The organism is Bacillus sp. EU63 (genome assembly GCF_038592915.1).
In the GTDB taxonomy this organism is placed as follows: Bacteria; Bacillota; Bacilli; order Bacillales; family Bacillaceae; genus Bacillus; species Bacillus velezensis.
The window spans coordinates 1,666,743-1,724,413 of sequence record NZ_CP151944.1; the positions used below are offsets into that span (position 1 = coordinate 1,666,743).

The window sequence follows — 57,671 nt, forward strand, 5'->3', positions numbered from 1 at the left end:
GATTTATTTCCCGCTTTTTTATTGGTCTTTATCAGAATCTCTGCTTTTTTTGTAACGGTGCCGGTGTTCGGACATCGGAATCTGCCGGCGGTTCACCGAATCGGCTTTGCTTTTTTTCTTTCGGTGATCTGCTTCAGCACGCTGAAACATGCGCCGGAAATAGAAATAGGGGAACAGTATATGCTGCTTGTCATAAAAGAGGCCGTTGTGGGCTTGAGCCTCGGGCTGATCGCTTTCATGATGATGACAGCCATTCAGATAGCAGGTTCCTTTATTGATTTTCAGATGGGCTTTTCCATCGCCAATGTCATTGATCCGCAATCAGGAACGCAAAGCCCGCTGATCGGACAATTCGTTTATACGCTTGCGCTGTTATTTATGCTCAGCGTAAACGCCCATTATCTTTTATTGGACGGGATTTATTACAGCTTTCAGTATATCCCGCTTGACCAGGCATTTCCGTCGTTTGGAAATGATCAGTTTGGACTTTTTATCGCAAAAAGCTTCAGTGCCATGTTTATTATCGCTTTTCAAATGTCTGCGCCGGTTGTGGCCAGTCTGTTTTTAGTTGATTTGGCGCTCGGTATTGTAGCGAGAACGGTGCCGCAGCTGAATGTTTTCGTTGTCGGGCTTCCTCTGAAAATAGCCGTGAGCTTTATTATGCTGATCGTTTGTATGTCGGTGATGTTTGTCGTCGTCCGCAACATCTTCAGCCTTACCGTTGAAACCATGCGGAATCTATTGGCATTGGTCGGTGTGACATGATGAGACTCAGACTGAATCTGCAATTCTTTGCCGGTGAAAAAACGGAGAAAGCCACTCCGAAAAAACGGAAGGATACAAGAAAGAAAGGACAGGTCGCGAAAAGTACGGATGTGAATACAGCCGTTTCTTTACTGATTATCTTTCTTTCGCTGATCGCGCTCGGTCCTTATATGCGGGACAGGCTGCTGTCCTTTATTAAAACGTTTTATACGAAATCGATAACATTACACCTGTCAGCATCTGCCGTGCATGAACTGTTCGTGGATACGGTGAAAGATATCAGCCTCATCCTCGCGCCGATTATGCTGGTCGCGCTTGTGGCAGGTGTCGTGAGCAATTACATGCAGGTGGGTTTTCTGTTTTCTGCGGAAGTCCTCAAGCCTGACTTGAATAAGCTCAGCCCGCTGAAAGGTTTTAAGCGGATTTACAGCATGAGGGCGATTGTTGAACTGGTCAAATCTATTTTGAAGATTACTGTGGTCGGTTTTGCCGCCTTTATGGTGCTCTGGCTTCATTATGGCGATATTCTCCGCCTTCCTCTTTTAACGCCTGCGGAAGTGCTCACTTTCGTTTCTAAGCTCACGCTTTGGATGGGGCTTGCGGGATCAGGGGCTTTAATGCTGCTGGCCGGGCTTGATTATTTATATCAGCGTTTTGACTATGAGAAAAATATCAGAATGTCAAAGCAGGATATAAAAGATGAATACAAAAAATCGGAGGGTGATCCGATAATCAAGTCCAAAATTAAGCAGAAGCAGCGGGAAATGGCGATGAGGCGGATGATGCAGGAAGTGCCGAAAGCGGATGTCATCATTACCAACCCGACCCATTATGCGATAGCTTTAAAATATGATGAAAAGAAAATGGACGCCCCTTACATTGTTGCCAAAGGGGTCGACCATCTCGCATTAAAAATCAGGCAGATCGCCAAAGAACACGATGTCATGACGATTGAAAACAGGCCGCTCGCGCGTGCGTTATATGATCAGGTTGACATTGACCAGGCTGTGCCGGAAGAGTTTTTCAAAGTCATTGCGGAAATTTTGGCTTATGTATATAAAACGAAACAAAAAGTATAGTGAATTTCAGATTCAAAAGGAGAGAAAAACAGCATGTCAACAAGAGATTTATCGGTTTTAATAAGTGTTGTCCTCATTGTGGCAATGCTGGTGATTCCATTCCCTCCATGGTTGTTAAGTATTTTGATCATCATTAATATCTCTCTTGCGTTGATCGTGCTTCTCACCACAATGAATATGCAAGAACCGCTGCAATTCTCGATATTCCCGTCATTGCTGCTGTTATTGACGCTGTTTCGGCTTGCGCTCAATGTGTCGACGACACGTTCGATTCTTTCTCACGGAGAAGGGGGAAAGGTTGTTGAGACATTCGGGAATTTCGTTGTCGGCGGAAATGTGCTGGTAGGGCTTGTTGTCTTCATTATCTTGATTATTATTCAGTTTATTGTCATTACAAAAGGCGCCGAGCGGGTATCGGAAGTGGCGGCGAGATTTACGCTCGATGCGATGCCCGGAAAGCAAATGAGTATTGACGCGGATTTAAATGCCGGCATGATTACGGAGCAGGATGCAAAGCACAGACGTGAAAAAGTCGCCCGGGAAGCCGATTTTTACGGCGCCATGGACGGTGCGAGCAAATTCGTCAAAGGGGATGCCATCGCGGGTATCATCATCGTGATGATCAATATTATTTTCGGAATTGTAATCGGCATGCTGCAGCAGGGGATGAGCATACAAGAAGCCGCGTCTCACTTTACAATGCTGACGGTCGGTGACGGTATCGTTTCTCAAATGCCGGCTTTGCTCATCTCAACGGCTACGGGGATTGTCGTGACGAGAGCGGCATCTGAAGGAAACCTCGGTCATGATATTACAGGCCAGCTGTTTGCTTATCCGAAGCTCTTGTATGTAGCCGCGGGAACTGTACTTTTGCTCGGTCTTCTTACACCGATCGGCATTCTGCTGACGGGACCGATCGCCGGTCTGCTTGCATTCGGCGCTTACATGCTGTCCAAAACGGATAAGCCGAGCGAAGAAGAGGAAGAAATTCTTGAAGAAGAGGCTCAGGCGGATGAACTGAAAAGCCCGGAAAGCGTCGTGCAGCTTTTACATATTGATCCGATTGAATTTGAGTTCGGATACGGACTCGTGCCGCTTGCAGACGCGGGGCAGGGCGGTGATCTTCTTGACCGCATCGTCATGATCAGACGTCAGCTTGCGCTTGAATTGGGACTTGTCATTCCGGTTGTGCGCATCAGGGATAACATCGCGCTCCAGCCGAATGAATACAGATTGAAAATTAAAGGCAATGAAGTCGCTAAAGGAGAGCTCCTGCTGGATCATTACTTAGCGATGTCACCGACGCCTGAAGATGACGTCATTGAAGGCATTGAAACGATTGAACCGTCGTTCGGACTTCCCGCAAAATGGATCAGCGAAGCTGCGAAAGATGAAGCGGACATGCTGGGGTATACAGTTGTTGATCCGGCGTCAGTCGTATCTACGCATATTACAGAAAAAATTAAGCAGCATGCTCATGAACTGGTCGGCAGACAGGAAACAAAGCAGCTGATCGATCATCTGAAGGAAAATTATCCTGTGCTTGTTGAGGAAGTCACGCCAAACCCTCTTTCTGTCGGCGATATTCAAAAGGTGCTTGCCAAATTGCTGAGAGAAAAAGTGTCAATCAGAAACTTGGTGACCATTTTTGAAACTCTTGCCGATTACGGAAGATTAACGACAGATTCAGACCTTTTGACAGAATACGCGAGACAGTCGCTTGCCAAACAAATCACGGCACAATATGCGAGAGAGCATGAAACGCTGAAGGTCATCACATGCTCAGGCCGGGTGGAAAAAGCGATTGCAGACGGGGTTCAGCAGACTGAACAGGGCAATTACCTGTCACTCGACCCTGAGGTTTCAGACAGCATCATCCGTTCTGTCGCTAAAGAGGCCGAGCAGCTTTCCATCCGTCAGGAGTCAGCGATTCTTCTTTGCTCGCCTGCTGTCAGAATGTATGTAAAACAGCTGTTAGAACGGTATTTCCCTGATCTTCCGGTTCTTTCTTATAATGAGCTGGAAGCAAATGTTGAAGTACAGAGCATTGGAGTGGTGGATATTTAATGAAAATAAAAAAATTTACAGCCGCTTCAATGCAGGATGCCGCGAAGCAAATCAAAAAGGAACTCGGCAATGATGCCGTTATTTTACATTCCAAACAAGTAAAGAAACGAAAATGGCTGGGGCTGCGGTCGCAGCAGGCCGTCGAAGTGATAGCGGTTTTAGATCGTGACGTCAGGGAAGCGAGAAAAACGCCGCCGGCTGCCGCTGGAGAAATGAAAAAGACGGAAACGGCGGAGAAAGCTGAGCCTGTTCAGCCGCCGCGTCTTCCGGATCAAAGTATTTCCGGCGAACTTGCGCATTTGAAAGAAGTGCTCCCTGAACCATTAAAAAAAGCCGAGAGACTATTGAAGCAAGCCGGGCTTCCTGATCATACGCAAAACGCCGTACTTAGTGAATTGCTCAGTTCTTCAATTGTTTCCGGAGATTTAACTGAAGATAATGTCAGCTCAAAACTGCAGGATTTGTTAGTGAAAAAACTCCCTTCGGCAGACAGGTGGCAGGAAGGGATTCAATCAAAATACGTCGTGCTTTTCGGTTCAACCGGGGCCGGCAAAACGACTACACTTGCGAAACTTGCGGCCTCATCAATGCTGACAGAGCATAAAAAAATTGCCTTTATGACGACGGATACTTACCGGATTGCCGCGGTCGAGCAGCTGAAGACATATGCGGAGCTGCTTCAGGCTCCTCTTGAAGTATGCTATTCAAAGGAAGAATGCCTGAAGGCACTGGAAAAATTCGCTGAATATGACCATGTTTTCATTGATACAGCCGGCAGAAACTTTAAAGAAGAGCAGTATATTACGGAATTACAAGAGATGATTCCGTTTGAATCAGGATTACAATCCTTTCTCGTATTATCGGCATCTGCAAAATATGAAGATATGAAACAGGTGCTGAAACAGTTTTCCGGTGTGCCGGTCAATCAATTCATTTTCACGAAAACGGATGAAACCGCCTCACTCGGCTCCGTGTTTCAAGTGCTGTCGGAATCAAGAATCGGCGCCGCCTATTTGACAAATGGACAGGATGTGCCTGAGGACATCCTATCGGCTTCACCAAAAGAGTTTGTAAGGATGCTTTTGACATGAAACCCGATCAGGCAGAGTCATTAAGAAGGAAAATGAGAGAGCGGCAAATGATCAAGCCGGAGCTTTATGAGAAAAAAGCGAAGACATTAGCCGTCATCAGCGGTAAAGGCGGCGTCGGAAAATCTAATTTAACATTAAACATGGCAGTTGCCCTGCAGGAAAAAGGAAAAAAAGCACTCATCATTGATCTTGACATCGGAATGGGCAACATTGATGTGCTGATCGGCGCTGCTTCTTCCCGCACCATTATTGATGTGATGGAGAATCGGCACGCATTGGCGCAATCACTGTCCTCCGGTCCGAAAGGCCTTCGGTACATATCCGGAGGAACGGGGCTTGAGGCGATCTATCAAGCTGACGGAGAGAAGTGGGCGGCTTTTATGAATGGTCTTTCCGCTGTATTAAGCGATTTTGATTACGTTCTGTTTGATATGGGAGCGGGACTTTCAAACGAACAGCTGCCGTTTATTTTATCGGCGGAAGACATTCTCGCCGTGACAACGCCTGAGCCGACGGCCATTATGGATGCCTACAGCGCGATCAAACATCTTTTGCTCGCGGATGAACGGCTGACCGTAAACATTGCCGTCAATCGCGCCCGCTCCCAAAAACAGGCGCTGGACACGTACAACCGCCTTTCTCATGCGATTCACACGTTTTTAGGCGCGGAAGTGCGTTTCGCCGGCTCCATACCCGATGACCCGCTAGTAAGTCAAGCCGTCATTGACCAGGTGCCTTTTTTAATAAAAAGTCCTCAAGCAAAAGCCAGCAGGTCCGTCCGTCTTCTGACGGATGTCTTGTTTCAAACGGAAGAAAACAAACCAAGAGAAGAGAAACCGGCATTTATTGAGAGATTATCTTCTTTTTTATTGAGGAGGACTTTACAGTGATTCGTGTGCTTGTCGTTGATGACTCAGCTTTTATGAGAAAGATGATTACCGATTTTCTGGCTGCGGAAGTGCAGATAGAAGTCATCGGGACAGCCAGAAACGGGGAAGAGGCGCTGAAGAAAATAGAGCTTCTCAAACCGGATGTTGTCACGCTTGATATTGAAATGCCGGTCATGAACGGAACGGATACATTGCGGAAGATCATCAGCATATATAAACTTCCCGTAATCATGGTATCGAGCCAGACACAGCAAGGGAAGGACCGAACGATCAACTGTCTGGAAATGGGCGCATTTGATTTTATCACCAAGCCTTCCGGAGCGATTTCACTTGATCTTTATAAAATTAAAGAGCAGCTGATTGAGAGGGTGATTGCAGCCGGGCTGTCCCGCGCACAAAAACCTGAGGCGGCAGTGAAAGAGTCTTCTATCCCGGAACGTCCGGCTTTAGCGGGATTTGAAAGACCGAAAGCAAAATCCGCCAAGCAGGCCGTATTCATCGCGACCTCTACAGGCGGACCGCGGGCTCTGCAAAAGGTGATTCCGAAACTGCCGAAGGATTTAAAGGCGCCTGTATTTGTCGTTCAGCACATGCCTGAAGGCTTCACCGCTTCACTTGCAGACAGACTCAACCATTTGTCAGATATTCAGGTCAAAGAAGCGGAAAACGGTGAAGAAGCGAAAGACGGATGGGTGTACATCGCGCCCGGCGGAAAAAATATGACGGTTGCAGAGGAAGGCGGAAGGCTCCGCATCATTCTTGACGTTCATGATACGGAAAGCCGGCATAAACCGTCAGCCGATTATTTGTTTCGGTCGGCAAGCCGCTTATCCGATTACGAAAAGGTAGCCGTCATTATGACCGGCATGGGCAGCGACGGAACCGAAGGCGTAAAAGAAATGCTCAGAACAGGCGGCGTTAAAACGATTGCGGAATCGGACGAATCCTGTGTTGTGTTCGGAATGCCGAAGTCAGCGATAAAGGCGGGCCTCATTCATGAGATTAAACATGTGGAAGATATCGCGGCATCCATCACCGGATGTGTGAAAAAAGAGAGGGTGTGAATCAATTGGATATGAATCAATATTTAGATGTCTTTATTGATGAAAGTAAAGAGCACTTACAGACATGTAACGAAAAGCTGCTGCTGTTGGAAAAAGATCCGGCAGACCTTCAGCTTGTGCATGACATCTTCAGAGCTGCCCATACGCTGAAAGGCATGAGCGCAACGATGGGATATACAGATCTGGCGCATTTAACCCACCTGATGGAAAATGTGCTGGACGCCATCCGCAACGGAGAAATGCCCGTTACATCAGATTGGCTGGATGTGCTGTTTGAAGCGCTTGATCATCTTGAAGAGATGGTGCAGTCCATTATTGACGGAGGAGACGGCAAACGTGATATTTCTGAAGTGAGTGCGAAGCTCGACGTAAATGCGGTGCATGAGACTGCGGCTTCAGCCGAAACAGCAGAACCGCCGGCTTCAAAACAACAGGCTTCAACTGAATGGAATTATGATGAGTTCGAACGGACTGTTATTGAAGAGGCGGAAGAGCAAGGATTCAGCCGCTATGAAATAACGGTTTCCCTGAATGAAAGCTGCATGCTGAAAGCCGTGCGGGTGTACATGATTTTTGAAAAGCTGAATGAAGCCGGAGAAGTCGCAAAAACGATACCTGCCGCGGAAGTGCTTGAGACGGAAGATTTCGGAACGGATTTTCAGGTGTGTTTCTTGACAAAGCAGCCTGCTGAAGAAATTAAAGAACTCATCAGCGGCATTTCAGAAGTGGAGAATGTCGAAATTTCTGCCGGTGCGCCGTTAAAAACGGCCGAAAAACCGCAAGCGGCTGAACCGGTGAAGGAAGCTCCGGTTAAAAAGGCTGAGAAACAGCCAAAGCCGCAAGCGAAAACGGAAGAACAGCCGAAGCATCACAGCGGCTCGAAAACGATTCGCGTCAACATTGAAAGACTGGATTCTTCAATGAACCTTTTTGAAGAACTTGTCATTGACCGCGGACGTCTTGAGCAGATCGCCAAGGAGCTTGACCACAATGAGCTGACTGAAACCGTTGAACGCCTGACCAGAATCTCGGGCGACCTTCAGTCTATTATTCTTAATATGCGGATGGTGCCGGTAGAAACCGTCTTTAACCGTTTCCCGAGAATGATCCGCCAGCTTCAAAAGGAATTAAACAAGAAAATCGAATTGTCCATCATCGGAGCTGAAACGGAGCTGGACCGTACGGTGATTGATGAAATCGGCGATCCGCTTGTCCATTTAATCAGAAACAGCATCGATCACGGCATTGAATCGCCTGAAGTGCGGGTGAATAAAGGAAAATCAGAATCAGGTCATGTCGTGCTTAAGGCATATCACAGCGGCAATCACGTCTTTATTGAGGTTGAAGATGACGGGGCCGGCTTGAACAGAAAGAAAATTCTTGAAAAAGCGCTCGAACGGAGTGTAATCACCGAACGTGATGCTGAAACGCTTGAAGATAATGAGATTTACGAGCTTATTTTTGCTCCGGGCTTCTCGACTGCCGATCAAATTTCTGACATTTCAGGGAGGGGCGTCGGTCTGGATGTTGTGAAAAATAAACTCGAATCACTCGGCGGCTCTGTCAGTGTCAAATCCGCGGAAGGCCAAGGTTCTCTTTTCAGTATCCAGCTTCCGCTGACACTTTCAATTATATCTGTTCTTCTCATTAAACTGGAAGAAGAGACGTTTGCGATACCGATTTCTTCTATTATAGAGACGGCTGTTATTGATAAGAAAGATATCCTGCAGACGCATGACAGAGAAGTGATTGATTTCAGAGGCCAAATCGTTCCGATCGTCTATCTGAAAAAAGAATTCGGCATTACGGATTCAAAACAGGATGCCGATCAGTTCCATGTAATCGTCGTGAAAAAGGGCGATAAATCCACTGCTTTTGTCGTGGACTCTTTTATCGGACAGCAGGAAGTCGTACTGAAATCACTCGGCGACTATTTGACGAACGTCTTTGCGATTTCCGGCGCTACGATTCTCGGAAACGGAGAAGTGGCGCTGATTATTGATTGTAATGCGCTGATCTACTAAAACGACACGAGGAGGTGCCCGAATGACTGCTGAAATCAAAACAGGTGAAAAAATGATTGTGTTTATGATAAACGGGAAAGAATACGCTATCTCAGTTTCCCAGGTGAAATCAATTGAAAAGTGGCAAAAACCGACGAGGGTCCCGGGTGTGGAATCTTATATCCGCGGCGTTATCAATCTGCGCGGAGTGATTACCCCGGTTCTTGATTTAAGAAAACGTCTGAACCAGCCTGAACAGGACATCACAGAAGAGACTCGGATTATCATCATTTCTTACCGTGACGCTGATGTCGGATGGGTCGTGGATGAGGCCAATGACGTCATCACCGTGCATGAAAATGAAATCGAATCCGCGCCTGAAAGCCAGACAAAGGAAACGGATGTGTGGATTAAACAGATCGTTAAGCAAGATAACAGGCTCCTCAATATTATCGATGCGCATGCGGTGCTGGATAAAGGTGCTTCGGCATCTGCGTCCGGAGAGCCTAATGCTTAAAGGGGAAAAGACAACATGAGTAAGTTTGAAGCGATCAAAGAAGAGCAGATGGATATTTTGCGGGAAGTCGGAAATATCGGGGCGGGTCACTCGGCTTCTGCAATGGCTCAGCTGCTGAACAGAAAGATAGACATGGAAGTGCCGTTTGCGACTTTATTGACATTTGATGAGCTCGCTGATTTTTTCGGCGGGGCTGAAACGCCGGTCGCCAGTATCTTTTTAAGAATGGAAGGCGACATGACCGGCTCTATCTTTCTCATCATGCCTTTTGATCAGGCGGAACAGTTTATCAGAGAGCTGATCGGAAATCCGGATTTTGATATTGACCAGCTGGGCGAAGATCATTTGAGTTCTTCTGCTTTACATGAGTTCGGCAATATTTTAGCAGGTTCCTATTTAACGGCATTGGCTGATTTGACAAAGCTTGAGATTTACCCGAGCGTGCCGGAAATCTCACTTGATATGTTCGGCGCGGTTATCAGTGAAGGGCTGATGGAGCTCAGCCAAGTCGGAGAGCATGCCATTGTCGTGGATACTTCTATTTTTGACCAGGGCAGCCGGCAGGAGCTCAAAGCCCACATGTTTATGCTCCCGGACTATGATTCTTTTGAAAAGCTCTTCGTCTCATTGGGTGCGGCTTTATGAGCCGTGCGGAAGCCGCAGTCGTTAAAGTGGGGATTGCGGATGTTCAAGTCGCGCGTTACCCGGATAAAATCCGGACCTCGGGACTCGGTTCATGCGTGGGGCTGGTTTTATACGATAAAGACAAACAAACGGCAGGACTCGTTCACGTCATGCTGCCGGACTCCGGTTTATCAAAAACGGCGGAGCTCAACCGTGCAAAATACGCGGACACCGCCGTTAAGATGACGATTGATATGCTTTTGAAAGCCGGCTGCCGCAAGTTTGCCCTGAAGGCAAAACTCGCCGGGGGAGCGGAGATGTTTAAGTTTAAAATGACAAACGACCTGATGAAAATCGGTCCGAGGAATGTAGCGGCCATCAAAGAGCAGCTTTCATTGTATAACATTCCGGTCATCAGTGAAGATACGGGCGGCTCAAGCGGCCGGACGATTGAATTTGAGCCAAAGTCCTGCATGCTGCACATTCGAACTGTTAAACAAGGTGAAACAACGATTTAATAAAGGTATGAGGTAGGGGGATAACAATGCAATCCTTGAATTATGAAGATCAGGTGCTTTGGTCGCGCTGGAAAGAGTGGAAAGATCCTAAAGCCGGTGATGATTTAATGCGCCGTTACATGCCGCTGGTCACATATCATGTCGGCAGAATTTCCGTCGGACTGCCGAAATCGGTGCATAAAGACGATCTAATGAGCCTTGGTATGCTTGGTTTATATGATGCCCTAGAAAAATTTGACCCCGGCCGGGATTTAAAATTTGATACCTATGCCTCGTTTAGAATTCGCGGTGCAATCATCGACGGGCTGCGTAAAGAAGATTGGCTGCCCAGAACTTCACGGGAGAAGACAAAAAAAGTCGAAGCGGCGATCGAAAAACTTGAACAGCGCTACCTTCGGAATGTGACGCCTTCAGAGATCGCAGAAGAGCTGGGGATGACGGAGCAGGACGTAGTATCAACGATGAATGAAGGGTTTTTTGCCAATCTCTTATCAATTGATGAAAAGCTTCACGACCAGGATGACGGTGAGAATATTCAAGTGATGATCAGAGATGACAAAAATGTGCCGCCGGAAGAAAAAATCATGAAGGACGAGCTGATCGCTCAGCTTGCGGGCAAAATTCATGAGCTCTCTGAAAAAGAGCAGCTTGTCGTCAGTTTATTCTATAAAGAAGAACTGACTTTGACCGAAATCGGACAAGTCCTGAACCTTTCGACGTCGCGGATTTCACAGATTCATTCAAAGGCGCTGTTCAAATTAAAGCACCTGCTTGAAAAAGTAATTCAATAATGAACTCATGGTTAGCGAGTGAAAAACATGTCAACACTATTATGGCTTTTAAGCTTTGTGCTTCACGGCGTACTGCTTTATGCCGTCATTATTCTGTACACGAGGTTTTCAGCCCTCAAGGAGACGGAGCGCCAGCAGAAGAAGATTCTTGAAGAGACGGAAAACACCCTTGCAGCGTTTCTGCTTGAGCTGAAAGAAGAAAATGAAAGACTCGAAGACGCAAAAAGCCGTCAAGCGCCGGACGCAGAAGACGCCGAACCCCGGCCGGAACCGAAAGAAGAGCCTGATATTCCGGACCACATGGAAAAGCTCATCAGTGCAACGGAACGGGCTGAAAGTGACGAAAACAGCGGCGCGCATTCGTTTGAAGAACGTGTTTCAGAATTATATGAACAAGGGCTCACCCCCGCGGAAATTGCCAAACGGATGCAGAGCGGAAAGACAGAAATCGAGCTGTTTTTAAAATTTCGCGGCAAAGCTGTAAAGGATTCTTGATTGTCGCATAAAGCTGTGTTATATTATTTCTTGGTGTTAAATACACACGCTTAACGATTTATGCAGAGGGTGCTGCAAACGGCAGTTCTGCACAAAAATGACCTAAGCGGAGGGAAAAAACCATTTTATTAGGAGGAAATCACATGTCAGTTATTTCTATGAAACAATTGCTTGAAGCTGGTGTTCACTTCGGCCACCAAACACGCCGCTGGAACCCAAAAATGAAGCGTTACATTTTCACGGAGCGTAACGGAATCTACATCATTGACCTTCAAAAAACAGTGAAAAAAGTAGAGGAAGCTTACAACTTCACGAAAAACCTTGCTGCTGAAGGCGGAAAAATCCTTTTCGTCGGCACAAAAAAACAAGCTCAGGATTCTGTTAAAGAAGAAGCTGTACGCTCTGGCATGTACTATGTCAACCAACGCTGGTTGGGCGGTACACTGACAAACTTCGAAACAATCCAAAAACGCATTAAGCGTCTGAAAGACATCGAAAAAATGCAAGAAAACGGTACGTTTGAAGTACTTCCGAAAAAAGAAGTTGTTCAATTGAAAAAAGAATTAGAGCGTCTTGAAAAATTCCTCGGCGGAATTAAAGACATGAAGGATCTTCCTGATGCATTATTCATCATCGATCCTCGCAAAGAGCGCATCGCTGTTGCGGAAGCTCGCAAATTGAACATTCCTATCATCGGAATTGTAGATACAAACTGTGATCCTGATGAAATTGATGTCGTAATCCCTGCAAACGATGACGCAATCCGCGCTGTCAAACTTCTTACTTCTAAAATGGCAGATGCTATTCTTGAAGCGAAGCAAGGCGAAGAAGAAGCGGAAGCTGCTGAAGAGACTGCACCTGAAACAGAAACGACAACTGCGTAACCTAATCAAAAGGTGATAAGAGGGACTGCCTTTTATCACCTTTTTTCAAGAAAAATGTATCTATACATATCTTGTTTACACATATAAGGAGGAATTCAAATGGCTATTACTGCACAGCAGGTAAAAGAACTGCGTCAAAAAACAGGCGCTGGTATGATGGACTGTAAAAAAGCGTTGACTGAAACTGACGGAGATATGGACAAAGCAATCGACCTTCTAAGAGAAAAAGGGATTGCGAAAGCGGCTAAAAAAGCTGACCGTATCGCTGCTGAAGGTTCTACTCTTATTAAAACTGACGGCAACAAAGGCGTTATCTTAGAAGTAAACTCTGAAACTGATTTCGTTGCGAAAAACGAAGGCTTCAAAGAGCTTCTGAACACGCTTGCTGACCACCTTCTTGCAAACGCTCCTGCTGATCTTGAAGAAGCAATGGGTCAAAAGATGGAAAACGGTTCTACTGTTGAAGAATACATCACTAGCAACGTTGCTAAAATCGGAGAGAAAATCACTCTTCGCCGTTTTGCTGTTATTACAAAAGAAGACAGCGAAGCGTTCGGTGCTTACCTTCACATGGGAGGCCGCATCGGCGTATTATCCGTTCTTAGCGGAACAACTGACGAAGATCTTGCAAAAGACATCGCGATGCATGTTGCAGCGGTAAATCCTCGTTACATTTCCCGCGACCAAGTGTCTGAAGAAGAAGCAAACCATGAGCGTCAGATCCTGACTCAGCAAGCTCTTCAAGAAGGCAAACCGGAAAACATCGTAGCTAAAATGGTTGAAGGCCGTCTGAACAAATTCTTCGAAGAAATTTGCTTATTAGACCAAGCTTTCGTTAAAAACCCAGACGAAAAAGTGAAACAAGTTGTGGCTGCGAAAAACGCATCTGTTAAAACTTACGTCCGCTACGAAGTTGGAGAAGGTATTGAAAAACGCCAAGAAAACTTTGCTGAAGAAGTTATGAACCAAGTGAAAAAATAATGGCGGAAAGCCTTGGCGAATCTTTCGCGGCTTTTCAGGCAGTATAGGGGACACTACTTGTGTTCCCTATTTTTAAAACTATATTTACAAACCTTTTTTTCTCTTGCATAATAGGAAACGGCAATGTTTACACTTGGAGGTTATTATGGAAAAACCAAAATACAATCGTATCGTTTTAAAGCTTAGCGGAGAAGCATTGGCAGGAGAGCAGGGAAACGGCATTAATCCGACTGTCATCCAATCCATCGCTAAACAGGTAAAAGAAATCGCTGAGCTTGACGTCGAAGTGGCCGTAGTCGTAGGCGGCGGCAACTTATGGCGCGGAAAAACAGGCAGTGACTTAGGAATGGACCGTGCGACGGCCGATTATATGGGCATGCTTGCTACTGTCATGAACTCACTTGCCCTGCAGGACAGCCTGGAAACGCTCGGAATTCAGTCCAGAGTGCAGACATCAATTGAAATGCGTCAGGTCGCTGAGCCTTACATCAGAAGAAAAGCCATCCGCCACCTGGAGAAAAAACGCGTTGTTATTTTTGCCGCGGGAACAGGAAACCCTTATTTCTCTACGGACACAACCGCAGCGCTGCGTGCCGCTGAAATCGAAGCGGACGTGATCTTAATGGCGAAAAATAATGTCGACGGTGTGTATAATGCTGATCCGAGAAAAGATGAGTCAGCCGTTAAATACGAAAAATTATCTTATCTCGATGTGTTAAAAGACGGGCTGGAAGTCATGGATTCTACGGCTTCTTCACTATGTATGGATAATGATATTCCGCTGATCGTCTTTTCTATTATGGAAGAAGGAAATATTAAGCGTGCCGTAACCGGCGAATCAATCGGAACGATCGTAAGGGGGAAATAACGTTGTCAAACGAAGTATTAACACAAACAAAAGAACGCATGGAAAAAGCGGTTGCCGCTTATTCACGCGAATTGGCGTCAGTCCGCGCAGGACGTGCCAACCCATCTCTATTGGATAAAGTGACAGTAGAATACTACGGTGCCCAAACACCTTTAAACCAGCTGTCTTCCATCAATGTGCCTGAAGCGCGTATGCTTGTTGTCACACCGTATGACAAAACGGCAATCGGCGATATTGAAAAAGCGATCCTGAAAGCTGATCTTGGCGTAACGCCGACAAGTGACGGCACAATTATCCGTATCGCGATCCCGGCTTTGACGGAAGAAAGACGTAAAGAACTTGTCAAAGTCGTGAAAAAATACGCGGAAGAAGCGAAAGTAGCAGTCCGTAATGTCCGCCGTGACAGCAACGATGACCTCAAAAAACTTGAGAAAAACGGAGACATTACAGAAGACGAGCTTCGTGCTTCCAGTGAAGACGTTCAAAAGCTGACAGACGAATATGTGTCAAAAATTGACAGTGTCACAAAGGACAAAGAAAAAGAAATCATGGAAGTTTAATGAAAAACTATGTACAATAGATAATGTGAAAAGACCCTCTCATGTTTACAGGGGGTTTTTTTGTTAATACTGTTGATTACATTGATCATCAGCAACGCAACCTTTTTGGGTGACGGAGGAATCTCATGCTCAACATACTCAAAAATTGGAAGAATCAGCAGAATGCGGCTTCCAACTTAGAACGGTATACAAAAGAAGACATACTGAAGGGTGAAATTCCCGCACACATTGCCATTATTATGGACGGAAACGGACGCTGGGCGAAGAAGCGCTCACTCCCTCGGATTGCCGGACATCATGAAGGAATGAAAGTGGTAAAAAGGGTGACAAAGCTCGCAAGTCAGCTCGGCGTTAAAGTTCTGACTCTTTATGCGTTTTCAACGGAGAACTGGAAGCGCCCGAAGATGGAAGTCGACTTTTTGATGAAGCTTCCGGAAGAGTTCCTGAATACGTATCTTCCTGAATTGATAGAGGAAAATGTACAGGTGAAAATTATCGGAGATGAATCCGCGCTCCCTTCTCATACGTACAGGGCGATTGAGAAAGCCGTAAAAGATACAGAACAAAATGACGGTATGATTCTCAATTTCGCTTTGAACTACGGCGGACGCACGGAAATCGTCAATGCGGCAAAAGCACTGGCCGAACAGGTGAAAAGCGGCACGCTGAATATCGAAGACATTGATGAAGCGCTCTTTTCCAAGCATTTAATGACAGAATCAATCCAGGACCCGGAGCTGCTCATAAGAACGAGCGGAGAAATCAGACTGAGCAACTTTATGCTTTGGCAGGTGGCTTACAGTGAATTTGTTTTTACAGATGTCCTGTGGCCCGATTTTAAAGAAGATCACTTTCTGAAGGCAGTGGGAGAATTTCAGCAGCGGGGCCGGAGGTTTGGCGGAATTTAGAGGATGGTGGAAATGAAACAAAGATTGTTAACGGGTGTTCTGGCAGCGGCACTATTTTTATTTTTGGTTATTTTCGGAGGATTGCCGTTCACCGTATTTGTTTATGTGATGGGCAGTATAGCGCTTTTTGAGCTTTTGCGGATGAAAAAGCTCAAGTTTTTTTCTTTTCCGGGTCTGATCAGCCTCCTGTTATTATGGCTGTATATGATGCCGGACAAATATCATTTTTTTGACGCGAAAATGGAAGTAACGATTTTCGCCGTTTTGATATTGCTCAGCTATACGGTGCTTGTGAAAAACACCTTTACGTTTGATGAAGTCGGGTTTATCGTCCTAGCGACGGTATATATCGGACTGTGTTTTCATTATTTTATCGAAATCAGAAACATTGAAACAAACGGGCTTTTGTATATTTTTTATGCCTGCGTTGTCATATGGTCAACGGATTCGGGCGCATATTTTGTAGGAAAGTCGCTCGGAAAGCGGAAGCTGTGGCCTGAAATCAGTCCTAACAAAACGGTGGAAGGGTTTCTCGGCGGTATTGCCATCGCCCTTATTTTCACGGCTGTTTTTCAGCTGTTTGCCGGTCTTCCGATTTCATACCCGGTTCTTTTGGTCATCACACTTGTTCTGTCTGTTTTCGGACAGATCGGGGATTTGGTGGAATCAGCGCTGAAACGGCACTATGATGTGAAGGATTCGGGGAAAATCCTTCCGGGGCATGGCGGCATTTTAGATCGATTTGACAGCTTTTTGTTTGTCATGCCGTTCTTGTACTTTCTGCTTGCGCTTTTTTCATGAGAAAGGCTAATATGAAAATAAGACCGATCTGGACGCATAGAATGGGAGTGGCATTTTGAAGAATATTTGTCTTTTAGGAGCAACGGGATCAATAGGGGAGCAGACATTGGATGTATTGCGCATGCATCAAGATCAGTTCCGTCTCGTCTCGATGACTTTCGGTAAAAACGCCGAGAAAGCGATCCCGTTGATCAGAACGTTTCAGCCGAAATATGTAGCAGTCGGCGACATGGATACATACCAAAAAGTGAAAGAAGCGTCTTTTTCTCATGAATGCCAAATCGGCATCGGAGAAGAAGGCCTGATTGAAGCGGCAGTCATGGACGAAGTGGATATCGTGGTCAATGCGCTGCTTGGAAGCGTCGGTTTAATCCCGACTTTGAAAGCGATTGAACAGAAAAAAACAATTGCGCTTGCAAATAAGGAAACTCTCGTCACTGCCGGGCATATAGTGAAAGGACACGCAAAACGATACGGTGTTCCTCTTCTTCCGGTCGACAGCGAACATTCCGCTATTTTTCAGGCGCTGCAAGGCGAACAGAGCAAAAATATCGAGCGCCTGATCATTACGGCATCCGGCGGCAGTTTCAGAGATAAAACGCGGCAGGAGCTTGAGTCTGTAACGATTGCCGACGCCCTTAACCACCCGAACTGGTCGATGGGCGCAAAAATCACGATTGACTCGGCTACAATGATGAATAAAGGACTTGAAGTTATTGAGGCGCATTGGCTGTTTGACATTCCGTATGAACAGATTGACGTTGTATTACATAAGGAGAGCATCATTCATTCGATGGTTGAATTTCACGACAGAAGCGTCATCGCCCAGCTCGGAAATCCGGACATGAGGGTGCCGATTCAATATGCGCTGACATATCCGGACCGGCTGCCTCTGCCTGAAACAAAAAGGCTTGAATTATGGGAGATCGGAAGCCTTCATTTTGCGAAAGCTGACTTTGAAAGGTTCCGCTGCTTACAATTTGCCTTTGAATCAGGTAAAATAGGGGGAACAATGCCGACGGTTTTAAATGCGGCCAACGAAGAAGCCGTTGCCGCTTTTCTTGCCGGACGGATTTCATTCTTATCGATTGAGGACCTGATTGAAAAAGCATTGGACCGCCACAGCGTAATTCAGGATCCGAGTCTTGCGGATATCCAAGAAGTGGACAAAGACACCCGGGGATACGTTAATTCAATACTCACATAAGGTGGTATGTTCGTGAATACAGTTATCGCGTTTATTATTATTTTCGGAACGCTCGTTTTTTTCCATGAGCTCGGGCATTTATTGCTCGCCCAAAGAGCGGGAATCCTTTGCCGTGAATTTGCGATCGGCTTCGGCCCTAAAATCTTTTCATTTAAAAAGAATGAAACCGTGTATACGATCAGACTCCTTCCGGTCGGCGGGTTCGTCCGTATGGCCGGTGAAGACCCGGAGATGATCGAAGTCAAACCCGGTTATACCGTCGGGCTTCTTTTTAATAAAGATGACGAAGTGGAAAAAGTCATCATTAATCAAAAGGAAAAATATCCTGACGCTTTAATTATCGAGGTGGAGACGGCTGATCTTGAGCACGAAATGAAGATTACCGGGTACGAGCAGGGGAAAGAAGATGAACTGGCGGGCTTTACTGTCAGTCAGACCTCTTTTTTTATCGTAGACGGAGAAGAAGTGCAGATTGCGCCTTACAATCGACAATTCGGGTCTAAACCCGTATGGAAGCGGATTAAGGCGATTGCTGCCGGTCCGATAATGAACTTCATCTTAGCGTATGTCATTCTCGTCATGCTTGGATTCATTCAAGGCGTGCCTTCGAATCAGCCTGAGCTCGGGAAGCTGACAGACAATGGACGCGCAGCGGCTGCCGGTTTAAAAGAAGGCGACTATATCCAGAGCATTAACGGTGAAAAAATGAGGTCATGGACCGACATCGTGACAGCGGTAAAAGAAAATCCCGGGAAAAAAATCGATGTCGCCGTCAAACGGGACGGCAAATCGTTTCATATCTCGGTTACACCTGAAGCTGTAAAAGATGAAAATAAAAAAACAATCGGCCGCTTCGGCTCTTATGCGCCGACTGAAAAAGGCGCGCTTGCAGCGATCGCCTACGGCGCGACATCTACCGTTGATGTCACAAAAGCGATTCTGACCAATCTGGGCAAAATTGTGACAGGCCAGTTTAAGCTTGATATGCTTTCGGGTCCTGTCGGCATTTATGATATGACGGATCAAGTTGCAAAAACCGGCATCATCAACTTATTGCGGTTTGCGGCGTTTTTAAGCATCAACCTGGGAATCGTCAACCTGCTGCCGATACCGGCGCTTGACGGCGGGCGGCTGCTGTTTTTATTCATTGAAGCAATCCGCGGCAAGCCGATAAACCGTGACAAGGAAGCATTTGTCGTATTTATCGGCGTAGCTTTCTTAATGCTTCTTATGCTGGTTGTCACATGGAACGATATCCAGCGTTTATTCTTATAATTGACTAGTAAAAAATCAGAGGTGCGAAGACATGAGACAAAGTTTGACGCTTATTCCGACCCTGAGAGAAGTGCCGGCTGATGCTGAAGCAAAAAGCCATAAGCTTCTGCTGAGAGCGGGATTTATCAGACAAAATACGAGCGGGGTTTACAGCTACATGCCCCTGGCTTACAGGGTCATTCAAAACATTCAGAAGATCGTGCGTGAAGAAATGGAAAAAATCAACGCGGTGGAAATGCTGATGCCGGCCCTTCAGCAGGCTGAAACATGGCAGGAATCAGGCAGATGGTATACGTACGGGCCTGAATTAATGCGTCTGAAAGACCGCCACGGCCGTGAATTTGCTTTAGGCGCGACACATGAAGAAGTCATTACTTCTCTCGTGCGCGATGAGGTGAAATCTTATAAGCGTCTGCCGCTCACTCTTTACCAGATCCAGTCTAAATTCAGAGATGAAAAACGCCCGCGTTTCGGGTTATTGCGCGGACGCGAATTCATCATGAAAGATGCGTATTCTTTCCATGCTTCTGAAGAAAGTCTGGAGGAAACGTACCAAAACATGTACGGCGCATACAGCAGCATTTTCGCACGCTGTGAATTAAACGTCCGTCCCGTTATTGCCGACTCAGGCGCGATGGGCGGAAAAGATACGCATGAATTTATGGCTCTTTCTGAAATAGGGGAAGATACCATCGCTTATTCCGATGGATCCTCTTACGCAGCCAATACAGAAATGGCGGAAGTTGTCATGAACAGCGAGCCGTCAGATGAAACACCCGAGGCATTGGAGAAAATTGATACGCCGAATGTCAAAAGCATTGAAGAGCTCGCTTCGTTCTTGCAGATCGAGCCGAGCGCCTGCATCAAATCAATGCTGTTTAAAGCTGATGACCGATTTGTTCTCGTGTTAGTGAGAGGCGATCATGAGGTCAATGACGTGAAAGTGAAAAACCTTCTGAACGCGGAAGTGGTTGAGCTTGCGTCTCATGAAGAAGTAGCGGAGAAACTTGGCACGGAGCCGGGATTTGCGGGGCCGATCGGCGCTGCCGGCGACATTGAGATTTATGCCGACCAAGCCGTGAAAGTAATGGTAAACGCTGTTAGCGGCGCGAATGAAAGAGACCGTCATTACCGAAACGTAAACATCGAACGTGATGCGTCTGTAAAAGCGTATGCCGATCTTCGAATCATTCAGGAAGGCGATCCGTCACCTGACGGAAAAGGCACGATCCGTTTCGCTGAAGGGATTGAGGTCGGACAAGTCTTTAAACTCGGCACGCGTTACTCTGAAGCGATGAATGCGACATACCTTGATGAAAACGGGCGTGCGCAGCCGATGCTGATGGGATGTTACGGAATCGGCGTGTCCAGAACGCTTTCAGCCATCGCTGAACAGCATCACGACGAAAAAGGCTTGATCTGGCCGAAAAGCGTTGCTCCGTATGATCTTCATATTTTGGCGCTGAATATGAAAAACGAAGCGCAAAAAGAGCTTGCTGAACAGCTTTACGGCAAATTCCAGGCGGAAGGTTATGAGGTATTATACGATGACCGCGCTGAACGCGCAGGCGTGAAGTTTGCTGATTCTGATCTGATCGGCCTTCCGATCCGCATCACTGTCGGAAAACGTGCCGACGAAGGCATCGTAGAAGTGAAAATCCGCAAAACCGGTGAATCTGCCGAAGTTTCAGTGGATGAGCTTTCTGAATTTATCAAGACGAAGTAATCACCATAACGAATCACACAAAATCATGTTAAAATAGAGAAAAAAGAAGGTACCTCATCACCTGCGGAGGTACCTTCACTTATGATGTTTTAAGGGAGGGATACTGTCTGAATGGAACAGTTATCAGTAAACAGAAGACAGTTTCAGATTCTTCTGCAGCAGCTTAATATGACAGATGATACCTTCATGACATACTTTGAAGACGGAGAGATTGATAAACTGACAATCCATAAAGCAGAAAAAGCCTGGCATTTCCAATTTCGCTTTAAGGCTCTTTTGCCGTATCAAATATATGACTCATTCATGATGAGGTTAACACAATCGTTTGCTCACATCGCCCGTGTCACATCGTCTGTTCAGGTCATTGACCCTACAGTGACAGAGGAGCTTGTACAGGATTATTGGACACGCTGTATTGAAGAGCTTGAAGGAACCTCGCCGCCGATGGTGGCTCTTTTGAATCAGCAGAAGCCGAAGCTCAAGGGAAACAAGCTGATCGTGAAAACAAAAACAGATACAGAAGCATCTGCGCTCAAAAATAAATACAGCGCACTGATTCAGCACAGCTATCGCCAATTCGGCTTTCCGGAACTGCAGCTGGATACCGAAATTTTCGTATCTGACCAAGAAGTCCAGAAATTCCGCGAGCAAAAGCTTGCTGAAGATCAGGAGCGGGCGATGCAGGCGCTTATCGAGATGGAGAAGAAGGAAAAAGAGGGCGATGAGGATCAGGCACCGTCCGGACCGCTTGTCATCGGCTATCAAATTAAAGAGAACGAAGAAATCCGGACGCTTGACAGCATCATGGATGAAGAAAGAAGAATTACGGTGCAGGGGTTTGTGTTTGATGCTGAAACACGCGAGCTGAAAAGCGGACGCACGCTCTGCATTTTCAAAATCACGGACTATACAAACAGCATTTTAGTAAAAATGTTCGCCAGAGAAAAAGAAGACGCCGCTTTGATGAAAACGCTGAAAAAAGGCATGTGGGTGAAGGCGCGGGGAAGCATTCAAAACGATACATTCGTCAGAGACCTCGTCATGATTGCAAATGACGTGAATGAAATAAAAGCCAAAACCCGTGAAGACACCGCTCCTGAAGGCGAAAAACGGGTTGAGCTTCATCTGCATTCTCCGATGAGCCAAATGGATGCTGTAACGGGCATCGGAAAGCTTGTCGAACAGGCGAAAAAATGGGGACATGAAGCGATTGCGTTAACTGATCATGCCGTTGTGCAGTCTTTCCCGGATGCCTATTCCGCCGCGAAAAAACACGGCATTAAAATGATTTACGGAATGGAAGCCAATATCGTAGATGATGGCGTTCCGATCGCATACAATCCAGCTCACCGTCTCCTGGAAGAAGACACATACGTCGTCTTTGACGTTGAAACGACAGGTCTGTCCGCAGTGTATGACACGATCATTGAGCTTGCCGCAGTCAAAATAAGAGGCGGAGAAATCATCGATAAATTCGAAGCGTTCGCCAATCCGCACCATCCGCTGTCAGCAACGACGATAGAGCTTACCGGGATTACGGACGACATGGTCCGCGACGCTCCCGATGTCGTTGACGTCGTCCGGGATTTTAAAGAATGGATCGGCGATGACGTGCTTGTGGCTCATAACGCCAGCTTTGATATGGGATTTTTAAATGTGGCGTACAAGCGTCTTTTGAAAACGGAAAAAGCGAAAAATCCGGTCATTGATACGCTGGAACTCGCGCGTTTCCTGTATCCTGAGTTTAAAAATCACCGCTTAAATACGTTATGTAAGAAGTTTGATATCGAATTAACCCAGCATCACCGAGCGGTCTTTGACGCTGAAGCAACGGGCTACCTGCTGTTGAAAATGCTCAAAGATGCCGCTGAAAAAGACATTTTTTATCATGATCAGCTGAATGAGAATATGGGACAATCCAATGCTTATCAAAGATCAAGACCTTATCACGCTACATTGCTTGCCGTAAATGAGACCGGCCTTAAAAATCTGTTTAAGCTCGTGTCCATTTCTCATATTCAATATTTCTACAGAGTGCCGCGCATTCCGAGGTCGCAGCTTAATAAATACAGAGAAGGTCTGTTAATCGGCTCTGCCTGTGACAGGGGAGAGGTCTTTGAAGGCATGATGCAAAAATCTCCTGAAGAGGTTGAAGATATCGCATCCTTCTATGACTATCTTGAAGTGCAGCCGCCGGAAGTATACAGACACCTTCTGCAGCTTGAGCTCGTCCGGGATGAAAAAGCGCTGAAAGAAATCATCGCCAACATTACGAAGCTCGGAGAAAAATTGAATAAGCCGGTCGTGGCTACGGGAAATGTCCACTATTTAAACGATGAGGATAAAATTTACCGGAAGATCTTAATATCTTCCCAAGGCGGCGCCAACCCGTTAAACAGACACGAACTGCCTAAAGTGCACTTCAGAACGACAGATGAAATGCTGGAGGCTTTCTCCTTCCTCGGTGCGGAAAAAGCGAAAGAAATCGTGGTTGACAATACGCAGAAAGTCGCTTCGATGATCGATGAGATCAAACCGATCAAAGACGATCTGTACACGCCGAAAATTGACGGGGCTGATGAAGAAATCCGTGAAATGAGCTATCAGCGCGCCAAAAGCATTTACGGTGAAGAGCTTCCTGAAATTGTGGAAGCGAGAATAGAAAAAGAATTAAAAAGCATCATCGGCCATGGATTCGCCGTTATTTATCTCATCTCTCATAAGCTTGTAAAACGGTCTTTGGATGACGGTTATCTCGTCGGCTCCCGGGGGTCCGTCGGTTCATCGCTTGTGGCGACCTTAACGGAAATCACTGAAGTGAACCCGCTCGCTCCGCACTATGTGTGCCCGAGCTGCCGATATTCCGAATTCTTTAATGACGGATCAGTCGGTTCTGGTTTTGACCTTCCGGATAAAACCTGCCCGTCTTGCGGCACGCCTTTGAAAAAGGACGGACATGATATCCCGTTTGAAACGTTCTTAGGCTTTAAAGGTGACAAAGTACCCGATATCGACTTGAACTTCTCAGGTGAGTATCAGCCGCATGCCCATAACTACACGAAAGTATTGTTCGGTGAAGATAACGTGTATCGCGCGGGAACGATCGGCACCGTCGCGGAAAAGACGGCTTACGGATATGTGAAAGGCTATGCGGGCGATCACAACCTACACATGCGCGGCGCGGAGATCGACCGTCTGGTGCAAGGCTGCACCGGCGTTAAGAGAACGACCGGCCAGCACCCGGGGGGGATTATCGTTGTCCCGGATTACATGGATATTTACGATTTTTCACCGATACAATTCCCGGCAGATGCGACGGGGTCTGAATGGAAAACGACTCATTTTGACTTCCACTCCATTCATGACAACCTGCTGAAGCTTGATATATTGGGGCACGATGATCCGACAGTCATCCGGATGCTTCAGGATTTAAGCGGAATTGATCCGAAGACGATTCCGACAGATGATCCGGAAGTTATGAAGATTTTCCAAGGCACAGAATCGCTCGGCGTTACTGAAGAGCAGATCGGCTGTAAAACGGGGACGCTCGGCATTCCTGAATTCGGGACGCGATTTGTGCGGCAGATGCTTGAGGATACGAAGCCGACGACGTTCTCCGAGCTTGTCCAGATTTCCGGGCTTTCCCACGGAACGGACGTATGGCTCGGCAATGCGCAGGAACTGATACACAACAATACGTGTGAACTGAGCGAAGTGATCGGCTGCCGTGATGACATTATGGTTTACTTGATCTATCAGGGCCTTGAGCCTTCACTGGCCTTTAAAATCATGGAATTCGTCCGTAAAGGCAAAGGCCTGACGCCGGAATGGGAAGAAGAAATGAAAAAGAACAATGTGCCGAACTGGTATATTGATTCATGCAAAAAAATCAAATACATGTTCCCGAAAGCCCACGCCGCCGCATACGTGCTGATGGCGGTGCGGATTGCATACTTTAAAGTGCATCACGCGCTTTTATATTATGCTGCGTATTTTACCGTCCGCGCAGATGACTTTGACATTGATACAATGATTAAAGGCTCGACCGCCATCAGAGCGGTGATGGATGATATCAGCTCTAAAGGGCTTGATGCTTCGCCGAAGGAGAAAAACCTCCTTACCGTATTAGAGCTTGCGCTTGAAATGTGTGAGCGCGGCTATTCCTTCCAGAAGGTCGATCTATACCGTTCGAGCGCTTCGGAATTTATCATTGACGGCGACAGTCTCATCCCGCCGTTCAACTCAATTCCGGGACTTGGAACCAACGCCGCTCTCAATATTGTGAAAGCGCGGGAAGAAGGGGAGTTCCTTTCAAAAGAAGATCTTCAAAAACGCGGAAAAGTGTCAAAAACCATTTTAGAGTATTTAGACCGTCACGGCTGTCTTGAGTCCCTTCCGGACCAAAATCAGCTGTCTCTGTTTTAAGCTTTGTGCACAGCCGCCGAGCGGAGTTTGATTTGCATTAAATATATGGTTATGGTATAGTTTTATTGGAAATGCTAACGATTACCGAGGCAAAGAGTGGGGAAACCCGCTCTTTTGTATTGAACAGGCAATTTTGCCTCGACATGTCCATCGTTTTCTCAATGCCCCTGCTCTTTTGAAGCAGGGTTTTTATGCAGAGGAACGGCTGATATGATATCGACAGCACAAGGAGGAAAAACATGAGCAAAAAAGTGACTGATACCGTTCAAGAAATGGCTCAGCCCATACTGGATGACCTTCACCTTGAACTCGTAGACATTGAATTTGTCAAAGAGGGTCAAAACTGGTTCCTTCGCGTGTTTATTGATTCCGAGAACGGTGTTGATATTGAGGAGTGCGCCAAAGTCAGCGAAGCGTTAAGCGAAAAGCTGGATGAGGCCGATCCGATCACCCAGAACTACTTTCTTGAAGTATCTTCTCCTGGAGCCGAGCGTCCATTAAAGAAAAAAGCCGACTTCGAAAAATCACTGGGCAAAAATGTGTACATGAAAACGTACGAACCGATTGACGGTTTAAAAGTGTTTGAAGGCAAATTGGCTGAATTTGATGGACAAACTGTTACAATAGAGATGACGGTCAAAACAAGAAAGAAACGGGTCAATATTCCGTATGAAAAAATAGCTAACGCGAGATTAGCTGTAACATTTTAATGAATGAAGTATTAGTGTTTAAGGGGGGAGACCGCTAACATGAGCAGTGAACTATTAGATGCTCTCACTATTCTTGAAAAAGAAAAAGGCATCAGTAAAGACATTATCATCGAAGCAATTGAAGCTGCCTTAATTTCCGCGTATAAGCGAAATTTTAACCAGGCGCAAAACGTACGGGTCGATCTGAACCGTGAGACGGGCACGATCCGCGTGTTCGCAAGAAAGGATGTCGTAGACGAGGTATACGATTCAAGACTTGAAATCTCGCTTGACGACGCCCAGCACATCCATCCGAACTACCTTGTCGGAGATGTCGTTGAAATAGAAGTAACGCCGAAAGACTTCGGCCGCATTGCTGCGCAGACGGCGAAACAAGTGGTGACGCAGCGTGTCCGTGAAGCTGAGCGCGGCGTGATTTACTCAGAATTTATCGATCGTGAAGAAGACATCATGACGGGAATTGTACAGCGCTTAGACAGCAAGTTTATTTACGTGTCTCTCGGCAAGATTGAAGCGCTGCTGCCCGTCAATGAACAAATGCCGAATGAGAGCTATAAACCGCACGATCGGATTAAAGTATTTATCACAAAAGTCGAAAAAACGACAAAAGGGCCGCAGATCTATGTATCAAGAACGCATCCTGGCCTGTTGAAGCGTCTTTTTGAAATCGAAGTGCCGGAAATTTATGACGGAACGGTCGAACTGAAATCCGTTGCCAGAGAAGCGGGCGACCGCTCTAAAATCTCCGTCCGCACTGATGACCCTGACGTTGATCCGGTCGGTTCATGCGTTGGTCCTAAAGGCCAGCGGGTGCAGGCGATCGTCAATGAACTGAAAGGCGAAAAAATTGATATCGTCAACTGGTCTGATGATCCGGTTGAATTTGTTGCCAATGCGCTCAGCCCGTCTAAAGTGCTGGATGTCATCGTCAGCGAAGAAGAAAAAGCCACGACTGTCATCGTTCCTGATTACCAGCTTTCTCTGGCAATCGGAAAAAGAGGGCAAAACGCCCGCTTAGCCGCGAAACTGACAGGCTGGAAAATCGATATCAAAAGTGAAACGGATGCAAGAGACCTTGGCATCTATCCGAGAGAGCATGAAGAAGATGACGATTTAGAGCCGCTCTTTATGGAGCCTGAAACAGCCGAATCGGATGAATAAGAGGTGACTTTAGGTGAATAAGCGAAAAAAAATTCCTCTGCGCAAATGCGTGGTAACGGGGGAAATGAAGCCTAAAAAGGAACTGATCCGAATTGTCCGTTCTAAAGAAGGAGAGATTTCAGTCGATCCGACCGGAAAGAAGAACGGGCGGGGTGCCTATATCACCCTTGAGAAAGAATGCATCTTAGCTGCAAAAAAGAAAAACACATTGCAAAATCAATTTCAATCACAAATCGATGACCAGATTTTCGAAGAATTGCTGGAACTGGCGGAAAAGGTGAAAAAATAACATGTCTGGAATGGAATGGTTTCCCTTGCTGGGTCTGGCCAATCGAGCTCGTAAGGTCGTGTCGGGCGAGGACTTGGTTATAAAAGAAATTAGAAATGCGCGTGCAAAACTTGTTCTGCTGACAGAAGATGCATCTGCGAATACTGCAAAAAAAGTATCCGATAAATGCAATTATTATAAAGTGCCTTATAAAAAAGTCGAAAGCCGCGCGGATCTCGGCCGCTCTATCGGCAAGGAATCACGTGTCGTTGTCGCCGTCACTGACCAAGGTTTTGCGAATAAGCTGATCAGCTTGCTCGATTAATATTTTTGGGGGTGAACGAATGGCTAAAATGAGAGTTTACGAATATGCAAAAGCCATCAATGTTTCAAGCAAGGAAATTTTGACTGCGCTGAAAAACATGGATATAGTAGTAAATAACCATATGGCAATGCTTGAAGAAAAGACCATTAAGCAGCTTGATGCGAAATTTAAAAAAGGCGGCGCCGGCGTTACATCTCAGAAGCCTGCGGAAACGAACAAAAACAAGCCGCAAGGGATTAATCAGCAGCCTGCTGGGAATCAACCAAACAAAATTCGAGACGGAAAGAAGAATGACGTGCAGAATAATCAATTTAACAAAAACAAGAAGAATAACAACAACAACAAAAACAAAAACAAACGCAATCATAACAACAAAAATCAGTATCAGCAAAAACCGCTGAAGCCGAAAAAAGAGCTTCCTGAGAAAATTACGTTTTCCGGCTCTTTAACAGTCGGAGCTTTAGCCGAGGAACTGGGCAAAGAGCCGTCTGAACTCATTAAAAAACTGATGCTTCTGGGCGTAATGGCTACCATTAACCAGGAGCTTGACAAAGACACAATCGAACTGATCGCATCTGAATACGGTGTAGAAACAGAAGAAGTGATTGTGCTTGAAGAAACTGAGCTTGAAAAATATGAAGAGGCTGACAAAGAAGAAGATCTTCAAATCCGTCCGCCTGTCGTGACGATCATGGGCCACGTTGACCACGGGAAAACGACCCTCCTTGACAGCATCAGAAAAACAAAAGTTGTTGAAGGAGAAGCCGGCGGAATCACCCAGCATATCGGGGCTTACCAGATCGAAGAAAACGGCAAAAAAATCACGTTCTTAGATACTCCGGGACACGCGGCGTTTACAACAATGCGGGCGCGCGGTGCGGAAGTAACTGATATTACCATTTTAGTCGTAGCGGCCGATGACGGCGTTATGCCGCAGACAGTCGAAGCCATCAACCATGCGAAAGCGGCTGAGGTTCCGATTATCGTTGCCGTGAATAAAGTGGATAAAGAAAGCGCGAACCCTGACCGTGTCATGCAGGAGCTGACTGAATACGGACTCGTTCCTGAAGCATGGGGAGGAGAAACGATTTTCGTTCCTCTGTCCGCTCTTACAGGCAAGGGAATTGACGAGCTTGTCGAAATGATTCTGCTTGTCAGTGAAGTGGAAGAGCTGAAAGCCAATCCGAACCGTCAGGCAAAAGGAACGGTTATTGAAGCTGAGCTCGATAAAGGAAGAGGATCTGTCGCGACACTTCTCGTTCAAACGGGAACATTGAATGTCGGAGATCCGATCGTTGTCGGAAATACATTCGGCCGCGTGCGGGCCATGGTTAATGATCTCGGCCGCCGCGTGAAAACAGCCGGACCGTCTACACCTGTAGAAATCACGGGCTTAAACGACGTACCGCAGGCTGGCGATCAATTCCTCGTCTTTAAAGACGAAAAAACAGCCCGTTCTGTCGGTGAAGCACGCGCTTCTAAGCAACTGGAAGAACAGCGCAGCGACAAAGCGAAGCTGAGCCTCGATGATCTGTTTGAACAAATTAAACAAGGCGATGTCAAAGACATCAATTTAATCGTAAAAGCTGACGTTCAAGGTTCAGCCGAAGCGTTAACAGCCGCTCTTCAAAAAATTGAAGTAGAAGGCGTAAAAGTGAAAATCATTCACACAGGCGTCGGTGCGATTACGGAATCAGACATCATTCTCGCATCTGCTTCAAATGCAATCGTTATCGGGTTTAATGTGCGCCCAGACGGAAATGCTAAGAGCACGGCTGAAGCTGAAAATGTAGATATCCGTCTTCACCGTATCATTTACAAAGTCATCGAAGAAATTGAAGCGGCGATGAAAGGAATGCTTGATCCTGAATACGAAGAAAAAGTCATCGGCCAGGTTGAAGTGCGCCAAACATTCAAAGTGTCGAAAATCGGCACGATTGCCGGCGGATATGTAACAGACGGCCACATTACACGTGACAGCGGACTCCGCCTGATCCGTGACGGCGTGGTCATCTTCGAAGGGGAAGTAGACGTTTTGAAACGCTTCAAAGATGATGTGAAAGAAGTTTCACAAGGATATGAATGTGGTATTACAATTAAGAAATACAATGACATTCGCGAAGGCGACATCCTTGAAGCGTATGTCATGCAGGAAATCGAAAGAAAGTGATCGGATTTGCGGAATGTGAATGCATCATTTATGATGCGGGATCATTAAAGGAGAAACGAGCCGTTCTGAAGCGGATTATAACGAGGGTTCAGAATAAGTTCAACGTGTCGGCCGCAGAAATCGGCTATCAGGACACTTGGCAGCGGACCAGCTTCGGAATCGCCGTCGTCTCCTCCTCTCACGTTCAGGCGGAAAAGGAGATCCAGCGCGTACTCGCGTTTATTGACTCCTTTCCCGAAATAGAACGGACGATCACTAGAACAGAGTGGTTTTAACTTAGAGGTGATTGAATTGAGTATGAGAGCAAACCGTGTCGGCGAGCAGATGAAAAAAGAGCTCGGGGATATTATCAGCCGAAAGCTGAAAGACCCGAGAATCGGATTTCTCACTGTAACAGACGTACGTGTTTCAGGTGATTTACAAATAGCGAAGGTGTATATCTCCGTTCTCGGCGGAGATAAAAAGAAAGAGGAGGCGCTGAAAGGGCTTGAGAAAGCGAAAGGATTTATCCGTTCCGAAATCGGCAGCCGAATCAGACTCCGCAAAACGCCTGAGCTTGAATTTGAATTTGATGAATCAATTGAGTACGGCAACCGTATTGAAACATTGATTCACGAACTGCATTCAGATAAACCGTCTGAATAACAAGGAAAGAGGATGGGCGAGTGTCGTCTGTCCTCTTTTCTGCGTTTTACGGGATACAATTGATAACAAAGGAGCGAAAGACATATGGTTAACGGAGTTCTCCTTTTACATAAACCGGTCGGCATGACTTCTCACGACTGTGTAATGAAAATAAGAAAACTGTTAAAAACAAAGAAAGTCGGGCATACGGGAACGCTTGATCCGGAAGTGTCAGGCGTACTGCCGATCTGTGTCGGACGGGCTACAAAGATCGTTGAGTACGTCACCGACAAGTCAAAAACGTACGATGCTGAGATCACTCTCGGCTTCTCCACATCGACCGAAGACCAGACTGGAGAAACGGTCAGCGTAAAACCTGTCAAGGAGCCGCTGAAAGAAGCGGATATCAAAGCCGTTTTAGACGAACTGAAGGGACCGCAGGAGCAAGTGCCGCCGATGTATTCCGCTGTAAAGGTCAACGGAAAAAAGCTCTATGAATACGCCAGAGCCGGTATTGAAGTGGAGCGGCCGAAGCGGAATATCACGATTGAAGATATCGCGCTCACTTCCCCTGTCACTTATAAAGAAGACACAGCATCATTCCGCTTTACAGTCACGTGCTCAAAGGGCACTTACGTGAGAACATTGGCGGTGACAATCGGTGAAAAACTCGGCTATCCCGCGCATATGTCGCATCTCATCCGCACCGCTTCCGGCGATTTCAGCCTTGATGAGTGTTTCACGTTTGAGGAACTTGAACAGCAGGTTTCAGACGGAACGGTTGCAGAGCATGCCGTGCCGATTGAAAGAGCGCTCAATCATTTGCCGAAATGGGTCATAAGTGATACATTAGCTAAGAAAGCTGAAAACGGGTCGGTGTTTGACATCCCGGCGGAATTTTCTGCAATGACAGCTGACGCCCGTATAGCGGTCTGTACTGAAGACGGAGAATGTGTGGCCATTTATATGCCGCATCCTTCAAAAAAAGGACTGCTGAAACCGGCTAAAGTGCTCATGCAAAAAAGCGAACAATAAGAAAAAAGGTGACCGTTCTGTGAAGACGATACATATTTCTCATCCGCATCATTTACAAAAAGAAGAGCAGCCGGCGTCTGTCATGGCGCTCGGCTACTTTGACGGCGTTCATTTGGGACACCGGAAAGTAATCGGAACAGCCAGACAAATTGCCGAAGAAAAAGGCCTGTCGCTGGCCGTTATGACGTTTCATCCCCACCCTTCCCATGTGTTGGGCAGGGACAAAGAGCCAAAGGATCTGATTACGCCGCTTGAAGATAAAATCAGCCAGATCGGGCGTTTAGGCGCTGATGTGCTGTATGTCGTAAAGTTTGATGAAGCGTTTGCGTCTCTGTCTCCAAAACAGTTTGCCGAGGAGTATATTTTAGGGTTAAACGCGCGGCACGCTGTGGGAGGCTTCGATTTCACGTACGGAAAATACGGAAAAGGCACGATGGAGACGCTGCCGGACGATTTAAACGGCAAGGCCGGATGCACGACTGTCGAGAAACTGACCGAGCAGGACAGAAAGATCAGCTCTACTTATATCCGGTCAGCGTTGCAGGATGGTGACGTTGAACTTGCGCACACTCTTCTCGGCCAGCCGTATTTTATCCGGGGCACTGTGATTCACGGAGACAAAAGAGGCCGCACCATCGGTTTTCCGACCGCGAATGTCGGCCTGCACAACAGCTATATCGTGCCGCCGACAGGCGTGTATGCAGTGAAAGCCGAAATAAAAGGCGAGGTGTATGAAGGCGTCTGCAACATCGGCTACAAACCGACCTTTTATGAAAAGCGTCCCGATCAGCCGTCAATTGAAGTGCATTTGTTTAATTTTCAGCAGGATGTATACGGAGAAGACGTTAAAATCGAGTGGTACAAACGAATTCGAAGCGAACGGAAGTTTAACGGCATCGATGAACTGACGGCTCAGATCGGGAAAGACAAACAAGAAGCGATCCGTTTTTTCAGCAAATAACGGAAAAAACATCAAAAGTACACAAATTTTCTTCTAAAAGATTTGCATATGGGCGCGATTTTTAGTATCATATGTTTCGTAGTCTTAAAACCATTGCTTGGCAATCCGAAGTCACCGACGGTTGCTAGGTAACTGGGGCTAATTATGATATGGAGGTGAAACAGGATGGCAATTACTCAAGAGCGTAAAAATCAACTCATCAGTGAGTTCAAAACACACGAATCTGATACTGGATCTCCAGAAGTTCAGATCGCTATCCTAACAGACTCAATTAACAACTTGAACGAGCATTTGCGTACTCACAAGAAAGATCACCACTCACGTCGCGGTCTTCTTAAAATGGTAGGTAAACGTCGTAATCTTCTTACGTATCTGCGTAATAAAGACGTAACTCGTTACCGTGAGTTAATTAACAAACTAGGCTTACGTCGATAATCGTAAAAAGCGGGAGGATTCCCGCTTTTTTATCGTATTAAAGCGAAAAAAATAATGATAAAAAAACAATGAAATCCTTTTACATACTACTTTGACATTGATATGTTCAATTCATTTCGTTCATAATAGGAGTAATTGATTATTTCACACATTAAGAGAGGAGCTCGTAATCGAATGGGACAAGAGAAACATGTCTTTACCATAGATTGGGCCGGCAGACAGCTTACAGTAGAAGCCGGCCAGCTTGCCAAACAGGCAAACGGCGCTGTCATGGTCCGCTACGGCGATACTGCAGTGCTCAGCACAGCAACCGCATCAAAAGAACCGAAACCGCTAGATTTTTTCCCGCTTACCGTTAACTATGAAGAAAGATTATACGCAGTAGGTAAAATTCCGGGCGGTTTTATTAAAAGAGAAGGCCGTCCAAGTGAAAAGGCCGTTTTAGCCAGCCGTCTGATCGACCGTCCGATCCGCCCGCTTTTCGCAGACGGATTCCGTAACGAAGTACAGGTCATCAGCATTGTCATGAGTGTTGATCAGGACTGCTCATCTGAAATGGCTGCAATGTTCGGTTCATCACTCGCTCTTTGCGTTTCCGATATCCCGTTTGAAGGCCCGATCGCGGGTGTGACGGTAGGCCGCATTGACGGGAAATTCGTTATCAATCCGACGGTTGACCAGCTTGAAAAAAGTGATATCAACCTCATCGTTGCAGGCACAAAAGACGCCATCAACATGGTGGAAGCCGGAGCAGATGAAGTTCCTGAAGAAATCATGCTTGAGGCGATTATGTTCGGTCACGAAGAAATTAAGCGCCTGATCGCATTCCAAGAAGAAATCGTCGCAGCAGTCGGCAAAGAAAAAACAGAAATCGAACTGTATGAAATTGACGAAGAGCTCAGCGAAAAAGTAAAAAGCCTTGCGGAGCCGGATCTTCTCAGCGCCATTCAGGTTCACGAAAAACATGCTCGCGAAGACGCGATCAATGAAGTGAAAAATGCAGTTGTCGCGAAATTCGAAGAAGAAGAGCATGATGAAGATACGATTAAAAAAGTGAAACAGACACTGTCTAAACTCGTGAAAAACGAAGTGCGCCGTTTGATCACAGAAGAAAAAGTCCGTCCGGACGGCCGCGGCGTTGATCAAATCCGCCCGCTTTCTTCAGAAGTCGGCCTTCTGCCGAGAACGCATGGCTCCGGGCTGTTTACGAGAGGACAGACGCAGGCGCTCAGCGTTTGTACATTAGGCGCCCTTGGGGACGTTCAGATTCTTGACGGTTTAGGCGTGGAAGAATCAAAACGTTTTATGCATCATTATAACTTCCCGCAGTTCAGCGTAGGGGAGACAGGCCCGATGCGCGGACCGGGACGCCGTGAGATCGGTCACGGCGCTCTTGGAGAGCGTGCGCTTGAGCCGGTCATTCCGAATGAAAAAGACTTCCCGTATACGGTCCGCCTCGTATCCGAAGTGCTTGAATCAAACGGTTCCACTTCACAGGCCAGCATTTGCGCGAGCACGCTTGCCATGATGGACGCAGGTGTTCCGATTAAAGCCCCTGTTGCAGGTATCGCGATGGGACTTGTGAAATCAGGCGAGTACTATACGGTATTAACGGATATTCAAGGGATGGAAGACGCCCTCGGTGACATGGACTTTAAAGTAGCCGGCACGGAAAAAGGCGTGACAGCGCTGCAAATGGACATTAAAATTGAAGGCCTTTCAAGAGAAATTCTTGAAGAAGCGCTTCAGCAGGCGAAAAAAGGAAGAATGGAAATCTTGAACAGCATGCTCAGCACGCTTGGTGAATCAAGAAAAGAACTTTCTCAATATGCGCCGAAAATTTTAACGATGAACATTAATCCGGATAAAATCCGTGACGTTATCGGACCGAGCGGTAAACAAATCAACAAAATCATTGAAGATACCGGTGTTAAAATTGACATTGAACAAGACGGCACCATCTTTATTTCTTCTACTGATGAAAGCAGCAACCAAAAAGCGAAAAAAATCATCGAAGATCTTGTCAGAGAAGTCGAAGTCGGCCAGCTTTACCTCGGTAAAGTCAAACGGATTGAGAAATTCGGCGCTTTCGTTGAAATCTTCAGCGGAAAAGACGGTCTCGTTCACATCTCTGAACTAGCGCTCGAACGGGTCGGCAAGGTTGAGGATGTTGTGAAAATCGGTGACGAAATCCTTGTGAAGGTAACCGAAATTGACAAACAGGGACGAGTGAATCTGTCGCGTAAAGCAGTGCTGCGCGAAGAGAAAGAAAAAGAACAGGAACAACAACAATCTTAAATGAAAACCTAACAAGGAGCCTGGGAGACCCGGCTTCTTTATTTTGAGAAAGACAACAGACGGGTTCTACCTTGTCCTCCTCATACATAATGTGTGATGAGGAGGGAAGGACATGTTGAAAAAATTCGTGCCGTTTGCCGTTTTTTTATTTCTTTTTTTTGTTTCGTTTGAAATGTTAAAAAATCCGTATACAGTTGATTACATAGACGCAATGAAAAAAGACGCTGTAACTGTGTCAGCATCAAAAGATCCGCTCTATGAAGAATTACTGCAAAAAGCGTCAGAGTATGAAGTGAAGCCGCAAGACGCGCGGATTGATAAAATATGGAAGAGTATACCGGGATATAACGGTTTAAAAGTCAATGTGGAAAAATCCTATAAGCAAATGAAAAAGGACGGAGAATTTCACGAAGACGGCCTTGTCTATGAGCAGGTGAAACCGAAAGTCCATCTTGATTCTCTCGCGCCCGAACCCATTTATAAAGGAAATCCCGACAAACCGATGGTCGCTTTCCTGATAAATGTCGCCTGGGGAAACGAATACGTGGAGCAAATGCTGCCTATTCTGAAGCAGCACCAGGTCAAAGCAACTTTCTTTCTTGAAGGGAAATGGCTGAAAAACAATCAGGAACTTGGGAAAAAAATAGCGGCAGACGGACATGAAATCGGAAATCATTCATACAATCACCCTGATATGAGCAAACTGACTTCAGGAAGCATTTCCGAACAGCTTGACAAAACCAATGCACAAATCAGCGAGACGCTCGGCATGAAGCCGAAATGGTTTGCGCCGCCAAGCGGCAGCTTCAGAAAAGCCGTGGTCGACCTTGCGGCGGAAAAAGGAATGGGCACCATCATGTGGACCGTTGACACCATTGACTGGCAAAAACCGTCTCCCGCTGTTTTACAAACAAGGGTGTTGAGCAAAATACATAACGGAGCCATGATTTTAATGCATCCGACTGATCCGACTGCGAAAAGCCTGGATACACTGATTGCAAAAATCAAAGAAAAAGGCTACGCGCTCGGCTCAGTGTCTGACTTAATGGATGAAAACAGGCTGATGAAGTAGCAGGCGGCAGTTGCCTGTCTTTGAATAGGAGGAACAGACTTGATAAAACGCTATACATGCCAAAACGGTGTAAGAGTTGTGCTTGAAAATAATCCAACGGTGCGGTCTGTGGCAATCGGCGTCTGGATCGGGACGGGGTCACGTCATGAAACGCCGGAGACAAACGGTATTTCGCACTTTCTTGAGCATATGTTTTTTAAAGGAACAAATACCAGGTCCGCACGGGAAATCGCAGAATCCTTCGATCGGATAGGCGGCCAAGTGAATGCCTTCACTTCAAAAGAATATACGTGCTATTACGCCAAAGTTCTGGATGAGCATGCAAACTACGCACTTGATGTGCTGGCTGATATGTTCTTTCATTCTGCTTTTGACGAAGATGAGCTCAAAAAAGAAAAGAACGTCGTATATGAAGAAATCAAAATGTATGAAGACGCGCCGGATGACATTGTCCACGATCTGCTGAGCAAAGCGACATACGGCAATCATTCGCTCGGCTACCCGATTCTCGGGACGGAGGAAACGCTTTCGTCATTTAACGGCGATTCTCTCAGACAGCATATGGATGACTTTTACACGCCGGACCGCGTCGTCATTTCTGTCGCCGGAAATGTAACAGAACAATTCATTAAAGACGTGGAGAAATGGTTCGGTACATACGAAGCGAAGGGCAAAGCAAGCGGCATCAGCGAGCCTGAGTTTCATTATGAAAAGCTGACCAGAAAAAAAGACACCGAACAGGCGCATCTCTGTCTCGGTTTCAAAGGCCTGAAAGTCGGAGATGCGGACATTTACGATTTGATCGTCTTAAACAACGTGCTGGGCGGAAGCATGAGCAGCCGTCTTTTCCAGGATGTGCGCGAAGATAAAGGACTGGCCTATTCTGTATACAGCTATCACAGTTCCTATGAAGACAGCGGTATGCTGACGATTTACGGAGGCACCGGCGCGAATCAGCTCGGACTTCTGTCTGAAACCATTCAGGAAACGTTATCGGTTCTAAAACGTGACGGTATCACCCCGAAAGAGCTGGAAAACAGCAAAGAGCAAATGAAGGGGAGCTTAATGCTCAGCTTAGAGAGCACAAACAGCAAAATGAGCCGGAACGGGAAAAACGAACTCCTGCTCGGAAAGCATAAGACCATGGATGAAATTATCACTGAATTAAATGCGGTCAGCCTGGAAAGCGTCAACGGCCTCAGCCGCCGCTTATTTACGGATGATTACGCACTATCGCTCATCAGCCCGACCGGCAATATGCCGGCTTCATCTTAAGCGGAAAAGCAGTCTGCCTCTATACGGGGCAGGCATTTTTTTTTGCTCCGGGTCATATAGTACAAGGGGGTGGCTATCATGAGGCTCAGTGAACTGTCAGGTAAAGAAATTGTGGACATTAAACGGGCAGAGCGGCTCGGCGTGCTCGGCCAGACCGATTTGGAAATTAATGAACAGGACGGACAAATTACCGCGCTGTTGATACCGACGGTAAAATGGTTCGGATTGCGAAAACAAGGCCACGACATCCGCGTCCCCTGGAACCATATCCAAAAAATCGGGCCAGACATGATCATTTTAGACGTTCCGGGGGAGATCACGCCTCCCGAAGAGTAGATCTTATTCAATTGTTGCAAGCACCGGCTCATACAGCCGGTGCTTTTTTTATGAAAAAGACGCTGTACATTCACCGCCCTTTCTCTTCGCACATACGATGAAGAGGAGGATGACACTTAAAAGATCCAGTAACTGTAAAGAAGGTGAACGTTTCAGATGTTAACCGGATTGACAATTGCGATCATTGGCGGTGACGCAAGACAGCTTGAGATTATAAGAAAGCTGACAGAACAGCATGCCGATATTTATCTTGCAGGGTTTGACCAATTGGATGACGGTTTTACAGGAACCGTCAAATGCAAAATCGATGAGATTCCCTTTCAAAAAATAGACAGTATCATCCTGCCCGTATCGGCAACGACCGGAGAAGGCGTTGTTTCCACGGTTTTTTCAAATGAAGAAGTGGTATTAAAGCAGAGCTATCTTGAGCGGACACCGGAGCATTGCGTCATTTATTCAGGCATCTCCAACGCGTATCTTGAGGGGATCGCCAGCGAAGCGGGCCGCAAACTTGTGAAATTATTTGAACGGGACGACATCGCGATATTCAACTCGATTCCCACTGTTGAAGGAACAATCATGATGGCGATTCAGCATACGGATTATACCATTCACGGATCAAATGTCGCCGTTCTCGGCATGGGGCGCACCGGTATGACGATCGCCCGGACGTTTGCGGCGTTAGGGGCGAAGGTAAAAGTGGGCGCGCGGAGTTCGGCTCATTTGGCCCGTATAACGGAAATGGGGCTTTCTCCTTTTCAACTTGAAGAGCTTACTGAACATGTAAATGATATTGATATCTGCATTAACACCGTACCGAGCTTGATTCTGAATCAAAGCGTTTTATCGCGCATGACGCCGAAGACCTTGATTTTGGATTTAGCATCCCGCCCGGGCGGAACGGATTTCAAATATGCTGAAAAACAAGGCATTAAAGCGCTGCTTGCCCCGGGTCTTCCGGGAATTGTGGCCCCGAAAACAGCCGGACAGATTATTGCGAACGTATTGAGCAAGCTTTTGGCAGACTTAAAGAAAGAGGGGGAATAACCATGTCTCTGAAAGGGAAAAGAATCGGATTCGGATTAACCGGCTCGCACTGCACATATGAGGAAGTTTTTCCGCAAATAGAGGCGCTTATCAGTCAAGGAGCTGAAGTCCGGCCGGTCGTGACGTCAACCGTTCAATCGACCGATACCCGCTTTGGGGAGGGGGGAGATTGGGTCAGAAAAATTGAAGAAACAACAGGCTTTGAGGCGATTGATTCCATCGTAAAAGCGGAGCCTCTCGGGCCGAAACTTCCGCTCGACTGCATGGTCATCGCCCCTTTAACCGGAAATTCAATGAGCAAACTCGCAAATGCGATGACTGACAGCCCCGTCCTTATGGCTGCGAAAGCCACGATCCGCAACGGCCGCCCGGTCGTGCTCGGAATTTCGACAAACGACGGACTCGGTTTAAACGGAACGAATTTAATGAGGCTGATGTCCGCAAAAAACATATATTTCATCCCGTTCGGCCAGGATGACCACGTGAAAAAACCGACATCGCTCGTCGCAAGAATGGATCTTCTTCCGATTACGGTAGAAAAAGCTCTTTTGCACCAGCAGGTTCAGCCGGTGCTCGTACACCATCATGAATGATGACAGAAAATCATTCCGGAATAAAAAAATTCGGTCAATCCGTGACTATTCTATGGTAAAATAAAACGTAAAATGCAAAGTCAATTCAATAAATGATGCTTAATTGGCGGAAGGAGTTTTACAGATGGGAAGAGGATTACACGTAGCAGTTGTCGGAGCGACGGGAGCCGTAGGACAGCAAATGCTGAAAACACTGGAAGACAGAAACTTTGAAATCGAAACACTCACACTACTATCCTCAAAGCGTTCTGCTGGTACGAAAGTAATGTTTAAAGGCGAAGAATATACAGTGCAGGAAGCTGTTCCTGAAAGCTTCGAAGGCGTTCATATCGCGTTATTCAGCGCCGGCGGAAGCGTATCACAAAGCTTGGCGCCTGAGGCTGTAAAACGGGGAGCCATCGTGATTGACAATACGAGCGCATTCCGGATGGACGAAAATACACCGCTCGTGGTGCCTGAGGTGAACGAAGGTGATCTGCACAAACATAACGGCATTATCGCCAACCCTAACTGTTCAACGATTCAGATGGTGGCTGCGCTTGAACCGATCCGCAAAGCGTACGGTTTGAAAAAAGTCATTGTATCTACTTACCAAGCTGTGTCCGGGGCCGGCAATGAAGCGGCGAAAGAATTGTACAGCCAGACAAAGGCGATTTTAAACAATGAACCCGCAGAACCGTCTATTATGCCGGTTAAAGGTGACAAAAAGCATTATCAAATCGCATTTAACGCCATTCCGCAAATTGATAAATTCCAAGACAACGGCTATACGTTTGAGGAAATGAAAATGATTAATGAAACGAAAAAAATCATGCATATGCCGAAGCTGGAAGTGGCTGCGACATGTGTCAGACTGCCGATTGAAACAGGGCACTCAGAATCTGTTTACATTGAGCTTGACCGTGATGACGCAACCGTTGAAGATATTAAACAGCTTTTGAAAGAAGCTCCGGGTGTTACGCTTCAGGATGATCCGGCGGAGCAGCTTTACCCGATGCCTGCTGATTGCGTCGGCAAACGCGATGTATTTGTAGGAAGAATCCGGAAAGATTTGGACAGAGCAAACGGTTTTCATTTGTGGGTTGTTTCTGATAACCTGTTAAAAGGCGCCGCTTGGAACTCAGTCCAAATCGCGGAAAGCCTGCAAAAACTGAACCTCGTATAAAACAAACGTATTTTCTATAGGCGAATAGAAGAGAGTAAGGCTCTGCCTGCTCTCTTCTGTTACGTCAGACTAATTTGGAGTGAAAATAGTGAAGATCATTGTTCAAAAATTCGGCGGAACATCCGTAAAAGATGACAAAGGCCGCAAGCTTGCGCTAGCACACATTAAAGATGCCATCAGTGAAGGTTATAAAGTTGTCGTTGTCGTATCAGCGATGGGAAGAAAAGGAGACCCGTACGCGACAGATTCTTTAATCGGGCTCCTTTACGGCAGCCAGTCCGACATTTCTCCGAGAGAGCAGGATATGCTTCTGTCTTGCGGAGAAACGATTTCGTCCGTTGTTTTTTCCAGCATGCTGAAGGAAAACGGCATAAAAGCCGCAGCTTTAACAGGAGCCCAAGCCGGCTTTTTAACCAATGCCCAGCATACTGACGCCAAAATTATAGAAATGAAAACAGAGCGGCTTTTCGCTGCACTCGCCAGCCATGACGCTGTCGTTGTCGCAGGATTTCAGGGAGCGACTGAAAAAGGCGACACGACGACGATCGGCAGAGGAGGAAGCGATACTTCAGCAGCGGCGCTCGGCGCGGCGGTAGATGCTGAGTTTATCGACATTTTTACGGACGTGGAAGGCGTTATGACAGCCGATCCGAGAATCGTGGAAAATGCTAAGCCGCTTCCGAACGTCACATATACGGAAATCTGCAACCTTGCCTATCAAGGCGCGAAAGTCATTCATCCGCGCGCGGTGGAAATCGCCATGCAGGCAAAGGTGCCGATCCGCGTGCGCTCCACTTATTCAAAAGACAAAGGGACTTTGGTGACGTCCCATCATTCGTCTAACATCGGCAGCGATGTATTCGAACGGCTGATTACGGGGATCGCCCATGTGAAAGATGTGACGCAATTTAAGGTTCCCGCCAAAATGGGGCAATACAACGTTCAGACTGAAGTCTTTAAAGCAATGGCAAATGCCGGAATCAGCGTAGATTTCTTTAACATTACGCCGAGTGAAATCGTATATACCGTAGCCGGCAGTAAAACGGAAGCCGCGCGCAGCATCTTGGCTGAATTAGGGTATGAGCCGACAGTGACGGAGAGCTGTGCGAAAGTGTCAGCGGTCGGCGCCGGGATAATGGGTGTTCCGGGTGTCACGTCAAAAATCGTCTCCGCACTTTCTGATAAAGGCATTCCGATTCTGCAATCTGCCGACAGCCATACGACGATCTGGGTGCTCGTTCATGAAAAAGATATGGTAACGGCCGTAAATGCGCTGCATGAAGTGTTTGAACTTTCAAAGTAAATGTGATTGAATCATGATGAGGTGAAAAAAATGAATGTCGGAAATATATCTACAGCGATGATTACCCCCTTTGACAGTAAAGGGAATGTAGACTTTCAAAAACTGTCTACATTAATCGACTATTTGTTGAAAAACGGCACGGATTCTTTAGTCGTCGCAGGCACGACCGGCGAATCTCCGACACTTTCAACGGAAGAAAAAATTGCACTCTTTGAATTTACAGTCAAAGAAGTGAACGGACGCGTGCCTGTCATTGCGGGTACGGGAAGCAACAATACAAAAGACTCCATTAAACTGACAAAAAAAGCTGAAGAAGCCGGCGTCGATTGCGTTATGCTTGTCACGCCGTATTATAATAAGCCTTCCCAAGAGGGTATGTACCGTCATTTTAAAGCCATTGCGGAAGAAACGTCTCTTCCTGTGATGCTTTACAACGTGCCGGGCAGAACGGTCGCTTCGCTTGCGCCGGAAACGGCCATCAGACTTGCGGAGATTCCGAATATCTCTGCGATTAAAGAAGCGAGCGGCGATCTTGATGCCATTACGAAAATCATTGCCGAAACACCGGAAGATTTTTACGTCTATTCAGGTGATGACGGGTTAACGCTTCCTATTCTCGCAGTCGGCGGAAGAGGAGTCGTGTCAGTGGCCAGCCATATCGTAGGTTCTGACATGCAGCAGATGATTAAAAACTATACGAACGGGCAGACGGCAACCGCGGCACTGATTCATCAGAAGCTTCAGCCGATCATGAAGGAGCTCTTTAAAGCGCCTAATCCGGCTCCGGTCAAAACGGCGCTACAGCTGAAAGGCCTTGATGTCGGATCTGTGCGTCTTCCTCTTATCCCGCTGAATGAAGATGAACGTCTGAGCCTGAGCAGCGTCATCAGCGAACTGTAAGAAAAAATTTATACAGTTAAAATACGCGGTCATTCTCATTTTTATCGTGAGTTTGACCGTTTTGTATACATATTGGTTTTCCCTAAACCTTCCGCTTCTTCTTGTTTTCTAAAATTGATATCAGTTATAATAGGAACAAGTGATGATGGACGGGTATGAGACTAGGAGGATACAGATTTTGAAAAAGAAAAATACAGAAAACGTCAGAATTATCGCCCTTGGCGGCGTCGGAGAAATTGGGAAGAACCTATATGTCATTGAAATTGACTCAGACATATTTGTAGTGGATGCAGGGCTGATGCACCCTGAAAATGAAATGCTCGGTATTGATGTCGTCATTCCGGATATTTCCTACTTAGTAGAACGGGCTGACCGCGTGAAGGCCATCTTTCTGACACACGGGCACGATGAAAACATTGGAGGCGTCTTTTATTTATTGAACAAGCTGTCGGTGCCGGTATACGGAACGAAGCTTACTCTTGCATTACTGAGAGAAAAGCTCAAGCAGTACGGGCATAATCGAAAAGCTGATTTGCGTGAAGTTCACTCTAAATCAGTCATTACATTTGAATCAACGAAAGTATCGTTCTTTAAAACAATTCACAGTATTCCGGATTCAGTGGGAGTCAGCTTCAAAACATCACTTGGCTCTATTGTATGCACGGGAGACTTTAAATTTGACCAGACGCCTGCTTATCACCAATCATGTGATATTGGCGAAATTGCCAAAATCGGAAACAGCGGCGTGCTCGCCCTGCTTTCTGACAGCGCCAATGCGGAGCGCCCGGGGTATACTCCGTCAGAAGCATATGTAAGCGGTGAAATTTCCGATGCGATGAACAGTTCAGAAAACCGTGTCATCATTGCTGTATTCGCGTCTAATATCAACCGGATCCAGCAAGTGATACAGGCTGCCGTCCAGAACGGCCGCAAACTTGCAATCGCCGGAAAAAATCTGCAAAACGTGCTTCAGCTTGGGCGCAAACTCGGCTATATTGAAGCCGAAGATGAAATGTTTATTCCTGTGCAGGATGTGAAAAAATATCCGAAGCGGGACGTGGCAATTGTTACAGCCGGAAGCCATGGTGAGCCGCTGGCCGCTCTTACGCGGATGGCCAAGCAGGCGCACAAGCAGCTTAACATTGAAGAAGGAGACACCGTTGTCATTGCATCAACACCGATTCCGGGGCATGAATTGATATATTCCAAAACCGTCAACCTGCTTGCCCGCGCCGGCGCTCAAGTCATTTTCGCCCAAAAACGCGTGCATGTGTCCGGTCACGGTTCGCAGGAAGAATTGAAACTCATGCTTAATTTGCTGAAACCGAAATATTTAATTCCGGTTAACGGTGAATTCAGAATGCAAAAAGCGCATTCCAAAATCGCAGAAGAGATCGGCATGAAACGCAGCGACATTTTCTTGATTGAAAAAGGTGACGTCGTTGAATTCCGCGGTCAGAATGTGAAAATCGGGGATAAAGTCACGTACGGAAACGTTCTGATTGACGGCCTCGGAGTCGGCGACATCGGCAACATCGTGCTGAGAGACCGCCGCTTATTATCACAAGACGGCATTCTCATCGTCGTGATCTCACTCGATAAGCAGAAAAAGAACCTCGTATCAGGTCCTGAGATCATTACGCGCGGTTTCGTGTATGTCAGAGAATCAGAAGGTTTAATTGTACAAGCTACTGAGCTCGTCCGCTCTATCGTGACTGAAGCGACGGAAACATCTGCCGTAGAATGGTCCACGCTGAAACAAGCAATGCGTGATGCGCTGAATCAATTCCTTTATGAAAAAACAAAACGCAAGCCGATGATCATTCCGATCATTATGGAAGTATAATGTATACAAAGCCGGAGCGCATGATGCTCCGGCTTTGTTTTTGTTCATGTCCCGGATGGAAATCATCATCTTTGTTCATAATACAAAGAGACATTCGGAAAGGGTGAAAGATAAAATGGATCATCGTATGGAAAACACCGAAGAACAGCAGCCCGAAAAATCAGATGCGAAAGACAGCATTATGAGCAAAATTCAGCAGCTGGGAGAGACATCTCTGCCGCAAATGTCCCAAGATACCAATATTCACTGCCTGACGATCATCGGCCAAATTGAGGGGCACGTCCAGCTCCCGCCGCAAAATAAAACAACCAAATATGAACACGTCATTCCGCAAATCGTCGCGATTGAGCAAAATCCGAAAATCGAAGGACTTCTGATCATCTTAAACACCGTCGGAGGCGATGTGGAAGCGGGGCTTGCGATTGCGGAAATGCTCGCATCCTTATCAAAACCGACCGTTTCAATCGTACTCGGCGGGGGCCACTCCATAGGTGTGCCGATCGCCGTGTCATGTGATCATAGTTTTATCGCGGAAACAGCGACTATGACCATTCACCCCGTTCGGCTTACAGGTCTGGTTATCGGGGTTCCGCAAACGTTTGAATACTTGGATAAAATGCAGGAGCGGGTCGTCAACTTTGTGACCCATCATTCAAATATTTCCGAAGAAAAATTCAAAGAGCTGATGTTTTCAAAAGGAAACTTAACCAGGGATATCGGGACGAACGTAGTCGGGAAAGATGCGGCTGATTACGGATTAATTGATGCCGTGGGCGGCGTCGGACAGGCGATAAAAAAGCTGAATCAGCTGATTGAGGAACGAAAGGGCGAGGAAGGAAGGATGATTCAATGATCCTTTATACCGTCATGCCCCAAGAAGTCGTTTACGGACAGGATATAGAGCAAAGCGTGCATGAACAGGTCGATTACGCCGGCGTGCCGCTGCTAGTTGAGATGAAGGGAAATGAAGCTGAAGTCGTACAGATTTTAAGTACGAACCCGATGGATTTTCTGAATCCGGACATCGCTCCGGGACAAAAAATCAAGCTGAAAATCTAACCGGCATTCAGTCCGTTTCTCGGGGGCAAAATATGCTATAATAGGGGAATCCTACAGAAAAATGCAGCCGGCAAAAGGCTGCTTTTCTTCATGAGGTATGATTTTACATTTTTTAACGCAGTAAGGTGATGAGTGTGGCAAAGAAAAAACGGAAATCTAAAAAGAAACAAGAGAGTAAGCTCAATCTAAAATACGAACTAAGCGGACTGCTCTGTGTTGCAATCTCAATTATTGCTGTTTTGCAGCTCGGCGTTGTGGGACAGACATTTGTGTACTTGTTCCGTTTTTTTGCCGGAGAGTGGTTTATTTTATGCTTAATTGCGCTCTTCCTTCTCGGAATTTCGCTGTTTTGGAAAAAGAAGAGTCCAAGCCTTTTAACGAGAAGAAAGGCAGGGTTGTACTGTATTATCGCGAGCATATTGCTGCTGTCTCACGTGCAGCTCTTTAAAAATCTGTCTCATCACGGGTCGATTCGGTCGGCAAGTGTCATCGGCAACACGTGGGAGCTGTTTATGATTGACATGAAACAGCAGGCTGCTTCCCCTGATTTGGGCGGCGGCATGATCGGCGCGGTACTGTTTGCAGCTTCCCACTTTCTATTTGCATCAACGGGTTCACAAATCATGGCGATCGTGCTGATCTTAATGGGGCTGATTCTTGTAACGGGCCGTTCACTGCAGGAAACGCTCAAAAAGTGGACGAGCCCCGTCGGCCGGTTTATCCGCGGTCAATGGCAGGCATTTCTTGAGGATATGAAGACGGTCAGAACGAATATGTCTTCGCCGAAAACAAAAACAAAATCGGGCAAAAAACAAAAACGGGTTCAAAAGAAAAAAGAAGAGCCTGAACCGGAGGAAGAGGATGATGAAATCATTTCGCCGATCATCCATTCAGAGCCGATTATTTCAAGCTTTTCAGACCGTCAGGAAGAGCCCGCCGAAGAACCGCTGATTCCGGAAAAAACGCAGGAGACGGCGCAAGCGGCAAAAGTTGAGCCTTCCGGCGGCGCTCAAGACAGTGGCGAAACGGCTGCGGCTCCGCCGATGACGTTTACAGAGCTTGAAAATAAAGATTATCAAATGCCTTCATTGGACATACTGGCTGACCCGAAACATACAGGCCAGCAGACCGATAAGAAAAACATTTACGAGAATGCAAGAAAACTCGAGCGGACTTTTCAAAGCTTCGGCGTAAAGGCGAAAGTGACGCAGGTTCATCTCGGTCCGGCGGTCACAAAATATGAGGTGTATCCGGACGTCGGGGTCAAAGTCAGTAAAATCGTGAATCTGAGCGATGACCTCGCGCTCGCGCTTGCCGCGAAGGATATCCGGATCGAAGCGCCGATTCCGGGCAAATCGGCAATCGGCATCGAGGTGCCCAATGCTGAAGTTGCGATGGTTTCGTTAAAAGAAGTGCTTGAATCCAAGCTCAATGACAAGCCGGACGCGAAGCTTCTGATCGGCTTGGGGCGAAATATTTCCGGGGAAGCCGTGCTTGCCGAACTGAACAAAATGCCCCACCTGCTCGTAGCGGGGGCAACGGGAAGCGGAAAAAGCGTCTGTGTCAACGGTATTATTACGAGCATTCTGATGAGGGCTAAACCGCATGAAGTGAAGATGATGATGATTGACCCGAAAATGGTTGAACTGAATGTGTATAACGGCATTCCTCATCTGCTTGCGCCGGTCGTGACAGATCCGAAAAAGGCCTCGCAGGCTTTGAAAAAGGTCGTCAATGAGATGGAGCGCCGCTATGAGCTGTTCTCCCATACGGGTACGAGAAATATAGAAGGCTATAACGACCATATTAAGCGGTCAAATGCCGAAGAAGAAGTCAAGCAGCCTGAGCTGCCATACATCGTCGTCATCGTTGACGAGCTTGCCGATCTGATGATGGTCGCTTCTTCCGACGTGGAAGATTCAATTACGAGACTTTCACAGATGGCGCGGGCGGCGGGAATTCATTTGATTATCGCGACACAGAGGCCTTCAGTCGACGTTATTACCGGTGTTATTAAAGCCAACATCCCGTCAAGAATCGCTTTCAGTGTCTCATCTCAGACCGATTCACGGACGATTTTAGACATGGGCGGCGCTGAAAAGCTTCTGGGGCGCGGAGACATGCTGTTTCTGCCTGTGGGCGCAAATAAGCCGGTGCGTGTGCAAGGGGCATTCTTATCCGATGAAGAGGTTGAGCATGTCGTCGATCATGTCATTACGCAGCAAAAAGCGCAGTATCAAGAAGAGATGATTCCGGAAGAAGTTTCGGAAACACACAGTGAAGTAACGGATGACCTCTATGACGAAGCGGTCGATTTGATTATCGGCATGCAGACGGCATCAGTCTCCATGCTTCAAAGGCGGTTCAGAATCGGATATACGAGAGCTGCCCGTCTGATTGACGCAATGGAGGAACGGGGCGTCGTCGGGCCGTATGAAGGAAGCAAACCGAGGGAAGTACTATTATCTAAGGAACAATATGATGAGCTCTCTTCTTAAAAAGGAGAGAGTTTTCACTGAAAATGATATCACCAAAATCATTCCTATTTATTTTTTTATCAAAACATGATATAGTTGTCCCAATTGTTCAATAATTTATGAAAGTGGTTTACGGAGGGGAAACATGTCTACAAAAGCTGACAATCGTCACTTGTACCTAAAAGTGATTGAGCGAATCAAAGAGGATATACAAAACGGAATTTACACCGAAAAGGAAAAGCTTCCTTCTGAATTTGAGCTTTCAAAATCAATGGGTGTCAGCCGGGCAACTCTGCGTGAAGCTTTGCGTATCCTTGAAGAGGAGCATGTGATTATCAGAAGGCACGGTGTGGGCACTTTCGTCCATACAAAACCGCTGTTTCTTTCAGGTATTGAACAGCTCAACAGCGTGACGAAAACGATTCAGCAGGCGAACATGGTGCCGGGTACGATTTTTTTGTCGTCTCAGGTCATCACGCCGTCTGATGAAGATATCGCTAGATTCCGGCTTGAGCCTGAGCAGGAGCTTTTTTATTTGGAACGCGTGAGAACGGCAAGCGGCACTCCGGTCGTTTACTGTTTAGATACGATTCCGATGCACATTCTGCCGAATTCTTTCTGTCATGAACAGGAGTCTATTTTTGATCTTTTGGAAAAAAACTCCGGGTCTGTGATCAGCTATGCCGTTGCTGATATCGAACCGATCGGATATCACGATACGATTTCACCGGTTTTGGAATGCGAGCCGGAGACGGCGCTTTTATTGCTGAAGCAAACCCACTATAATCAGAATGATGAACCTGTGCTGTATTCATTAAATTATTTCCGGGCTGATAAGTTCAGTTTTCATGTTGTAAGAAAACGTTTTTAAGACAGACGCGTCATGTGTCTGTTTTTTTATTTGCCGTTTCAGTACATACTTTGTTTTCTGCAAGGCACAATAAAACAGGAAACAACCAAGTATAGTGAATGGGTGAATAAGTTGAGTAAGAAGAAAAATGGAACGAAAAATATCATTGCTCTGGCTTCTGTACCGCTCGTGATGACACTCGGGAATTCCATGCTGATTCCTGTGCTTCCGATGATTGAAAAGAAGCTGTCCATATCGTCTTTTCAAGTATCGTTAATTATAACGGTCTATTCGATTGTGGCGATTATTTGTATTCCGATTGCCGGATATCTGTCCGATAAATTCGGAAGAAAAAAGGTTCTTCTGCCTTGTCTTCTCATAGCCGGCGCGGGCGGAGCGCTTGCCGCGATAGCTTCCACCGCGTTCAAGCATCCTTATCCCATTATCTTGGCGGGGCGGGTGCTGCAGGGAATCGGTTCGGCAGGGGCGGCTCCTGTAGTGATGCCGTTTATCGGTGATTTATTCAAAGGGGATGATGAGCGGATTACCGCGGGGCTCGGCGATATTGAGACGTCTAACACAGCCGGGAAAGTAATAAGCCCGATTCTCGGTTCGCTCTTGGCTGCATGGTTTTGGTTTATGCCGTTTTGGTTCATTCCGTTTTTTTCGCTCATCAGTTTTTTTCTCGTATTGTTTTTGGTGGCAAAGCCGGAGGAACAAAAAGAAGCGCCTTCTATTTCCGAATTTGTGAAAAATGTCGGCCGCATATTTAAACGTGACGGACGCTGGCTCTTTACGGTATTTATCATCGGCTGCGTGATTATGTTTTTGCTGTTCGGGGTTCTTTTTTATTTATCAGACTCACTGGAGAAGAAATACGGCATTGACGGTGTGGCTAAAGGAGCGCTTTTGGCAATCCCGCTTTTATTTCTATCCGTCAGTTCATATATATCAGGCAGGAAAATCGGAAAAGACCAAGGCAAAATGAAGTTTTGCATCGTTTTCGGAATGAGTGCCGTGACACTGTCGTTTATCGGCCTATGGTGGAATCACAGTTTTTATTTATTATTTATCTTTTTGTGTGTCAGCGGTATCGGTATCGGAATGGCATTGCCGGCTTTAGACGCTGTCATCACAGAAGGCGTAGACAACGAGGAATCGGGAACCATCACCTCATTTTATAACAGCATGCGGTTTATCGGAGTAGCGGCGGGACCGCCGATCTTTGCTGCCCTGATGTCAAATGCAGGCTGGCTGATTTTTATTTTATCCGCTTTTTGCGGCATTGTGTCTGTATTTTTAGCGCTGTTAAATATCTCATCACAAGCAAAAGAAAAGAAGGAATCATTAAAGACGGTGTAATCTGCACTGTCTTTTTTTATTTTATTTTGAAGATTGACATGATACCGTCAAGTCGTTATTCTTTTTAATAGTTAAACATATTAACTATCGGAAGGAGGGGGAAAAGGTGCATGAAGAAAAAGTAAAGCAGCTGATTCAGCGTTATTCCGATGTATACCTGCACGTCTTAAAAAAAATTGACAGTATTATCGCTGAAAAAGTGAACAAAGAACTGACATTGGATCAATATTATATCCTCCGCTATATTATGCTCAATCCCGATTGCAAATCAATTGAACTGGCCGCGGTGTGCCACGTCAATAAAAGCGCCATTACATCTATGACGAACCGCCTGTATGAAAAAGGCTACATCAATAGAGAACGCAGCCAAAGCGACCGCCGGAGCATACTTTTAAATGTCACGGAAAAGGGGACGGAAGTATTTCACCGTGTGGAGCGGCGGATTGAGGAACTCGTCCGTTCATATATTATGTATTTTGATGAAGACGAGGCGGAGATGTTCGTGAATACATATGAAAAATTATATCGATTGATGATGACAGAGGAGGATCAGCAGACATAATGAAAAACATTATCCGAGCCCGCTGGATCATCGCCGCGGTGTGGGTCGCCGCAACGGTGATATTTATGCTTACAGCGCCTGATATGGCTGAATTGACACGGGAGAAAGGGCAGATCTCCGTACCGGACGGGTATTCCTCTTCTTACGCCCATGAATTGCTTGATGAAATGTCTGATTCAGAGGCGCCGTCTTCTTCTGCCGTCATCGTATTTCACGAAAAAGGCTTAATGACAGACAAAAAAGATCGTCTGGAAGAAGCCGTCAGCACTTTGTCTGAACATAAAAAAGCGCTTCAGATTAAAACGGTGACCTCATACTTCGGGGAGAAAAATGACGACATCAAAAAACAGCTGCTGTCAAAAGACAGACAAACGATGCTCGTTCAGCTGCAGCTTGATACATCCAAAAACGATATCATCGAAATAAAAAATAAAATTGATAAAGAGCTGAAACCGTACGGCGTATCATACGGCATTACAGGCCAATCGCTGATCGACGAAGATGTGTTGAAAAGCTCACAGGACGGCTTGAAAAAGACTGAATATATAACGGTTGCTTTTATCCTGATCGTGCTGATCCTTGTATTCCGGTCAGTGGTCGCTCCGTTTGTGCCGCTTTTATCAGTATTGATATCTTATTTAGTCAGCCAGTCGATTGTCGCATTTTTAGTCGATCAGCTGAATTTTCCGCTCTCAACTTTTACTCAGATTTTTATGGTTGCGATTATGTTCGGAATCGGTACAGACTACTGCATTCTGCTTCTCAGCAGGTTTAAAGAAGAACTGTCGCATGGCGCTGATATAAGAGAAGCGATCGTCGTGACTTACAAAACGGCCGGAAAGACGGTTTTGTACAGCGGCGGTGCGGTGCTGATCGGATTTGCCTGCATCGGATTTGCGACATTTAAGCTGTATCAGTCGGCAGCGGCCGTTGCGGTCGGTGTCGCGGTGCTGCTGCTTGCGCTCATGACGATCGTGCCGTTTTTTATGGCTGTTTTAGGAAAAAGACTGTTTTGGCCTGTTAAGGGCGATATTTCCCATCCTCAAAGCAAAGCATGGGAAACGTCAGGGCGGTTTTCATTTAAAAGGCCGCTCATCAGTCTTGCAATCGTTGCGGTATTCACCGTCCCGCCTATCCTTCTTTACAAAGGGTCGCTATCTTACAACAGTCTTGACGAAATCGGGGATAAATATGAATCCGTCCGCGCGTTTAATACGATTTCAGACGCATTCGGCCCGGGAGAACTTCTTCCGGCCACTGTCGTCATCAAAAATGATGAGACTCTAAATACCGAAAAACACCTGATTGATATCGAAAAAATCAGCAGAGAACTTGAAAAAACAGAGGGTGTAAAAACGGTCAGAAGCGCCACGCGCCCTGCCGGAAACGGATTGAATCAATTATTTGTCACAAATCAGGCAAAGCAGCTTCAAGAAGGGCTTGATAAAGGCAATACGGGACTTGAAAAAATTACGGACGGATTAGGGCATGCCGCAAAGTCGTTAGTTGATTCACAGCCGCAGATCGAAGAGTCGGGGAAAAGCGTCAATCAGCTTATTGACGGAACATTGTCTCTGAAATCCGGGCTTTCTGATATAGGAGAAAACCTGAATAAACTGCAGGCTGGCGTGAACGAGAATAAAGCCGGCGTCGCCCAGATGAGAAAGCAGATTGAAGAGCAAAAACAAATGCTGACTTCACAGCTCAGCCAAAATAGCGGTCTCGCTTCAGAAACGCAAAACGCTTTAAAATTGGTAAAAACCGTCCTGCCGATGAAAGATGAAGCCAGCAGACAGCTTGCCGATTTGAACAAGCAGCTTGCCCGGCTGCCGTTTGCAAAATTGGAAGCGTCAATACCGTCAGTCAAAACCGATCCCTCTTACCAAGAAATCAAATCGGCCTTTACGGGTGTACAGTCAGCCGTTTCCAAGGCAAACGCGGATGCAGAAGCTTTTTCTAAACAGGTCGACAGTCAAAAGGATCATCTGCAGCAAGCGGAAAAACAATTTGCCCGGCTGGCAGCCGCTCAGAAGAAGATTGACACTCAAATTAACGCAATGATCAACGGTTTGACCAGTATTGAAAACGGTCTGCAGCAAGTGTCAGACGGACAGGGGGCTCTCGCAGGACAAATGCCGCGCCTTGAATCGGCGGCAGGACAGCTCGCGGAGGGCCAGAAAAAAATGAAGAGCGGTCTCGGTGATTTTTCTTCCCGGCTCAGCGATCTTTCTTCAGGCCTTAACGACAGTGTAAAAGGGCTTAAGAAAGTATCAAGCGGCATGATGGGGGCGAATGATTACCTGGGTGAGCTTCACAAGGCGTCAGACAAAGAAATGACAGGCTGGTTTGTGCCGAAAGACGCCTTGAAAAACAGTGATTTCACAAGCGTGTTTAATACGTACATGTCAGATGACAGAAAAACGACAGAATTGACTGTCGTTCTTGATAACAATCCTTATTCAAATACGGCCATTCAAGATATTCAAGCGATCAAAGCGAGCGTGAAAAGGGCCATTCCGAACACGGATCTGAAGAATGCTTCCTTCGGCGTTTCGGGAGTCTCCAGCATGAATGCCGATCTGAAGGAAGTATCGGATTCAGACTTCAAACGGACGGCAATGTTTATGCTGGCGGGAATTTTTCTGATTCTCATCGTGATGCTGCGCTCCCTCATTATGCCTGTTTATTTAGTGGCGTCGCTCGTACTGACGTATTTCGCATCCATCGGCGTAACGGAATACATCTTTACACACTTCTTCGGGTATCCGGGCGTAAACTGGGCCGTGCCGTTCTTCGGCTTTGTCATTTTGATGGCTCTTGGCGTGGATTATTCCATCTTTTTAATGGACCGCTTTAATGAGCTGAAAAAAGAAGGAACGGAACCCGCAATGATCAGCAGTATGAAAAATATGGGTTCCGTCATCATTTCTGCGGCGATTATTTTAGCGGGAACCTTTGCGGCCATGCTGCCGTCAGGCGTTCTTTCCTTATTACAGATTGCAACCGTGGTATTAACAGGCCTTCTCATGTACGCAATTGTCGTCCTTCCGTTTTTTGTACCGGTCATGGTGAAAATATTCGGAAGAGCCAACTGGTGGCCTTTCAATTTGAAAAAATAACGTTCAATGCCTCTGCCTGTTTTCGGGCAGAGGTTTTTTGTTTCCTTATAAATCCTCCAGTTGATATAATTACATCTGCGTACTCTTTTTTGCGAATGCTGAAATTTGGTCATAATACATACTATGAAAGAATGAACGAAGGAGGTTTCACATGACTTATGTAAATGAAATGAAGTCAAAGCACGGCGGGATCACCGCCCACATCGTAAAGACCGAGAAATTTAAAACCGTTTCGCTGACGTTTAAAATGCTGGCTCCTTTAACGAAAGAGCTCGTAACAAAAAGGGCGCTGTTTCCGCATGTGCTTCTGCGCGGAACAGAAAGCCGCCCGAAAACCGCTGATCTGCGGTCTTATTTTGATGAGCTGTACGGCACATCCGTTTCAGCTGATCTGACAAAAAAGGGAGAACGTCATGTCATTACGTTCAGACTTGAGATTCCTAATGAAAAGTATCTGAAGGACCGCACACCGTTATTGGAAAAAGGTCTTCAGCTTTTATCAGAGCTTGTCTTTTCGCCCGCTTTGGAAAACGGCGCCTTCCTGCCCCTTTATGTCACGCAGGAAAAACGGACGCTGAAACAGCGGATTCAAGCCGTATATGATGATAAGATGAGATATTCTAATCTGCGTCTCGTTCAGGAAATGTGCAAAAGCGAACCGTATGCGCTTCACGTCAACGGCGAGTTCGATGATGTTGAACACATTACACCGCAAGATTTGTATGAAGCCTATCAAAAAGCCATACGCGAAGACCAGCTGGACCTGTACGTCATCGGCGATGTTGATACAGATCAGGTGAAAACGGCCGTTGATACGTATTTTAAAACGGAAGAACGGGAGCTGCAGCCTTTTGAAAGAAGCGCGGCGAATGAACAGCCCGATCCGAAGGAAGTCATTGATGAAGAGGACGTCAAGCAGGGCAAGCTGAATATCGGATTCCGGACCAATACGACATATACAGATCCGGATTATCCGGCATTGCAGGTGTTTAACGGGCTGTTCGGAGGTTTCTCTCATTCAAAGCTGTTTATAAATGTCCGTGAAAAAGCGAGCCTCGCCTATTATGCAGCCTCAAGGGTGGAAAGCTTCAAAGGGCTTTTGATGGTCATGTCGGGCATTGAGGTGAAAAATTACAAGCAGGCCGTCACCATCATTGAAGAACAGTTTCAGGCTATGCAAAACGGTGACTTTTCAGAAGATGATATCGCCCAAACGAAAGCCGTTATTAAAAATCAAGTATTAGAAACGATTGATACGGCATACGGTTTAGCGGAATTTCTGTATCAGCAGGCCTCAGCCCAAGTAGAGATACCGATCGAAAGGTTCCTTGACAATATCGAGAAAGTGACAAAAGAGGACATTATCAATGTCGGAAAGAACATTAAGCTGGATACGACTTATTTCTTAAAAGGGACGGGGGGAGCATCTTGACTAAACCGATAAACTTCGAACAGCTTCAGGAAACGCTGTTTCATGAAAAAATGGCAAACGGCCTTGATGTCTATGTGCTGCCGAAACAGGGCTTTAATAAAACATACGCCGTGTTTACGACAAAGTACGGTTCCATTGACAATCAATTCGTTCCTTTAAATAAGGAAGAAATGGTACACGTCCCTGACGGAATCGCGCATTTTCTGGAGCATAAACTGTTTGAAAAAGCGGACGGCGACGTGTTTCAGGACTTCAGTAAGCAGGGGGCGTCGGCAAATGCCTTTACATCATTTACACGAACCGCTTATCTGTTCTCCAGCACTTCTAATGTGGAGAAAAACCTGGAAACACTCGTGGATTTTGTTCAGGACCCGTATTTCACGGAAAAATCAGTTGAAAAAGAAAAAGGCATCATCGGCCAGGAAATTAATATGTATGATGATAATCCGGATTGGCGGCTGTTTTTCGGCCTTATCGAAAATATGTATAAAGACCACCCCGTGAAAATTGACATTGCCGGAACGGTGGAGAGCATCTCTCATATTACGAAAGATCTGCTGTATGAGTGCTACGAAACGTTTTATCACCCGAGCAATATGCTGCTCTTTATCGTCGGTCCCGCAGATCCTGAAGCGGTCATCAGCCAGGTGCGGAAAAACCAGGAGAAAAAGCCGTTTACAGACCAGCCTGAAATCAAACGTGAAGAAGTTCAGGAGCAGGAAGCGGTTTTCCGCCGGGAGCAGGAGTTGAAAATGAACGTGCAAGGCTCAAAATGTCTTGTCGGCTTAAAGGCGAAAGACCCTTATAAAACGGGGCGGGAGCTGTTGAAGCACGAGCTCAGCATGAACCTCATGCTTGAATGTCTCTTCGGAAAAAGCTCACCGCATTACGGTGACTTGTACGACAAAGGCTACATTGATGAAACCTTCAGCTTTGATTACACGGCTGAATACGGATTCGGTTTTGCCTCTGTCGGAGGAGATACACCGGAGCCGGATAAGCTCGCTGACGAATTAAAACACATGCTGCTTGATGCGGAATCAGCCGTGACTGCGGAAAAACTTGATCTTGCGAGAAAAAAGAAGATCGGGTCATTCTTAAAAGCGCTCAATTCGCCTGAATATATCGCCAACCAATTTACACGCTACGCCTTTTTAGATATGAGTCTGTTTGATGTCGTAACCGTACTGGAGCAGATTACGCTGGAAGACGTAAAGCGGGTCATTAAAGAAGAAATATCAGAAGACAGGCTGACAGTCTGCAAAGTCGTGCCAAAATCATAACAAAAACATCCCTCACGCCCTGAGGGATGTTTTTCTGGGGAAAGAAGGAGTATTGATTGATGAAACAGACAGCGCTCGTAACCGGAGCAAGCGGCGGAATAGGACAAAGTATAAGTGAAGTCCTCGCAAAAAACGGATATGACGTCCTTTTGCATTATCATTCTAATAAGGAAGCCGCACACAGGCTTGCGGAAAGGCTGAGCGCATCATTCGGCGTAAAAGCCTCCGTTATTCAGGCGGATCTGTCCTCACCGGCTGGCGCGGAGACACTCAGCCGTTCCGTTAAGCAGCCTGTGGACGCCCTGATACTAAACAGCGGCAAAAGTCATTTCGGCCTGATTACGGACGTTACGGATGACATGGCGCGGGAGATGGTGCAGCTGCATGTGACGAGTCCGTTTCTTTTGGCGCGTAATCTGGTGCCCGGCATGATCCGGGAAAAAAGCGGGGGCATCGTCGCGATC

At 46.5% G+C, this 57,671-nt stretch carries 52 protein-coding genes (2 of these 52 cut by a window edge); all 52 read left to right on the top strand.

Annotated features, from left to right (window positions below):
• Positions 1-765: the 3' portion of a flagellar biosynthetic protein FliR gene (gene fliR, locus NYE38_RS08425; RefSeq protein ID WP_025649460.1), read on the top strand. It extends 15 nt beyond the left edge of the window; only the last 765 of its 780 coding nucleotides appear in the window; its start codon lies off the left edge, out of view; its stop codon occupies positions 763-765.
• A complete protein-coding gene (flhB, locus tag NYE38_RS08430) occupies positions 765-1,844 on the top strand; it encodes a flagellar biosynthesis protein FlhB (RefSeq protein ID WP_014417776.1) in 1,080 nt (359 codons plus the stop codon). Before fliR ends, flhB begins: the two co-directional genes overlap by 1 nt.
• 33 nt (positions 1,845-1,877) lie before the next feature.
• Positions 1,878-3,911 (top strand): flagellar biosynthesis protein FlhA, encoded by a 2,034-nt coding sequence (gene flhA, locus NYE38_RS08435; protein ID WP_029973463.1) that lies wholly within the window; start codon positions 1,878-1,880, stop codon positions 3,909-3,911.
• Entirely contained in the window at positions 3,911-5,002 is a 1,092-nt protein-coding gene (gene flhF, locus NYE38_RS08440) for a flagellar biosynthesis protein FlhF (protein WP_123117823.1), read from the top strand. The genes flhA and flhF overlap by 1 nt, the downstream gene beginning before the upstream one ends.
• Positions 4,999-5,892, top strand: a complete 894-nt coding sequence (locus NYE38_RS08445) for a MinD/ParA family protein (protein WP_014417779.1) — start codon at positions 4,999-5,001, stop codon at positions 5,890-5,892. Before flhF ends, NYE38_RS08445 begins: the two co-directional genes overlap by 4 nt.
• On the top strand, positions 5,889-6,956 hold the full coding sequence (locus NYE38_RS08450; RefSeq protein WP_007409791.1) for a chemotaxis response regulator protein-glutamate methylesterase: 1,068 nt from the start codon (positions 5,889-5,891) through the stop codon (positions 6,954-6,956). Before NYE38_RS08445 ends, NYE38_RS08450 begins: the two co-directional genes overlap by 4 nt.
• Positions 6,957-6,961: 5 nt before the next feature.
• Complete coding sequence (gene cheA / locus NYE38_RS08455; RefSeq protein ID WP_063636641.1) at positions 6,962-8,980, top strand: chemotaxis protein CheA; 2,019 nt, start codon at positions 6,962-6,964, stop codon at positions 8,978-8,980.
• 22 nt (positions 8,981-9,002) lie between these two features.
• Positions 9,003-9,476: a chemotaxis protein CheW gene (gene cheW / locus NYE38_RS08460; protein ID WP_003154225.1), complete on the top strand. Its 474-nt coding sequence runs from the start codon at positions 9,003-9,005 to the stop codon at positions 9,474-9,476.
• Positions 9,477-9,491: 15 nt separating this feature from the next.
• Positions 9,492-10,121, top strand: coding sequence for a CheY-P phosphatase CheC (gene cheC, locus NYE38_RS08465; RefSeq protein WP_014417781.1), 630 nt, complete (start codon positions 9,492-9,494; stop codon positions 10,119-10,121).
• Complete coding sequence (cheD, locus tag NYE38_RS08470) at positions 10,118-10,618, top strand: chemoreceptor glutamine deamidase CheD (RefSeq protein WP_003154219.1); 501 nt, start codon at positions 10,118-10,120, stop codon at positions 10,616-10,618. The genes cheC and cheD overlap by 4 nt, the downstream gene beginning before the upstream one ends.
• 26 nt (positions 10,619-10,644) lie before the next feature.
• Positions 10,645-11,409 (top strand): RNA polymerase sigma-28 factor SigD, encoded by a 765-nt coding sequence (gene sigD, locus NYE38_RS08475; RefSeq protein ID WP_003154217.1) that lies wholly within the window; start codon positions 10,645-10,647, stop codon positions 11,407-11,409.
• 27 nt (positions 11,410-11,436) lie between these two features.
• On the top strand, positions 11,437-11,904 hold the full coding sequence (locus NYE38_RS08480; RefSeq protein ID WP_014417782.1) for a hypothetical protein: 468 nt from the start codon (positions 11,437-11,439) through the stop codon (positions 11,902-11,904).
• 143 nt (positions 11,905-12,047) lie between these two features.
• Positions 12,048-12,788, top strand: coding sequence for a 30S ribosomal protein S2 (gene rpsB, locus NYE38_RS08485; RefSeq protein ID WP_003154215.1), 741 nt, complete (start codon positions 12,048-12,050; stop codon positions 12,786-12,788).
• A 99-nt stretch (positions 12,789-12,887) separates the two neighbouring features.
• Entirely contained in the window at positions 12,888-13,769 is an 882-nt protein-coding gene (gene tsf / locus NYE38_RS08490) for a translation elongation factor Ts (protein ID WP_007409794.1), read from the top strand.
• A 145-nt stretch (positions 13,770-13,914) separates the two neighbouring features.
• Positions 13,915-14,637 (top strand): UMP kinase, encoded by a 723-nt coding sequence (gene pyrH, locus NYE38_RS08495; protein WP_029973460.1) that lies wholly within the window; start codon positions 13,915-13,917, stop codon positions 14,635-14,637.
• 2 nt (positions 14,638-14,639) lie between these two features.
• Positions 14,640-15,197, top strand: coding sequence for a ribosome recycling factor (frr, locus tag NYE38_RS08500; protein WP_003154212.1), 558 nt, complete (start codon positions 14,640-14,642; stop codon positions 15,195-15,197).
• A 125-nt stretch (positions 15,198-15,322) separates the two neighbouring features.
• Entirely contained in the window at positions 15,323-16,105 is a 783-nt protein-coding gene (locus NYE38_RS08505) for an isoprenyl transferase (RefSeq protein WP_071181764.1), read from the top strand.
• A gap of 3 nt (positions 16,106-16,108) precedes the next feature.
• A complete protein-coding gene (locus NYE38_RS08510) occupies positions 16,109-16,906 on the top strand; it encodes a phosphatidate cytidylyltransferase (RefSeq protein WP_014470393.1) in 798 nt (265 codons plus the stop codon).
• Positions 16,907-16,961: 55 nt separating this feature from the next.
• A complete protein-coding gene (gene dxr, locus NYE38_RS08515; protein WP_003154208.1) occupies positions 16,962-18,113 on the top strand; it encodes a 1-deoxy-D-xylulose-5-phosphate reductoisomerase in 1,152 nt (383 codons plus the stop codon).
• A 6-nt stretch (positions 18,114-18,119) separates the two neighbouring features.
• Positions 18,120-19,388, top strand: a complete 1,269-nt coding sequence (gene rseP, locus NYE38_RS08520) for an RIP metalloprotease RseP (RefSeq protein WP_014721183.1) — start codon at positions 18,120-18,122, stop codon at positions 19,386-19,388.
• A gap of 31 nt (positions 19,389-19,419) precedes the next feature.
• The gene (gene proS, locus NYE38_RS08525; protein WP_017417785.1) at positions 19,420-21,114 is read left to right on the top strand and encodes a proline--tRNA ligase; all 1,695 of its coding nucleotides are present in this window, start codon (positions 19,420-19,422) and stop codon (positions 21,112-21,114) included.
• A gap of 111 nt (positions 21,115-21,225) precedes the next feature.
• Positions 21,226-25,539, top strand: a complete 4,314-nt coding sequence (locus NYE38_RS08530; protein WP_025649455.1) for a PolC-type DNA polymerase III — start codon at positions 21,226-21,228, stop codon at positions 25,537-25,539.
• Between the two features lie 239 nt (positions 25,540-25,778).
• Positions 25,779-26,249 (top strand): ribosome maturation factor RimP, encoded by a 471-nt coding sequence (gene rimP / locus NYE38_RS08535; protein WP_014417787.1) that lies wholly within the window; start codon positions 25,779-25,781, stop codon positions 26,247-26,249.
• Positions 26,250-26,288: 39 nt separating this feature from the next.
• A complete protein-coding gene (nusA, locus tag NYE38_RS08540) occupies positions 26,289-27,410 on the top strand; it encodes a transcription termination factor NusA (protein ID WP_003154195.1) in 1,122 nt (373 codons plus the stop codon).
• 13 nt (positions 27,411-27,423) lie between these two features.
• A complete protein-coding gene (gene rulR, locus NYE38_RS08545) occupies positions 27,424-27,699 on the top strand; it encodes a glucose-induced regulator RulR (RefSeq protein ID WP_003154193.1) in 276 nt (91 codons plus the stop codon).
• 1 nt (position 27,700) lies between these two features.
• Positions 27,701-28,003 (top strand): YlxQ family RNA-binding protein, encoded by a 303-nt coding sequence (locus tag NYE38_RS08550; protein WP_003154192.1) that lies wholly within the window; start codon positions 27,701-27,703, stop codon positions 28,001-28,003.
• Between the two features lie 19 nt (positions 28,004-28,022).
• On the top strand, positions 28,023-30,173 hold the full coding sequence (gene infB / locus NYE38_RS08555; RefSeq protein ID WP_015417484.1) for a translation initiation factor IF-2: 2,151 nt from the start codon (positions 28,023-28,025) through the stop codon (positions 30,171-30,173).
• On the top strand, positions 30,170-30,448 hold the full coding sequence (locus NYE38_RS08560) for a DUF503 domain-containing protein (RefSeq protein WP_003154188.1): 279 nt from the start codon (positions 30,170-30,172) through the stop codon (positions 30,446-30,448). The genes infB and NYE38_RS08560 overlap by 4 nt, the downstream gene beginning before the upstream one ends.
• A 16-nt stretch (positions 30,449-30,464) precedes the next feature.
• Positions 30,465-30,818 carry a 30S ribosome-binding factor RbfA gene (rbfA, locus tag NYE38_RS08565; protein ID WP_017417787.1) on the top strand — a complete coding sequence of 118 codons (354 nt, stop codon included), beginning with the start codon at positions 30,465-30,467 and terminating at the stop codon, positions 30,816-30,818.
• An 84-nt stretch (positions 30,819-30,902) separates the two neighbouring features.
• Entirely contained in the window at positions 30,903-31,832 is a 930-nt protein-coding gene (gene truB / locus NYE38_RS08570; RefSeq protein WP_017417788.1) for a tRNA pseudouridine(55) synthase TruB, read from the top strand.
• A 19-nt stretch (positions 31,833-31,851) separates the two neighbouring features.
• Positions 31,852-32,793 carry a bifunctional riboflavin kinase/FAD synthetase gene (gene ribF / locus NYE38_RS08575; protein ID WP_017417789.1) on the top strand — a complete coding sequence of 314 codons (942 nt, stop codon included), beginning with the start codon at positions 31,852-31,854 and terminating at the stop codon, positions 32,791-32,793.
• A gap of 165 nt (positions 32,794-32,958) precedes the next feature.
• On the top strand, positions 32,959-33,228 hold the full coding sequence (rpsO, locus tag NYE38_RS08580; RefSeq protein ID WP_003154182.1) for a 30S ribosomal protein S15: 270 nt from the start codon (positions 32,959-32,961) through the stop codon (positions 33,226-33,228).
• A 174-nt stretch (positions 33,229-33,402) separates the two neighbouring features.
• Positions 33,403-35,526: a polyribonucleotide nucleotidyltransferase gene (gene pnp / locus NYE38_RS08585; protein ID WP_007611468.1), complete on the top strand. Its 2,124-nt coding sequence runs from the start codon at positions 33,403-33,405 to the stop codon at positions 35,524-35,526.
• A 112-nt stretch (positions 35,527-35,638) separates the two neighbouring features.
• The gene (locus tag NYE38_RS08590) at positions 35,639-36,598 is read left to right on the top strand and encodes a polysaccharide deacetylase family protein (protein ID WP_015417486.1); all 960 of its coding nucleotides are present in this window, start codon (positions 35,639-35,641) and stop codon (positions 36,596-36,598) included.
• Between the two features lie 39 nt (positions 36,599-36,637).
• Positions 36,638-37,873 carry a pitrilysin family protein gene (locus NYE38_RS08595; RefSeq protein WP_014417791.1) on the top strand — a complete coding sequence of 412 codons (1,236 nt, stop codon included), beginning with the start codon at positions 36,638-36,640 and terminating at the stop codon, positions 37,871-37,873.
• Between the two features lie 78 nt (positions 37,874-37,951).
• Positions 37,952-38,209 carry a YlmC/YmxH family sporulation protein gene (locus NYE38_RS08600; RefSeq protein ID WP_063636643.1) on the top strand — a complete coding sequence of 86 codons (258 nt, stop codon included), beginning with the start codon at positions 37,952-37,954 and terminating at the stop codon, positions 38,207-38,209.
• A gap of 156 nt (positions 38,210-38,365) precedes the next feature.
• Entirely contained in the window at positions 38,366-39,256 is an 891-nt protein-coding gene (dpaA, locus tag NYE38_RS08605; RefSeq protein ID WP_015417487.1) for a dipicolinic acid synthetase subunit A, read from the top strand.
• Positions 39,257-39,258: 2 nt separating this feature from the next.
• On the top strand, positions 39,259-39,849 hold the full coding sequence (gene dpaB, locus NYE38_RS08610; protein WP_003154171.1) for a dipicolinate synthase subunit B: 591 nt from the start codon (positions 39,259-39,261) through the stop codon (positions 39,847-39,849).
• Between the two features lie 124 nt (positions 39,850-39,973).
• Positions 39,974-41,014: an aspartate-semialdehyde dehydrogenase gene (gene asd, locus NYE38_RS08615; protein WP_014417793.1), complete on the top strand. Its 1,041-nt coding sequence runs from the start codon at positions 39,974-39,976 to the stop codon at positions 41,012-41,014.
• Between the two features lie 88 nt (positions 41,015-41,102).
• Positions 41,103-42,317: an aspartate kinase gene (gene dapG / locus NYE38_RS08620; RefSeq protein ID WP_003154168.1), complete on the top strand. Its 1,215-nt coding sequence runs from the start codon at positions 41,103-41,105 to the stop codon at positions 42,315-42,317.
• 30 nt (positions 42,318-42,347) lie between these two features.
• The gene (gene dapA / locus NYE38_RS08625) at positions 42,348-43,217 is read left to right on the top strand and encodes a 4-hydroxy-tetrahydrodipicolinate synthase (RefSeq protein WP_017417791.1); all 870 of its coding nucleotides are present in this window, start codon (positions 42,348-42,350) and stop codon (positions 43,215-43,217) included.
• Between the two features lie 178 nt (positions 43,218-43,395).
• Positions 43,396-45,063 (top strand): ribonuclease J2, encoded by a 1,668-nt coding sequence (gene rnjB, locus NYE38_RS08630; protein WP_017417792.1) that lies wholly within the window; start codon positions 43,396-43,398, stop codon positions 45,061-45,063.
• A gap of 115 nt (positions 45,064-45,178) precedes the next feature.
• The gene (locus NYE38_RS08635; protein WP_003154162.1) at positions 45,179-45,916 is read left to right on the top strand and encodes a ClpP family protease; all 738 of its coding nucleotides are present in this window, start codon (positions 45,179-45,181) and stop codon (positions 45,914-45,916) included.
• Positions 45,913-46,122 (top strand): YlzJ-like family protein, encoded by a 210-nt coding sequence (locus NYE38_RS08640; protein ID WP_003154161.1) that lies wholly within the window; start codon positions 45,913-45,915, stop codon positions 46,120-46,122. The genes NYE38_RS08635 and NYE38_RS08640 overlap by 4 nt, the downstream gene beginning before the upstream one ends.
• A 134-nt stretch (positions 46,123-46,256) precedes the next feature.
• Positions 46,257-48,620, top strand: a complete 2,364-nt coding sequence (locus tag NYE38_RS08645) for a DNA translocase FtsK (RefSeq protein WP_017417793.1) — start codon at positions 46,257-46,259, stop codon at positions 48,618-48,620.
• Between the two features lie 124 nt (positions 48,621-48,744).
• Positions 48,745-49,470, top strand: coding sequence for a GntR family transcriptional regulator (locus NYE38_RS08650; RefSeq protein ID WP_007409813.1), 726 nt, complete (start codon positions 48,745-48,747; stop codon positions 49,468-49,470).
• A gap of 111 nt (positions 49,471-49,581) precedes the next feature.
• The gene (locus NYE38_RS08655; protein WP_017417794.1) at positions 49,582-50,811 is read left to right on the top strand and encodes an MFS transporter; all 1,230 of its coding nucleotides are present in this window, start codon (positions 49,582-49,584) and stop codon (positions 50,809-50,811) included.
• Between the two features lie 106 nt (positions 50,812-50,917).
• Entirely contained in the window at positions 50,918-51,373 is a 456-nt protein-coding gene (locus tag NYE38_RS08660) for a MarR family transcriptional regulator (RefSeq protein ID WP_003154157.1), read from the top strand.
• Positions 51,373-54,492 (top strand): MMPL family transporter, encoded by a 3,120-nt coding sequence (locus tag NYE38_RS08665; RefSeq protein WP_017417795.1) that lies wholly within the window; start codon positions 51,373-51,375, stop codon positions 54,490-54,492. Before NYE38_RS08660 ends, NYE38_RS08665 begins: the two co-directional genes overlap by 1 nt.
• Positions 54,493-54,643: 151 nt before the next feature.
• Positions 54,644-55,924, top strand: coding sequence for a pitrilysin family protein (locus tag NYE38_RS08670; RefSeq protein WP_012117578.1), 1,281 nt, complete (start codon positions 54,644-54,646; stop codon positions 55,922-55,924).
• The gene (locus NYE38_RS08675; RefSeq protein WP_017417796.1) at positions 55,921-57,207 is read left to right on the top strand and encodes a pitrilysin family protein; all 1,287 of its coding nucleotides are present in this window, start codon (positions 55,921-55,923) and stop codon (positions 57,205-57,207) included. Before NYE38_RS08670 ends, NYE38_RS08675 begins: the two co-directional genes overlap by 4 nt.
• A gap of 59 nt (positions 57,208-57,266) precedes the next feature.
• Positions 57,267-57,671, top strand: the 5' portion of a protein-coding gene (locus NYE38_RS08680) for an SDR family oxidoreductase (protein WP_025649449.1). It continues 324 nt past the right edge of the window; only the first 405 of its 729 coding nucleotides appear in the window; its start codon is at positions 57,267-57,269; the stop codon falls past the right edge of the window.

Coding starts and splice junctions, on each gene's coding strand:
- flhB (WP_014417776.1), top strand. CDS start 765: ATGAGACTCAGACTGAATCTGCAATTCTTTGCCGGTGAAAAAACGGAG.
- flhA (WP_029973463.1), top strand. CDS start 1,878: ATGTCAACAAGAGATTTATCGGTTTTAATAAGTGTTGTCCTCATTGTG.
- flhF (WP_123117823.1), top strand. CDS start 3,911: ATGAAAATAAAAAAATTTACAGCCGCTTCAATGCAGGATGCCGCGAAG.
- NYE38_RS08445 (WP_014417779.1), top strand. CDS start 4,999: ATGAAACCCGATCAGGCAGAGTCATTAAGAAGGAAAATGAGAGAGCGG.
- cheW (WP_003154225.1), top strand. CDS start 9,003: ATGACTGCTGAAATCAAAACAGGTGAAAAAATGATTGTGTTTATGATA.
- cheC (WP_014417781.1), top strand. CDS start 9,492: ATGAGTAAGTTTGAAGCGATCAAAGAAGAGCAGATGGATATTTTGCGG.
- cheD (WP_003154219.1), top strand. CDS start 10,118: ATGAGCCGTGCGGAAGCCGCAGTCGTTAAAGTGGGGATTGCGGATGTT.
- sigD (WP_003154217.1), top strand. CDS start 10,645: ATGCAATCCTTGAATTATGAAGATCAGGTGCTTTGGTCGCGCTGGAAA.
- NYE38_RS08480 (WP_014417782.1), top strand. CDS start 11,437: ATGTCAACACTATTATGGCTTTTAAGCTTTGTGCTTCACGGCGTACTG.
- rpsB (WP_003154215.1), top strand. CDS start 12,048: ATGTCAGTTATTTCTATGAAACAATTGCTTGAAGCTGGTGTTCACTTC.
- tsf (WP_007409794.1), top strand. CDS start 12,888: ATGGCTATTACTGCACAGCAGGTAAAAGAACTGCGTCAAAAAACAGGC.
- pyrH (WP_029973460.1), top strand. CDS start 13,915: ATGGAAAAACCAAAATACAATCGTATCGTTTTAAAGCTTAGCGGAGAA.
- NYE38_RS08505 (WP_071181764.1), top strand. CDS start 15,323: ATGCTCAACATACTCAAAAATTGGAAGAATCAGCAGAATGCGGCTTCC.
- NYE38_RS08510 (WP_014470393.1), top strand. CDS start 16,109: ATGGTGGAAATGAAACAAAGATTGTTAACGGGTGTTCTGGCAGCGGCA.
- rseP (WP_014721183.1), top strand. CDS start 18,120: ATGTTCGTGAATACAGTTATCGCGTTTATTATTATTTTCGGAACGCTC.
- proS (WP_017417785.1), top strand. CDS start 19,420: ATGAGACAAAGTTTGACGCTTATTCCGACCCTGAGAGAAGTGCCGGCT.
- NYE38_RS08530 (WP_025649455.1), top strand. CDS start 21,226: ATGGAACAGTTATCAGTAAACAGAAGACAGTTTCAGATTCTTCTGCAG.
- rimP (WP_014417787.1), top strand. CDS start 25,779: ATGAGCAAAAAAGTGACTGATACCGTTCAAGAAATGGCTCAGCCCATA.
- nusA (WP_003154195.1), top strand. CDS start 26,289: ATGAGCAGTGAACTATTAGATGCTCTCACTATTCTTGAAAAAGAAAAA.
- NYE38_RS08550 (WP_003154192.1), top strand. CDS start 27,701: ATGTCTGGAATGGAATGGTTTCCCTTGCTGGGTCTGGCCAATCGAGCT.
- infB (WP_015417484.1), top strand. CDS start 28,023: ATGGCTAAAATGAGAGTTTACGAATATGCAAAAGCCATCAATGTTTCA.
- truB (WP_017417788.1), top strand. CDS start 30,903: ATGGTTAACGGAGTTCTCCTTTTACATAAACCGGTCGGCATGACTTCT.
- rpsO (WP_003154182.1), top strand. CDS start 32,959: ATGGCAATTACTCAAGAGCGTAAAAATCAACTCATCAGTGAGTTCAAA.
- pnp (WP_007611468.1), top strand. CDS start 33,403: ATGGGACAAGAGAAACATGTCTTTACCATAGATTGGGCCGGCAGACAG.
- NYE38_RS08590 (WP_015417486.1), top strand. CDS start 35,639: ATGTTGAAAAAATTCGTGCCGTTTGCCGTTTTTTTATTTCTTTTTTTT.
- NYE38_RS08600 (WP_063636643.1), top strand. CDS start 37,952: ATGAGGCTCAGTGAACTGTCAGGTAAAGAAATTGTGGACATTAAACGG.
- dpaA (WP_015417487.1), top strand. CDS start 38,366: ATGTTAACCGGATTGACAATTGCGATCATTGGCGGTGACGCAAGACAG.
- dpaB (WP_003154171.1), top strand. CDS start 39,259: ATGTCTCTGAAAGGGAAAAGAATCGGATTCGGATTAACCGGCTCGCAC.
- asd (WP_014417793.1), top strand. CDS start 39,974: ATGGGAAGAGGATTACACGTAGCAGTTGTCGGAGCGACGGGAGCCGTA.
- dapA (WP_017417791.1), top strand. CDS start 42,348: ATGAATGTCGGAAATATATCTACAGCGATGATTACCCCCTTTGACAGT.
- NYE38_RS08635 (WP_003154162.1), top strand. CDS start 45,179: ATGGATCATCGTATGGAAAACACCGAAGAACAGCAGCCCGAAAAATCA.
- NYE38_RS08640 (WP_003154161.1), top strand. CDS start 45,913: ATGATCCTTTATACCGTCATGCCCCAAGAAGTCGTTTACGGACAGGAT.
- NYE38_RS08650 (WP_007409813.1), top strand. CDS start 48,745: ATGTCTACAAAAGCTGACAATCGTCACTTGTACCTAAAAGTGATTGAG.
- NYE38_RS08665 (WP_017417795.1), top strand. CDS start 51,373: ATGAAAAACATTATCCGAGCCCGCTGGATCATCGCCGCGGTGTGGGTC.
- NYE38_RS08670 (WP_012117578.1), top strand. CDS start 54,644: ATGACTTATGTAAATGAAATGAAGTCAAAGCACGGCGGGATCACCGCC.